Below are 47,574 nucleotides of genomic sequence, written 5' to 3'. Positions count from 1 at the left end.
AATATCTAACTTCTAATATCTAACTTCTAATATCTAACTTCTAATATCTAACTTCTAATATCTAACTTCTAATATCTAACGTCTAACGTCTAACCTCTATCGTCTATTTCGAATCTTTACGCTTTTTGTTTCTAGTTTTAAGCATATTACGATTCACAGAGCCGTGGGTTTTTTTCTTCGTTTTCGAAGGTCCTCCTAAATTGACTTTCTGATTTTTTTTGCTTTTTTCATGAAACGCTCCTTCGCCTTCTAAGGTGACTTTTTTCAATAAGAATTTTACAGGCTGACGATCTTTCTCCGGTCCAATCAATTGTGTGGATACCGCTACTTCCTCTGGAAAAGGGGATAGGGGCAATTCCATGTTCATCAACAATTCGATCTCAATTTTGGATTCTTCTTCTCTTGGTGATACAAAATTGAGGGCAGTACCCAAAGCATCCGCTCTACCGGTTCTACCAATGCGGTGCATGTACAATTCAGGTAGTTCGGGCATTTCAAAATTGATGACATGGGTGATATTGGAAATATCCAACCCTCTAGCCATAACATCGGTGGTGATCAATCCTCTCAAACGGCCTTCTTGAAATTCGGCCATAGTATTCAAACGATAATTTTGTGATTTGTTAGAATGGATGATCCCGAATTGTCCTTCAAAAAGGGAATCGATTTTATCAAAAAGTAAATCGGATATTTTTTTATTATTAACAAAAACCAAAACCCTACTCATGGTTTCCTCTTGGGTTAACAAATGGGCTAGTAAATTGACTTTGGTATTGAAATTGGGTACACTATAAGTAAGCTGTGTGATGTTTTCTAATGGCGTCCCAGAGGGAGCAAGTGTTACTTCTTCGGGATAATCAAAGTAATCATTCAATAGTTCATCCACTTCATCGGTCATGGTGGCCGAGAATAAAATGTTCTGACGCTTGGTTTTCATCATGGCCAATAAGGCAGTCAATTGAGGTCTAAAGCCCAAATTCAACATTTCGTCAAATTCGTCGATGACTAATTTTTGAGTTACATCAAAGCGAACAACCGCGTCCAAAGCCAAATCCATCGTTCTACCTGGGGTGCCAACAAGGATGTCAACCCCTTCATACACGGCTTTTTTTTGTGTGTTAATGTTTACCCCTCCGTAAATCCCGAGGGTTTTAACCGACAAGTATCGGGTGAGTTTTTCTACTTCTTCTACCACTTGAACCACCAATTCGCGGGTAGGCACCAAAATCACAATTTTGGGTGTATTGGTGTTGGTGAATTTATATTGTTTTAACAAAGGAATAAGGTAAGCAAAAGTTTTACCGGTTCCGGTTTGTGCGATTCCCATCATGTCTCTGCCCGATAGAATCACCGAAAAAGTTTTCTCTTGTATGGGAGTAGGCGAGGTAAACCCTAAGTCATTAATGGCTTTTTGTAAGGATTTAGGAAGTTGGAATTGCTCGAAAGTACGCATGAATCTAATTTTTGTGCAAAGATAGGTATAATTTAGGCATTTTTTTCTTTTCATTTCCACCCGCCAAGGAACGCCTCCTTTCGAGCATCGAGAATTTGTAAAAGGTATAGTAGCAAATCCTTTCTCCGATTAAGTTTTTACAATATATCCAAACCCCAAAACTCACTCTTCACTTTTCACTTTTCACCTCTCACCTCTCACTTTTCACTCCTCACTCCTCACATCTCACTTCTCACATCTCACATCTCACCTCTCACATCTCACATCTCACTTTTCACCTCTCACTTTTCACCTCTCACTTCTCACTCTTCACTTCTCACACTTCACATCTCACCTCTCACCTCTCACCTCTCACCTCTCACCTCTCACCTCTCACTTCTCACTTCTCACATCTCACATCTCACATCTCAGATCTCAGATCTCACTCTTCACATCTCACATCTCACATCTCAAATCTCAGATCTCACTTTTCACTTCAACAACCGCTTTACCCGCATTAAAAGTTCCTCGGGATTAAAGGGCTTGGTCACGAAATCATCCACGCCCAGTTGAAACGCTTCGACCACGCTTTTTTCTTCTTCTCCTAAAAACGACAAAGCAATTACGGCGGTTTTGGGATAATTTTTTTTAACATAATCAATAATTTCGAAACCCGATTTAAGTTGTAAAAGAAGGATGGTAATGACCAAATCAGGTTGTAGTTTTGGAAGAAGCGCAAGGGCTTCAATGCCATTTTCTACAAAAGTCAATTCGTAGTTTTCTTTTCTAAAAATCGCTTTCAAAATAGCAAGGTTCATAGAATCATTGTCTATTATCAAAATTTTTTTGGAGGACATAAGCGTTATTTTTTATACAATTCAATTTCATCTAACATGACCATTGGTTTTTTGTTTTTTCTTTTTCGCCAAATAGGCAATTCCGACTGGTTGCGAATCACAATTTTAAGTTGAGTAAAGCTACTAAATTTGCTGCTTCTAAATGTAGCAGTGACTCGACGCACCTCGTCGTTTTCGGTAAGTTGGTCCATAGCAAGCTCTTCGAGCAAGACCCATTTGGATCGTTTGTTTCCCCAAATTTGTATGGTTTCGGGTGGGAAAATCCAATGCCGTTGGTCTTCTAAAAACCCCATTTCTAAAGTATTGAAAGAAAGCTTTTGGGTAGTTAATAGGAACGTTGGATTACTTCCATACCAACCTTGCCAATTGAGGGTGAAATCTCTAGTGCCTCTCACGCCGTCTACCAAATCTTGTTGTCCTTTTCCTTGAAAATCATCCGAGGCTGGGACAAGGTAGGTTACGTCCAGTCCTTCACCTAAATGGTCGGCAAAACCGTTTTGAGCATAAGTTTTCCAATCGTTAAGATAGGTTTCTGGTGACAAACCCCCTTCGCTAAGTTCGTATACCTGGTATTTTCGACATCTCGCGGCAAAATCGGTTGCTTTTTGCATCAACCTAGTTTTTGCTTGGGTCCCGTTGGGGGTATTTTCAAAAAGGCCATGTTGTTTTTTGCCATAATATTTGGCTTGCTGCAAATGAACATAATCAAGATCGAGCCGAATTTTTTCTATTCGAGAGGCCAAAATAGAATCGTTGGCAACGGCCAATGAGGCTTTTTCCAAAATTTGATCGTATTGATCCAATTGTTCGGGACTTAAAAAGCGTTGAATTTGTCCCACAGGACCATCGTATATGTCCAAATAAGAGGCCGATTGAATTTGATTTTGATGCAATACATCTAAATACTGTTGTACAAAAGGCGCCGCTTTTCCATAGTAGCCTCTTAAAAAATCTTGGGTAATTTTCGGGATATCGGCTTGAGGATCCCATAACAATTGGGCCAATAAGTACTGTCTTAATTCATACAGGCTACCGGGTACATCCGCATAACCTTGGGCAAAAACCCCTTTGACTCCCGCTTTTGTATAAGCTTTGAAATTGTCTGAAAACGTATGGAGGTTCGGAAACGGACTCAAATAATTGGAAAAACCTACGGTATAGTCCCAGATAAAGACATGAGGCGAAAGTTGGGTCCATTTTTGTAAAGTTTGCCAGACCGAGGGGTTGTCGATGATGGATTTACTTCTATTCATGGCTATGGGCGAAAAGAGAATATAGAGATTGGGTGCTAAGCGCAATTGTTGGGGAGGGTGGTAAGTAAATAAATAAGAGAGGGTAACAATTTTATGTTGAGGAAATTGTTGGGCCACCTGGTTCAAAAAATAGAAATGAGCCCCTTGTGGTGTGCCATAGCGTTTGTTTTTGGCTTGACATTGGGAACATTCGCAATAAACAATATCATCGTTTTGACTCACCGAATAGTACTGCGCTGTTGGATTTTTGTCAATAATACTAGCCAATTGTTGGGTAAGCAAAGCCAAGGTTTTCGGATTTGAATAACAGAGCCCCTCTGCGTTGCGTTTGCCATTATAATAGGCATAGTATTCGGGATGTGGGGCAAAATAAGTTTTGGGAGGTAATAAAGTGGCAAAGCTATGCCCCCACAAACCAAAAGCATCTAAATACCAATCCAATTTATGCCACGCTCGAAAGGAGGCGTCATAACTGGCAGGATACAATAAACCTCTAAATTGAAAGGTCGGAGTATAGGACTTAAAATAATCAAGTGGGAAACTGAGCTGTGCTGGTTTGGGATAATAGGTGTATTCCGGACTAAACTTTCGTACTTCCCAATACTCTAAAAGTGTATACACGGCATAACGCAAATACTGTGGTGAAGAGGCTTTTAAATAGAGTGTCTTCTGATCTGAAGAAAGGCTAAACGAAGGCGCAGAGAGTGTGGGGTTAAGTTCCAAAACAAGGGCTGGAGTAGTGGAATTGGTTTGTAATTCAAATGTAAAGGGCCCCATAGCTTTTAAATGTTGTTGCAATTCCAGAGCTACTTCTTGCTCCAATGCATTTTGAGCAACAATAACATAGGAAACATGAGGTTTAAAAAGGAGTTGGCCAGGTGCTTTCATAACAGAAAAAAGGAAGAGTATAAAGAACGAAAGGGTTTTCATGACTTTCTAGTTTTAAAAAACATACTGCATGCGCACAGTAATTTCAAATTCACTTTGATGATAATTTTTTATTACTTCTTGATAATTAAAGGCGGTGAGTAAGCCAACTATATATTTTTCATGCAACATCTTTTGCAATCCTAATCCCGCTCGTAGCGATTGTAGGGCAATACGATTTTGCAACAAACCAATGGTGTTTTTGTCATCTGGAGAAGTGCCGATACCCAAATGTAGCGAGCCAAAATCGTGCCGATTGCCATAATAGTATCTTGAAGTAAAGAGGTAACTTGTATATAAGTTGTTGTCATTTTTTTGTAAATAAAAATCACCTTTCAACCAAAAATTGCCATAGTATTTTCCAAGACCCACAACCAAAGCTGCAAAGTCTTCAGAGGAGGTTTGGGTGTAACGCAACCCCAAATTGCTTTCCCAAATCTTTAAAAAAGAAAAATAGTAATTGCCCCCCCATCGAATCTTAGGGAAAACCACATCATTACTTAAGGCAAGGTTGAAGTTGAAATATTGGTTTTTATAGGTGTTGAGGTAGATGTCGGCTTCATATTGCGTGCCTTGTAGGACGATTTGATCCATGCCACGACGGTCCAAGTAAGATACTCTGCCCAAGGCTGTTCCCCATTTTCGTGTAGTACTATAACTCACATTGATCATGTTCCAAGGCCCTACATAGTTCCGGTCAAATGTAGTATTGCTGTATTCGATACCAAGGCGTTGCTGGTTAATTTTACCTTCCAAGTAATTCAAACGCTGTTTGAGGTAGGAGTTATTGCCATAGTTGTGTTGTAAAGTATACAAATACTGCAATTCTTCCTCATCTTGGGCTTGAACTTGCATAACTTCGGCTTTTTTGAACAATAAGGCGGTATTGTTTTTATCGTTGGCAAGCCCTAATTCTACGATTTCTCGAGCTTTATCATATTGACCGTCTTGTGCTTCTAAATCAATCCAATACGGATAAACATCTGCATATTTTGGATTGCGCTCTATAACATAATGATAATAATATCGGGCACTATCCTTGTTTTTGAGCAATTGGTGCATTCTGCCAGCAAAAAGATGAAAATCCAAATAATTGGGTGCCAAACGTTTTCCTAGTAAAGCTTTTTGAAGAATGACTTCATGCAGTACGTCGTTTTTATAATCATTGACAATGACGGAAACCAAGCTGTCAGTGTTAATTTTTTGTGCCCAAACTTCGGTCGACACAAGCATTGCGAGCCAACAAACGATTATAGTTTTATAGAGGAGGTGTATTTTCATCTTACTCAAGTTTGGGAGGAGGAATGGCCTTGACGGGTCATTTCGCCCCATTGTTGTTCTTTTTGTCTAAAAAAATGCCAATAGCCTTTAATGGAAGCATACACATTAAAAGGGTGATAGGCAAAAGGTTCCAAGAGGGCCATCAGAATTAACTTTGAAATCTCAGGTAGCTGGCTATAATGTCGGAAGCGATTTTCTTCTATAATAATGGAAACTAAGGTAACCAATAAATAAAAACAATATACGCAAAGAGACATATACAATAGGAAATCATAGCGATAGAGATGGGTAAAATAACTCAAACCTAATAACAGCAATCCTAATACTTCGAGTAGCGGAATCATAAACTCATAAAAGAAAAAATAGGGGAGCAATAAAAAGCCGGTTTTTCCATATTTAGGGTTGAAAAACATGGAGCGGTGCAAGTATAAGGTTTGGATGAGTCCTCTGGCCCAGCGGACCCGTTGCCGCAATAATATGGTACGGGTAGTAGGTACTTCGGTCCAACAGAGCGATTCGGGTATGTATACAATTTTAAATTTTTCTTTTCTTTCGTACATACATTTACGCATACGCAAAATCAATTCCATGTCTTCACCTAAGGATTTATGCCAATATCCACCAGCTGCAATGGCAATTTCTTTGTCAAACAATCCCAATCCACCAGAGACTAAAAGCAAGCCATTCACTTGAGTCCATGCCATACGTCCAATTAAAAACGAGCGCAAATATTCTAGCTCTTGAAAGCCTGGAAACCATTGTGTAGGAAATTTGGATTGAATCAAATAGCCTTCTTGGATTATAGAAGAATTAGAAGCCCGTATCCCAGCTCCAGTAGCAATCACACGGGTTTGATGTTCAAAAAAGGGTTTGACTAATTTTATTATGGTGTCTTGTTTTAAAATACAATCTACGTCGGTGCATAAAAACAAGGGATATTGGGCCGAATTAATCCCTGCATTAGAGGCATCGGCTTTACTTTTGCCATTTTCCTTATCTACTACTAGTAATTTTGAATATACCGGATTTGTAGACCGATAATGGCCGCGAACAGGTTGTGTTTTCAGCGATTCTACATAATAAAAAGGGACTTTGACTAATTCAAATTCTTGAATTAATTTGACTAAGGTATCGTCTGTACTGCCATCATTTACAATAATGATTTCAAATTTAGGATAGGTTAAGGAAAGCAACGATTTGACATTATATACTATGGTAACTCCTTCATTATAAGCTGGGGCTACAACCGACACCCCAAGCAAATGATTGGATTTCATGACAATTTCTTCCTCTAGGTATTTTTGATAGCGCATATGCTTGCGAATGCCATAGTAGCCTAAAAAAACGATGGCAATGAATAGTACCAAATAGCTAGCAGCAAAAAAGGTAACTACGGATTCCAAAAATAAAATAATCTGTTTTAGGAGGTTAGTAACCATAATCGCGTTTGGTTTTAATATGTTCGTACATGGTGTAACGTAGACTGTTTTCTTGCGCTAATCGTTGCGCTTCTTGTTCATTCACATAAACTAAAGTTTCCATGGCATTCAATTGTAGTTCTGGGAGCATCAATTGATCAAGATGAGTGCTTAAAAAGGTAACAGTGGAGGCGCTACCGATCACTTTCAATGTTTTAAGGGCTTGGATTTGTAAGGGAATCGAAAATTTGAAAAAACGCTGCAGCAATGGAAGCTCGCCTTCAAAAATGAACAAATCCCTCAAAGCATAAATGACTTCTAATACAAGGGAATCATCCTTAGAGTCCAATAGGGTTATAATGGCTGCGTCATGCGACTTATCATTGTAAAACACTAAGGTTTTAATCGCTATTTTTTTGATAGAGTCGTTGTTTGAGGCTAACCATCGACCTGCATTAGGATTGATGGTAACACGATTCTGATGCAATATATCCATGATTTTGATGAGGTTCAATTCATTGATGATGACAGTGGTGTTTTTGAAGTCTCCTTTTACAACCGGATACAATGTAAAATAAGTCATGTAAGCACTAGAACGGATCACCTTTCTTTTATGTCTTAAAAAAGGCACCAGAATTTTTTTGATTTTTTTGCGGTAGCCAATCATTTGCAAGTCGTACAAGGCCTCGCATTGGGTGTTGATAAAAAAACTTTGCAGTCGTTGTAAAGTATATTGGTGTAAATTTAAATCCTCAAACAGTTCGGGGATACGCTCAGCATATTGTCCTCTAATGTTTTTTTTAAATTGAATTAAAGTAGCAATGGTTAAATTTTTACACCAATTTTTATGCAACGGAAGCTCATGTTTTAGTTTTTGCAAACGTTCTTGGTAATAGTGAGGATCAGTATTTTTTATAAGTACGGCAACTAAAAAGTTTTCTAGGGTGTGTTGAATGTTTTTTCTGTAGGGAATGTTTTGGTTATAGAGAAGGGCACTTACAAAGAGGTAAATAATCACAATTGCAACTGAAATAGCCAATAATGGAAGAACGATAGTTTTAATGTAAAATACAATGGAATCCATAAAGTTCTTATTTTCAGCATAATATTACAAAAAAAAATCGAATGATAAAAAGAAATTCCTTTTGTTAAGTAGGTTTTGTTGTACTATATAAGGATCAAAACTTTTCGAACACGCCCAGTCCAAACAAAGCAAAATCATATTTAACAGGGTCAGTTGGGTCTAAAATTCGGAGTTGGGTATCTAATTCATTTAAAGCTTTACCGTCGTTTTGTTTTCTATACAAAAGACCTAATTTGCGAGCCACATTGCCGGAATGTACATCCAAAGGACAGGATAATTTTGAAGGTGAAATGCTTTTCCAAATACCCAAATCTACTCCTTTGCTATCTTGACGACACATCCATCTTAGGTACATGTTGATTCTTTTGGCGGCCGAATTATTCAGTGGATCCGAAATGTGTTTTTGACTTCTTTGCGGTTGATTCACTTCAAAAAAAATCTTTTTAAATTCATGAATACTTTTTTGGACACTTGTGGTTTCTTGATGTTGGGCAAAAACATTTTCTAATCCCCCATGATGCTTGTATATATGTTGCAATCCTTTTATAAAAGCCTTAAAGTCTTGTCCGTTAAAAGTTCTATGAACAAATGAATCTAGAGCCTCCAAATGGCTCTCTGAATGAGATAAAACAAAGTCATAAGGTGAATTACCCATCAAGTCCATCATTTTAAGACCGTTTTTGATAATCATTTTGCGGTTACCCCAAGCGATAGTTGCACTCAAAAAACCTGCAATTTCTATATCCTCTTTTTGATTAAACAAATGAGGAATTTGAACGGGATCGCTTGCAATAAAATCCAAAGTATTGTATTGTGCTACTTTTTGATCTAGAAATTCTTTGAGTTCGTTGGGATGCATTGGAAACAGTTGGGGCTATGGAATAATTCGTTTACGTAGTTTTTATTTGTCCGTCCACCATGACCAACTTGCGGTCGGCCATATTGGCTAAGTCTTCGTTGTGGGTTACAATGACAAAGGTTTGTCCCATTTCATCTCTTAACTGAAAAAACAGTTGGTGCAACATTTCTGCCGAATGGGTATCGAGATTACCAGAAGGTTCGTCTGCAAAAACCACCTCGGGGGAGTTGATTAAAGCTCTTGCCACGGCTACTCGCTGCTGTTCCCCACCCGAAAGCGCATTGGGTTTGTGATCCATACGATGGGATAGTCCCAAATACCCTAGCAGTTCTTTTGCCCTTTTTTCGATTTCGGTTTTGGGTGTCCCGGCTATAAAGGCCGGAATACAGACGTTTTCTAAGGCTGTAAATTCAGGTAATAATTGATGAAATTGAAAGATGAAGCCTAAGTTGAGATTTCGAAACCGCGATAATTCGGTGTCATTCAGTTGCAAGATGTCCATGCCGTTAATTAGGAGTTGACTATGAGTCGCCGGACTGGGGCGATCCAATGTGCCTAAAATTTGTAATAAGGTGGTTTTACCTGCACCGGAAGCCCCCACTATGGAAACTATTTCACCGGCTGTAATGTGTAAATCTACCCCTTTAAGTACTTCTAACTGATCGTAATACTTGTGGATGTTTTTGGCTTGTATCATAAACATAGGATTTTTACAAAGAAACAAAGATTTTGCGCCTTCCAAAAAGGATTCGTTTTTTTATTTCAGCCAACAACTATTAATCTTACGTTAAAAAGATGTTTTTGTTTAATATTTTATTACATTTGTTAAACAAAAAAAGAGTAGAATATATGGAAACTCACAAAGCAACGTTTGCTGGAGGATGTTTTTGGTGCACCGAGGCAGTCTTTATGAATCTCAAAGGGGTGCAGACCGTAGTGTCAGGATATACAGGAGGAACTTTAGAGCACCCCACTTACGAGCAGATTTGTAATGGGAATACGGGTCATGCCGAAGCAGTACAAATAGTTTATGATGCGCATACCATTGCTTTTAGCACATTGTTGGAGGTTTTTTTTGCCACCCATAATCCCACCACGCTCAACAGACAAGGTGCGGATATAGGACCTCAGTACCGATCGGCGATTTTTTATCACAACGAGGAGCAAAGAGTAGAAGCCGAAAGTATAATCCAACGTATAGAAGCCGAACAAGTTTGGAGCAGCCCCATAGTGACAGAGGTAACACCGTTTACGGTTTTCTACAAAGCAGAAGAGTACCATCAAAATTATTTTTATCGTCAACCCGAACAAGCCTATTGCAGTTACGTAATTACTCCGAAAATAGACAAAGTGTACAAAACTTTTTCTGCAATTATCAAATAAAAAAAACATCTTATGAAAACAATAACCGAAAAAGAATTAATTGAAATATTGGGCGACAATCATTATTTTACTAATGCAGAAACGCCTTTACGTGAGGATGCTTTTGCAAAATCGGATGCGGAAAAAATGCAACGGATCGAACACCATTTTCATGCCATTATGGAAGAAATTGGCTTGGATATGACAGATGATTCCTTGAGTGGGACACCGTATCGTGTGGCCAAAATGTACATCCAAGAAATTTTTAGTGGTTTGAATCCTCAAAACAAACCCAAAATTTCTGTATTTGACAACAGTTATCATTATGACAAAATGTTGGTAGAAGCCAATATTAATTTTAACTCTACCTGTGAGCACCATTTTTTACCCATTGTAGGTAAAGCTCACATAGGGTATGTTTCGAGTGGCAAAGTAATTGGGTTGTCAAAATTGAACCGAATCGTTGACTATTATTCTCGTCGACCCCAAGTACAAGAGCGTTTGATAATGCAAATTTTTAACGAATTAAAAGAGGTGTTGGAAACAGACAATGTGATTGTGGTGATGGAAGCCAAACATTTGTGTGTGTCTAGTCGTGGTATCAAAGATGAAACAAGCTTTACGTCAACCATTCAGTATGGTGGGATTTTCAACGAAAAAGAAAATAGAAATGATTTTTTCAATATGATTAAACAAGGATAAAAGGCACTATTTTTGTTTGGTCCTTTCAAAAATTTAAAAATGACAAACCAAGCAGAAAGTAGCGATGAAGCTTCTCAAAAAAGAAGACATTTATTCTTAAGTATCTTGTTTGATGCTATCGGAATGCTTTCTTTTTCCATACCAATGATTGGTGAATTCTCAGACGTGATTTGGGCACCTTTAGCCGGTTTTTTAATGACCTGGATGTATAAAGGAAGTGTTGGGAAAGTAGCGGGAGTGATAACATTTATAGAAGAATCCTTTCCTTTTTCAGATATAATCCCAACGTTTACTTTGACTTGGATATACACTTATCTCATCAAGAAACAGAAAAACGCTTAAAAATAAAAACAAAAAAAGCTTCCGTAACGAAGCTTTTTTTATGTTTTAAATAGAAAACCGAGTCCCATACTTCGGAGCATTTTTTTTTCGAAAGCCCAAAAAAATCGAAATTGACCAAATAAAAATCCTATGCAAACTAAAAGTACTTGATAAATAGGGAAAATAAGTAGGAGTCGAATAGGAGTGAACCAAAATCCCAAATCATCTTTGGTTATGCCCAGCCAATAACAAAAAGGTTTAGATAACCATGCAGATGCTGAACCAGTGATCGCAAAAACAATAAAAATCAGTGTTAATTGAAAGTTACTTTCTATACCCCAACGTTCTTTTAATTTTCTCATTCTAAAATGTCAATTGTACAAATATACTAAGTTTATCGTATCGGGACATTGCCAAACAAACGTTGTTTGTATGTATTTTGAAAATAAATCATGTAATTGTAGAGTAAATAATTGACCTCGTACCCATAATCAATGTTCGGATCGTAGTTGATGGTCATTTCGTAAAGATTTGGATCAAAACGTTGGGGTTGTTGCACCCGTAAGTTCCATTCGGTGACATAAAAACGATTTTTATTCTCCAAGTAAAATTGCGTGTAAAACCCTCTAGGTTGCGCTACAGAGTTGAGCCAGCCCACAAATCCGGGATCGATGATAATTATTTCGTATTCTAGTTGTTCATTGGCAATACGCACCGTGTCACCAAGTACGGACTTGGATGTGCTTGAGGGAGTTGAGGTGTGTTGTTTTGCCGTACATGCCACCATGATGATAATTAGGAAACAACTGAAAATAAATGCTCTCATGGAATGTAATTGTTGCAAAGTATACTGAATATTATAAAATGCGAATCAGAATTAAAAAAAAAACGCCATCAGAGGTAAGATGGCGTTGTGTGTTATGATTATTTACCGAAGATTCTACCGAGTAAACCACCAAGTCCTCCACTGCTTTTGGCAAGATTCATGGCGTCACTGATATCGACTTTACCATCAGCATTTTGATCCAAGCCAAACTGACTGCCGTATTTTGAAATAGCATCCATGATACCCCCAGCTTGAGCACTGTCGCCTGAAATGGCATTCACTATGTCCGTAATTTGGAAACTATCGTTGGGATCATTGGCTTTGCCCATCAAACTTCCCAAGATGTTTGGAATCATACTGCTAGCCACACCAGCGGCTGCATCTCCTGAGAGACCAAATTTTTCGGTTAAATTTCCAGTTAAGTGCTGTGTGATTTGTTGAACGGCTGGATTGGCGCTGTTTTGCGCATTGTTGCCACTAAACAATCCTGCCAATTGTTCCAAACCGCCACCCGCTGCCATTTGTTGTAAGCTATTAAAAATGGAACTGCCGGCTTCTTGCATCACAGCCTCATTTTGCTCATTAGGAATCGCGTCGTTTTGCACCACCGATTCTTGCCCAAAAACTTGTACTAATTGTGTTAATTGCTCAAACATAGGGTTTTAGATTAAAAGTATTGCCAAATGTAAACAAAAAAAGGCAATTTATAATGCAAATTATAAATTACCTTTTTGTTATGGTTTGAGAAAAAATCTACCCTAATAAAGTGATGATTTGAGAGGCCAATTCGGTACCAATTCGGTCTTGTGCTTCTCCAGTAGCTGCTCCAATGTGAGGAGTCAACGATACTTTTGGGTGCATCAAAATGGTCATTTCAGGTTTGGGTTCGCTTTCGAATACGTCTAATCCAGCAAAGGCTACCTTACCTGAGTCTAATGCTTTTAGTAAAGCCACTTCATCAATTACACCACCACGGGCACAGTTGACAATACCTACGCCGTCTTTCATGGTAGCCAATTCAGCTTCACCAATGATGTAGCCGTCTTGAGCAGGTACGTGTAAAGTAATAAAGTCAGCTTCTTCAAACAAAGATTCCAATGATTGAGAAACAATAGTAGTAGTAATGGATTGACCATCAAAAAACTCCACCTTAACGTCTACTTGTGGAATAAAGCTATCGGCAGCAATAACTTTCATACCTAATCCCAAAGCCATTTTGGCGGTGGCTTGACCAATACGGCCAATACCAACGATTCCTAGGGTTTTGCCACGTAATTCGGTTCCATTGGCGTAGGCCTTCTTTAATTGCTCAAATTGAGTGTCGCCTTCCAAAGGCATGTTGCGGTTAGAATCATGTAAAAAACGCACACCAGTGAAAAGGTGGGCAAATACCAATTCGGCAACCGATTCAGAGGAAGAAGCAGGCGTATTAATTACGTGTATCCCTTTACTTTTAGCGTACTCTACATCAATATTGTCCATACCAACACCGCCACGACCAATAATTTTGATACCAGGACAAGCATCGATAATGTCTTTGCGTACTTTGGTTGCACTTCTTACCAAGATTACGCTCACGTTGTTTTCATTAATAAAATTGGCCACTTGTTCTTGGGCAACTTTGGTGGTGATTACTTCAAAACCACCTTTTTCTAAAGCTAGAATTCCACTTTTTGAAATTCCGTCATTGGCTAATATTTTCATTTTGTAATAGGCATTTGTAAACACAAGAGAACTTGTGTTGTGTAGGTTTAATTATTTTTTTATGGAAAAGATAGGCAAAACGCTGTTATACTTTTTGTTCTAACGCTTGCATAACGTCTACTAATACTTGCACGCTTTCTAAAGGCATGGCATTGTATATCGAAGCTCTGTAACCACCTACCGAACGGTGTCCTGGTAATCCAGATATTCCGGCAGCTTTCCATATTTCATCAAAGATAGCGGTGTGAGCAGGATCGTTGAGTAAGAATGTTACATTCATATTCGAACGGTCTTCAAGAGCGGCAGTACCTTTGAACAGAGGATTTCTGTCGATTTCATTATACAATAAGGCTGCCTTTTCGTTGTTAATTTTTTCAATAGCCGCTACACCGCCAAGGTTTTTAAGCCATTGTAGTGTAAGTAGGGAAGTGTATACAGAAAATACCGGTGGGGTATTGTACATGCTTCCGGCATTGATATGTTTGCTGTAGTCCAACATACTTGGAATGTTGCGACCGTTTTTACCCAAAATAGATTCTTTAACGATTACCAAGGTGGTACCTGCAGGACCCATGTTTTTTTGAGCTCCTGCATAGATGATGTCAAATTGAGTATAATCAAGTACTCTAGAGAAAATATCCGAACTCATATCACATACCACGGGAATGTCGAGTTTTGGGAAGGTTTTCATTTGGGTACCAAAAATAGTATTGTTACTGGTGCAGTGGAAATAATCGGCATCACTAGGAACTGTGTATCCTTTAGGAATATAACTGTAGTTTTGGTCTTTGGAAGAAGCCACGATTACGGTCTCTCCAAAAGTTTTGGCTTCTTTGATGGCGGCACTAGCCCAAGTACCTGAATCTAAATAGGCAGCTTTGCCACCTTCTTTCATCAAATTAAAAGGAGCCATGATGAATTCTAAACTGGCACCTCCTGCCAAAAATAAGGCTTGATACCCTTTGTCTGTAAGGCCTAACAAATCTAAGGCTAACGCTCTGGCTTCGTCCATAACCGCAACAAAATCTTTACTGCGGTGGGAAATTTCTAAAATCGATAATCCGGATTGGTTAAAATCTAAGACAGCTTGTGCTGCTTTTTCGAAAACTTCTTGTGGTAAAATACTTGGTCCTGCGCTGTAGTTGTGTTTTTTCATGTGTAGTTATTGTCCGAAAATTTAAAAATGCAAATTTCGATAATCCAACTTGAAAACGAGCTGAATTATTCGAAATAATTTAAGGTATTTGTATTATAAAGTTGTTAAAAATGAAATGGTATCCACGTTATCTGCGTAATCCCATAATTTAGGCTGTTGTGTTTGTCCAAAGGTAATACTGCTTGAGGTGAGTTGGTTAGAGACTATACATTGAATTTTTTCATGGTCTTGGTCTAGTTTTTTGGCTAGGCTGTCCAAATCGTCATAATACTCATAAAAAACGCTCGAAATAGGCGAGCTATAACTACTGTCTTCTTTTAAGGTTAAAAATCCATTGTCCAGCAATTTAAAATCACTCATCAAAAATACGGCCTTGTTGTAGTCGTAATTATTGACATACTTTTCGTAGGATAGCACCGTTTGGAAGCCGAAAATGGCTTCAAAAAAAGGAACAAAGGAATAGGATTGGGGTACAAAAAGTTTTGAGACATTGCGGCATCCTAAACCAAAATAGCGAAAGATATCTTCCCCCAGTAAGGCCAATTGCTCCGGAGTTTCGTTTCCTGTTAAGACAGCTACTGAGTTTCTGTTTTTGCGAATGATCGAAGGTTTGTCTTTGAAATAGTATTCGAAATAACGTGCAGTATTGTCGCTACCTGTAGCAATAACAGCGTCATAGGAGCCAAGTTTGCCGTCTACAAAAGTGATAGAATCCGCCAATTCTGGGGCTATGTGAATCAGGTACTTGGCCAAAAAGGGCAACAAATGAGCATCGTTAGAGGAGGTTTTAACTTGTACAGAATGGCCACTGAGTAAAACACATAGAAAATCATGAAACCCAACCAAAGGGATGTTGCCTGCTAAAATAAGGGCTACGGTTTTGGGTTGTACTTTCGAAAAATCATAATGAGTCAACCACGCTTCTAAGTTGTCTTCCGTTAAGGCATTGGCCCAAGATTGGAAAGCAAAACAAACTTGCTCGGGAGTAAACCAGCCGTTATGAGAGGCAGAGGAGGCGATCAAAGACAAACATTCCTCGTAAAAAAGCGAAGAACCTGCTACTTCAAGTGGTGTGGGAGCATCTAGGGAAGGAAATTGTTTTAAGAATCTTCCTAGGGTAAGGAATGCTTTTTTTTTGGCTTCTATTGTCATAAGGCTTGTGTATGAAATCTTTTGATTGTAATTTTGCGCAAAATTAAGCTTTTTACAAACCAAAATCAAAAGTTGTTTTTTTGGCATCATTTGTTCCTAAAAGGCAATTTAAATTTTAAAAAAATAGTTAAAAATGGCAATTATTATTACCGATGAATGCATAAACTGTGGGGCTTGCGAGCCAGAATGTCCAAATACTGCGATTTATGAAGGAGCAGACGATTGGCGTTATAAAGACGGGACAAAACTAACAGGTACTGTAGTGCTTCCGGATGGCACCACTATTGATGCCGAGGCACCACAAAGCCCAATTTCTGACGAAGTATATTATATTGTTCCAGGTAAATGTACCGAGTGTAAAGGATTTCATGATGAACCTCAATGCGCGGCGGTATGCCCTGTAGACTGTTGTGTGCCCGATGATAATCATGTGGAATCCGAGGAAACCTTGTTGAACCGTCAAGCGTTTTTACACAACGAGTAATCACATGTGTCTTTGATATAAAGAAAACCTGAGCACGCTCAGGTTTTTTTTATGCCTAGTAGCCATTCATTGGGATAGAGTTTTTTTTGGAAATTAATTTTAAATGAATACATTTAGTGACTGAAATCGTAACGGTAAACGCTGGCCTATGACTATAATACTACTCTAAATGAAAAAACTTTTTTTTCTTTTCTTATGGACCACTTCTATAGGGATTTTGGCTCAAAACACCGAGCGAAAATTACTGGTGAAAGATATCGAAACACAGCTTCCTATTGAAGAGGTGACTGTTTTTGTAACCAAAACGAAACAATTGCTCCAAAGTAACAAGGAGGGTGAGGTGCGTTTTGTATTGAACGGATTATCCAATTTGCAATTTTCACATCCGTCGTATCAGACACTGACCCTGCGTTCTTCCAATGTTTTTAAAGGTGATAATGTAGTCTATCTCAAAAGCAATATCAATATACTTGACGAATTGGTACTCACTCACCAACATCCCCAAAAAATATTGAAGGCATTGGTCAAAAATTCAATGGAAAAATTGAGCATGCCTGCTCGATTAAAAATGTACAACCGAGAATTTTTTGCCCTCAATGGCGTAGATAGCTATTATACGGATGGTTTGTTAAATTTTCAATTGAATAGGGATAAAAAAGAGTATACGGCAACTATTTTGGTGGAACAAAATCGTTCTTTTGGTTTGGTGGATATTGATGTAAGTCCTGATTTGTTAGGGTACAATTTGAATACTATTGTCAAAAATCATTATAGTTTTTCTTACCTGAATCCTATTTTGGATCCCAAAGCCAAGGAGGATTATTATTTTTTAGTGCGTTCCTATGCGGCCAACGAAGGTTGTTATCTTTTAACTGCTACACCACTAGATAATGCTAAAGAGGCGGTCGAGGAATTCAGGGTAGTCTATGATGTGAAAAATAATATTATTGTAGAAGTAAGTGGGCAATTAAAAAACAACAAAACCAAGCGCGTACAGTCTGGGTGGGTAGCAAAAGAAATATACAAATCCAATTTTAAAACGACCTATCGATTGGATAATAACAATTATTATTTGTTGAGTAGTAAACAGGAAATTGGATTTGAAAAACCGTATAACAATGAGAAAAAACGGTTGGAAGTTAAAAATTATTTAATTACAAACCATTTTAGTAATCAGCATTTTACCTATCGTGAACCACAAGTGTTTAAAGAGAAAGCACTCATCAATAAAGGGAATAGTATTTTGACGAATTACTGGGATTTTTCAGGCTTGGCTACCACCGATGAGGAAGAAGCAATCATTGCTCGTATTGCTAAAAAAATGTAATCACTTTTTGAGAGCAACTTGAGCCTTAGTATCGGGCTTGAAAAATGGTCCCGATTCCGTCCTGAATTTTCAGTATCGGAACGGGATTGTGATTTACCCTGAAGTTTCAGAATTGTCATTTAAAATATAGAATATAGAATATAGAATTTAGATTATAGATTATAGATTATAGAATTTAGACTATAGATTTTGGAATTTGGAATTTGTATTTTGGAATTTAGACTATAGACTATAGATTTTGGATTTTGGAATTTAGATTTTGGATTTTGGAATTTAGATTTTGGAATTTAGACTATAGATTTTAGAATTTGGAATTTAGACTATTGATTTTGGAATTTGGAATTTGTATTTTGGAATTTAGACTATAGACTATAGATTTTGGATTTCGGAATTTGGAATTTAGAATTTGGAATTTAGACTATTGATTTTGGAATTTGGAATTTGGAATTTGGAATTTGTATTTTGGAATTTCTATACATTGATTTTTATGACCAACCTATATCAGGGACGTACAACTCACCACTCACAACCCACCACTCACAACCTACCACTGATAACCCACAACCGACAACTCACCATTAACCATTAACCATTAACCACTCACCATTCCCAACTCACTCTTCATGTTTTTTAGCCACTACTACATAGGTGTCGTAAGCATACGTTTTTCGGTCGATAATTTCAACAATTTCAAAACCTTTGAGGTAGAGAAACAATTGGATTTCGTTCAAAGTAAAAACTCTTACGGTAGAAAAATCTTCTGCAATAATTTCTTTTTCTTCGTGTGATTGGGTGTAGTATAAAGCGGTCCATTCCATCATGAAATTATCGGCGGTTGTAATTTTCCATTGACTGTCTCGGTAATAGGTGATGCCGTTGTATTCGGCTTGATGCGAAATTATGGGGTGGGTTTCAGTATATGGAATGTAGCGATTGGCATCGATAAAGTCGAAGACAAAAAGGCCATCTGTGGTTAAATTTTGAGCTACCGAATCAAAACAATAATAAATGTCTTCATTAGTGAGTAGGTAACTGGTGGAGCGGCCCGTAATGAGTATCGCTTCTACTGGGCTGTCTAGAACAAACTCACGCATATCGCCATGGAGAAAGGTGCTTTGTGAGGTTCTTTTTTGTGCAATGGCCAACATGTCTTCGCTGGCGTCCAAGCCAATGTAGTGGTGCTGGTTTTGGCAAAAGCGTATCGCCAGGTTGCCTGTGCCACAACCCAATTCTAAAACGGAAGAAGCGCCGTGGGTCTGTAATATACGTTGATAAAAAGTGTACTCTTCGTCATAATCAACGAAGCTTTGGTACATCACATCGTAAATTTCTGCCATCTTATCGTTGAACAAACTAGCCATAGTTGGGTTTCTTGTGTGTTAAAATTAGAATGGGATGTTTTTTTTGTACTACGGATTCTGTACTAAAGGTATAAAAAAAATGGAGTGGTTTGACGCACTCCATTTTTTTGGTTTTTGAATTTTAAATAATTAAAAACGGTAATTCAGTGAAAGGTTAAGCATGGTGCCTAATTGACTAAAGTGGAAGCCATCATAAGTCATTTGTGAATATCTACCGTTGAAGGTTATCAAATTAAATTGATTTTTTCTTGCTACAGGGTCGGCTAAAAGCTTTGCTCCTTCGGCATTTTCAGCTACAAATTTCCACTCTGGAAGCACATTTAAAATATTGTTTACATTTAAGGCAAGTGTTAATTTATCGGTAGCATTAAAGTTGATACCTAAATCAGTCACTACTTTAGGAATGAATTCTGTTTTTAGGTTGGCTCGTTTAAATGCATCAGAAGTTACGGGTGCATTTGGATCGTTGGTAGCCAATCCATCTTGATTAAAGGTGGTTTTGCCAAAATAGGTATTGTTTAAAGAGAAACCAAACTTACCAATTTCATAATTGGCCCCTAAAATCCATTTGGTATCAGGTCTAGAAGTAAAAGTTAAGGACTCTAATATAGGTCCGAAAGAGTTGTTTCTTACATCAGAAATTCTTTCATTTTGAAAAGTAATATTTCCGGATAAGTTAAATCCTAGTTTACCAGCCCCAAGTAGAATGTTGTTGTAGTTAGCAACTACATCCAACCCGGAAGTTCTAGAGTCAAAAGAGTTAGAGAACCAAGCAACATTGGAAACTACGCCTAATATTGTTTTATCTTGTCTATCGCCCAAAACAATACGGTCGGCTACTTTGATGTTGTAATAATCTAGAGTGAAGTTGAAATTTTTAGAAGGTTTTGCACCAATTCCCACAGTTATGTTTGTGGATTTTTCTGCTTTAAGGGAGGGGATACCTAATAGTCTTGCTTGTGGCGACACGTTATTGATGATACCGCTTACTTGTATACCTTGTCCGGCTACAAACGAGTATTGTGCTTTTTGAGTATAGATTTGGTGTAAAGTTGGAGCTCTGAAACCAGTAGAAATAGATCCTCTTAGAGTTACTTTGTCTTCTAAAAATTTGTAGCGGCTGCTCAATTTCCATACGGTAGCTCCTCCAAAATCACTATAGTTTTCATGGCGTACGGTTCCGTTTACTAAAAAGTCATCAGTAATATCTACGGCTATATCTCCATAAAAACCAATGTTATATCGATTCCATTTTCCAGAATTTTCTGGACGATTACCGGCAAACGAATCGGCTCCAATGCCATCCCAAGACGCTTTGTCGCCTTCTACTACTTCAAAATTTTCGGTTCTAAACTCAGAACCTAGACCAATGCTAATATAGTCGGTTAGGTTTTTGGAAACATCAATGTTTCCTACTACATGATTGAATTTGGTCCCTCCAGGTTTGAAGGTAATAGGGCTGTTTTCTTGGTATACATTTTCGCCATTGGCATCTAAAATGCTAGAACGGTTTTGCGAATTGGTTACGGAATAGATTTGGCTGTTGCCTCCAAAAGTGATGCTGGCATCGGTATTCCAACCATTGGTTTGGTTTTTAAAGCCAAAAGTGCCATTGTAATCATTCAAATCTCCAATGAATGTTGGTACATATCCTTCATAGGATGCGGCTGTGCCATCTCCAAAAAAGTCTTTCAAATAAGGGTAGTCGGCCAAGGTTCTCCAATAAGGGGTGCGGTAATTGGCGAAAGAATTGACTTTTTTGTATACATAAGCGGCATTAAAATACATTTGAGTATGTTCGCTCAAATCGCTACCTCCATTGAATAAAAACTTTGCGGCTGTGGTTTCTGGCGAACCGTTGATGTTGCCCGCATCTGGATGTTTAGCTAAAAAGGCTTGTACGTCGGCTAAGCTAGCACCAAAATCGCCTGCTTCTCCATCGGCATCTACTTTGCCTGGTCGGTTGGCTAAATTAACTTTAGAGAAATCGATAGTGTAATTGAGGAATCCATTTTGGCCAATTTTGGTACCGCTGTTTAAACTAGCTCCCAACATTTCACCATCTCCTTCGCCCGTGATACCACTTCGAATGGTTAATGCACTTTGGTTGATGTTTTTCTTTAAGATGATGTTCATTACTCCAGCAATAGCGTCCGAACCGTATTGGGCAGAAGCACCGTCTCTTAAAATCTCAACACGTTCAATGGCATCAGTTGGAATGGCAGAAATATCAGCCCCTGTTTCACCACGTCCTGGCGAGGTTTGTACGTATACTAAGGAACTCAAGTTTTTACGTTTTCCATTAATCAAAATCAAAGTTCTACTAGGTCCCATATTTCTAATTTCATACGGATCCAATAAGGATGTGGCGTCGTTAACTGGGGTTTGTACCGTGTTGAAGGATGGGATTTTGTATTGTAGCGCTTTGTCGAAAGTAGCTTGACCTGTGGATACTAGATCTCGAGAAGATAAAACATCGATAGGGAGTGCGGTTGTAGTGTTGCTTCTAGGAGCAGTACGGGTTCCGGTGACTACAACTTCCTCAAGGTTTTGAGCACCTTCCTCTGATAATACGATATTGAGCACAGTTCCGGCAGTAGTTTTAGTAACAGTGGTATAGCCAATATAGCTAAATTCCAAAGCAGAATCGTCATTGATACGGATTTTGTACTTTCCTTCAAAATCCGTAGTAGTTCCGTTTTTAGTGCCTTTTTCTAAAACATTTACTTCCGGTAGAGGATTGCCTTTTTGGTCTTTGACAACGCCGCTTACTTCTTTTTGTGCAAAACTGATTAGGGTACACAATAGAAAGCAGAGTAAAGAGAATTTTTTCATGTTGAATAATTTGGTTAGTAAATAGTGTTTTCTAGTTACAGTAAAAATATTAAAAAAAAGTTAAAAAATGTTTTTTATGTTAATAAAATTAGGTTTTTACTAAAAAAATAAAAGTTTTAAATTTTTTAGTTTTACTCCTTAATTAAATTAATGGATTATTAAATATTTGATAAAAAAGTCACAATGTGAAATTTTTATCATAGGAATGTTATTTATATTAATAATACTAGTTGTTTTTTATGCTGATTAAAAATTGTAAATAATGCAAAATCAAATTGGTTTTATAGAAAGGAAATGTTAAAAAAGCATGACCACAACGTTTGCCTAATTTTATTTTATTTAATTGAATATGATAGAGCAAAAGGTTTTTTTGTTTTTAAATAGAAGTACGTCTTTTTGCTTACTTTTAATCGGGACGGGATTGGAATTTGTAATTTCTATAAATTGACTTTTGTGGTCAACCTATATCAGGGACGTACAAATTTCTAACCTCTAATTTCTAATTTCTGATTTCTAATTTCTGCCTTCTAATTTCTGCCTTCTAATTTCTACCTTCTAATTTCTGCCTTCTAATTTCTGCCTTCTAATTTCTAACTTCTAATTTCAGGGCTATTTACGAGAATAAACGTATATTTGTTCCCTCAAAAATAAAACATACCTTTTTGGTCAAAAATCGATTGTAAAAACTATCAAAATGAAAGCAGGAATTGTAGGCTTACCTAATGTTGGAAAATCCACCTTATTTAATTGTTTGTCAAATGCTAAAGCGCAAAGTGCAAATTTCCCTTTTTGTACTATCGAACCTAATATAGGCGTAGTCAATGTACCCGATCCACGTATCGAAAAACTCGAAGCCCTAGTGAAACCGGAACGCGTGCAAATGGCAACAGTAGACATTGTGGATATTGCCGGATTGGTAAAAGGAGCTAGCCGCGGCGAAGGTTTAGGAAATCAATTTTTGGGAAACATCAGAGAATGTAATGCCATTATTCATGTGTTGCGTTGTTTTGATAATGACAATATTGTGCATGTAGATGGTAATGTGAATCCGATTCGTGACAAAGAAACCATCGATATCGAATTGCAATTGAAAGATTTGGAAACGGTGGAAAAGCGTTTGGAAAAAGTAAAAAGAGCAGCCAAAACGGGTAATAAAGAAGCGCAAGCAGAAGAAGCCTTATTGAACCGCATCAAAGAAGCACTATTGCAAGCCAAATCGGCCAGAACGATAGTGCCACAAAATCAAGACGAAGAAGTGTTGATGGAAAGTTTTCAGTTAATTACCAATAAACCGGTGCTTTACGTGTGTAATGTTGACGAAGCGTCTGCTTCAAAAGGGAATGCTTACGTAGACCAAGTACGCGAGTTGGTAAAAGACGAAGAGGCAGAGGTAATTGTACTTTCAGTGGGAGCCGAAGCGGATATCACCGAATTGGAAAGCTATGAAGAACGTCAAGTTTTTCTTGAAGATATGGGGTTAACAGAACCAGGAGCTTCGGTGTTGATTCGTGCAGCCTATAAATTGTTAAAACAACAAACCTATTTTACGGCAGGAGTAAAAGAAGTGCGTGCCTGGACTATCAATATTGGAGATACGGCTCCGCAGGCCGCTGGTGTAATTCATACCGATTTTGAAAAAGGATTCATCCGTGCCGAAGTAATCGCTTACGAGGATTTTATTCATTATGGTTCTGAAGCCAAATGTAAGGAGGCAGGAAAATTTAGAGTAGAAGGAAAAGAGTATGTGGTAAAAGATGGAGACGTGATGCATTTTAGATTCAATGTCTAAACTCAAATAATAATAAAAATAAAAGCCCCAAATATTATTTTTGGGGCTTTTTGTATATCAGTGCTTATGGCGATGCCTTAAAATCCCTCCATGGGCTTCTTTTATAAATTGAATATAAGTAAACGCCTGTGGGTCGATGGTTGCTATTTCATCTTTCAGGCGCAGCAATTCTAATCGGGTGACGATGGTGACAAGTATGTCGCAAGCTTCTTTTTTTTCAAAACTTTCGGGAAGAAATCCTCTTTCCCCCTTCAATACGGTAATGCCTTTGCCGTATTTTTTTACAATCAATTCCTTTAAAACCTCACTTTTGGAAGAGATAATATGAAGAGCGGTGTATTGCTCTACACCATGCGAAACATAATCAAGGGCCTTTACAGCCGAAAAATAAGTAACGATAGAATATAAGGCGATACTGATGCCAAAGGTCCAAGCGGCTGTTAAAAACAACAAAGTGTTCATAGCAAAAATGACTTCCGAAACATTGAAACCAATTTTACGTGTGGTCAATAAGGCCAGAATTTCGATACCATCGGCTACCGCGCCACTGCGAATGCATAATCCCATGCCTACGCCTATCAAACAGCCGCCAAATAAAGCGATCAGCAAAGGATCAGAGGTGATGGCTTCAAATTCGAATAGGGTCATACCGATGGCGATAATCAAAAAGGTAAACCAACTTTGAATGGCAAAGGTGAGCCCCAAAAGACGATAGCCTAAGAAAAGAAAGGGGAAATTCAATACCAATACAAAATAGGCAAAGGGCCAATGTGTAATTTCATGCAGTAATATGGAAATACCGATAATGCCTCCGTCTAAAAACTTATTGGGAATCATAAATCCTTGCAAGGCCAGAACGATTAAGGTAACCCCTATGAAATTCAGAAAGATATTTTTTAAGTTTAAGATTTCTTTCCAATCGATTTGGTGATGTAGTGCATCCATGTAGTAATTATTACTATTCTTAATAAAAGTAAGAATAAATTTTGTAAAAGCCACAAAACCAATTAGTTAAAATTGAAAAACTGTTTTTTTGAAGCAACAAATGATTAGCAAAAATCACCTATAACACTTTTTATTGAATAGTTTAAGCCGATGCAAATATGTAAAAGGCAAGGCTTAAAATCGTAATCCTTAAAGGATTTTTATATTAGGAATAGCTGGATATATTTTTTTCCAATACCGAGAAAGTTAGTGGCTCAGCAGTGATAGGATGGAAATCATTGCTCTCAGGAAAAGGAAGTCGCTTGCCTGTATCTGTATAGCCATGGCGTATGTACCAAGCCAAGAGTTCTTTGCGAACACCTATAACCGTCATTTGAATAGTTTTTAATCCCAATTTTTCTGCGTGATCCTCAGCAGCCTGCAAGAGTTGTTTGCCTATTCCGCTGTTTTGTAATTCGGGCGATACGGTGAGCATTCCAAGATACAATTCGTCTTTTTTGGCTATCAGTAAGACACTACCAATGATTTTTTCATCACGGGTAAATTTCAATAAAGTATGGTTGGGCATGGACAAAATCGTAGTCAATTCGGCTTCACTGGTTCGGGTGCCTTCAAGCAAATCGGCTTCGGTGGTCCATCCTTTTTTAGAGAATTCTCCACGATAGGCTGAGTTAATCAATACCGATAATTCTGTAACATCTGCTAGAGTAGCTTGGGTAATCATGAGTAGTAGGGATTAAATTAGGGGGAATTATTCTTTGGGTAATGGAGCACCTACCGCAATATCACAACGGTGTTTGGGTTGACCATGAGGTGGATTCATACCTTCTGGTGTGGGTGCTGCCTCTGGGCTTGTGGCTAAAAGCGGTGGTACGGTAGTAGTAATAGTTGTAGCTGGAGTGCTAACCACTGTAGTCTTCGGAGCAGTCGCAGTTTTGGCTACTGGAGAATTCAATGGCGCACCTACCGGAATATCACATCGGTGTTTGGGTTGTCCGTGAGGAGGATTCATACCCGGTGGCGTTACTGTTGTAGTGGTAGCCACTTTGGCATTTGGAGTATTCACAACAGTGTATTTGTACTGATACATGACACTTTCTTTTTTTTCTTCTTTTCCAACATAAGCCGAATTACTTGAAGGAGCTGGTGGAGTAGCAGTTGCAGGAGTGGCAGCCATTTGGGTAAAAGGAACGACATTGGTGCTGTTGTTGGTAGCCGTTGTTTCTGCTTCTTTTTTACAGGAAAAAAGAGCTAAAGAAGACAATAAAAACAAAGAAAAAGACGCTTTCATGGGTACATCGTTTTAGAAAGTTCAAATATAAGTTTTTTAGGAATTCACTGCTTACCTCAGGTTTAAATTTAAAAAATTAGTAAGTAATAAAGGATTTTTAGCAAGAATGCAATAGTTCTCCAAACAATGTTTATTTTTGAGAAATCACATTACATATCTCGTATGAATAAACAACTTCTTTTAGGAATTCTTTCGCTAGTTTTATGTGCTTCGGGAGTAGCACAAAAAGGTAAAACGCCAGTCGTAACCGATTTAAATTCTCATTTTAAAGTAGCCAAGTGGCGTTCCATTGGTCCTTTTCGTGGAGGCCGATCTGTTGCGGCTACTGGTGTTACCTCTGATCCCTCAACCTATTATATGGGAACTACAGGAGGGGGATTATGGAAAACACAAGATATGGGGCTAAGTTGGTTTCCTATTGGAGAAGGCTTTTTTAAAACAAGTTCGGTCGGGGCTATTAGTGTCGCAGAAAGTGATCCTAATGTAATTTATGTTGGGATGGGCGAACACGCCGTAAGGGGCGTGATGACGCACCACGGTGATGGAATGTACAAAAGTACCGATGCTGGGAAAACATGGAAAAAGATAGGGTTAGACGCGACCCAACATATTGCCCGCATTTGTATTGATCCTAACAATCCAGATATTGTGTATGTAGCGGCTCAAGGGGTACTTTACGATAAATCTTCTGAAAGAGGGGTTTATAAAACAACAGATGGGGGCAATACTTGGCAAAAAGTATTATTCAAAAACGATCAAACTGGGGCTGTAGAACTTTCTATGGATGCCACTAATTCAAGAATTTTATATGCTGCCCTTTGGGAACACGGAAGAAAGCCTTGGCAAGTGATCAGTGGTGGAGCGGGCAGTGGGCTTTACAAATCATTAGATAGTGGACTTACTTGGACTCCTTTAAAAGAGGGGCTTCCAGCGGCAATGGGAAAAACGGCTATAGCTGTAGCGCCTTCCAATCCCGAAAAAGTGTACGCGCTAATTGAAAGCGATTGGGAAAAAGAAGCGGGGGGATTGTATGTCTCTAATGATGCGGGGAAATCTTGGTCTCAGGTGACTACAGATCATCGATTGATCCAACGAGCTTGGTATTATATCGAGTTGTTTATCGATCCGAATAACGAAAATACAATCTACGTCATGAGTGCTCCAGCAATGCGCTCTACTGATGGTGGAAAAACTTGGGAAGACATTTCCAAAACGCATGGAGACTATCACAATTTATGGATCAATCCTAAAAACTCCAATAACATGATTATTGCCGACGATGGAGGAGCTGCTATTAGCTTCAACAAAGGCAAGTCCTGGAGTAGTCAAAATACCTATCCTACAGGTCAGTTTTACCGAATAGCGGTAGACAATCAGTTTCCATACCATATTTACGGAGGGCAACAAGACAATACCTCGGTTAAAATTAGCAGTCGAAACCTAAGTGGCAATGGAATTAGTGAAAAAGATTGGACCGCTTCTGCTGGTGGTGAAAGTGCTTTCTTGGCTTTTGATCCTGCCAATCCAAAATTCGTTTTAGGGGGAAGCTATCAAGGAACCATCGAAGTATTGGATACGCAAACCAAAACTAGTACTAATGTGATGGCAACGCCAATTTTGTATTTAGGACGCGATGCCAAAGACATGAAATACCGTTTCAACTGGAATGCACCTATCATTAGAAGCATGCATGAACCCAATACTTTTTATCACGGTTCTCAATTGCTTTTAAAAACGGAAGATTTAGGGCAGAGTTGGACAGAAGCTTCGCCAGATTTAACGCGAAACGAAAAAAGCAAACAAGGCAAACCCGGAGTCCCTTTTACTAATGAAGCCGTTGGAGCAGAAAATTATGGAACCCTAAGTTATATTCAAGAATCCCCTCTGGAAAAAGGGGTGCTATATACCGGTAGTGATGATGGTTTGGTTCATATTACTAAAGATGGAGGTAAAACTTGGCAAAATGTAACTCCAGCGAATTTGGCGGAATGTCTCATCAATGCCATTGAAGTGTCTCCTTTTGATAAAGCCACGGCTTATGTGGCTACAACGCGATACAAATTCAATGATCACGCACCCGGATTGTACAAAACCACAGATTATGGCAAAACGTGGAAAAAAATCAACGAGGGAATTCCAGCGAATGCTTTTACCCGCGTTGTTCGCGAAGATGATACCGTAAAAGACCTATTGTATGCCGGAACCGAATTAGGGATATTTGTTTCTTTTGATGGCGGACTGCATTGGCAATCTTTTCAAGGGAATTTACCGCTAACGCCTATCACTGATTTGAAAGTACATCAAAACAATTTGATTGCGTCAACTTCTGGAAGAGGGTTTTGGATTTTGGACGATTTAAATCTCATCCGTGAATTTGCGAAAGATAATACATCAGGGAATACCCAAAAAGATGCTTTCAAAATTTTCACACCCAATCCGACTTATATAACCAATAGCGGAAGCGAATTAGACCAAACCGATGCCGAGTTTACAGGTATGGGAAGTACACGAGGGGTAAATCCAGCTTCTGGAGTAGTACTGTATTATCAATTGGCTGAATTGAAAGAAACGGATGAAGTCAAAATGCTAATCAAGGATAAAGCTGGAAATACGATTCGAACCTTCAGCTCAAAAGCCGATCCGTCCTTTAAATCCTATGATGGTGGCCCCAAAGCGGATGCTGTATTGTCTAAAAATAAAGGCCTCAACCGTTTCGTTTGGGATTTGCGATATGCGCCTTTGGTAGGGATTCCAAATGTATATATTGAAGGAAGTTATGAAGGACATAAAGTAGCCCCTGCTGATTATACCGTTATTATCAAAACGCCAACGCAAGAATTATCAACTCAAGCTAAAGTATTAGCCAATCCTTTGTTTGAAGCTACAGACAAAGCCTACCAAGAATACCACGCGATGAAATACGAGATGGAACAGACATTCAATGAGATGCAAACCTTAATCAATACGTTGTATGCGAAACAACAGCAATTAGCTACATTAAATGCGCAATTGGCCGCGTATCCCGAACAAGCTGCAACACTAGCAGAAGGGAAAAAAGTGCTTCAGAAAATGAAAACTTGGGATGAATCGATGGTGCAAAGAAAATCAAAGGCTTATGATGATGTAGAAAACTTTCCCAACAAGTTCAATGCCGATTTCTTATACCTAATCAATCAATCCGAAAGCGTTGTTCCTAAGGTGACACAACCCGTAAAGGACTTGTGGAAAGAATACCAAACCAAATGGCAACAATTAAAAACCGAAGGCAATCAAATCCTCAATCAAGAATTGCCTGCTTTCAACAAAAAATTATGGGAAGCTGGTGTAGGAGGCATTTGGACCAAATAAGATAAATGACTTTAAACTTAAGGCAGTGAATGGATTTCGTTCACTGCCTTTTTTTATGATTTCATTTTTTTTTTTTTTTTTTTTTTTTTTTTCAGCAACGCAATTTGCCCTAAATGATGGTGACAATGCTCTATTACACCGATTAAGTTTCTGTAGTAGTTTCCATATTTTGCTTCTACAAAATCCTCAAAAAGACATCTATCAGGCAATTGTTCTATCAATGTCGCAAAAAGTTGTACTTCTTCCCAAGATTTATTTTTCAATTGTTCCCAACCGACATCGCTAATAATTTTTTGGCTTTCAAAGCTAAAATTATCTTTAATATCAATACTTCCGCACGGTAAAAAAATGTTTATTCTCTTTGATAGGAGCAAATAACTCTGCTATAATTTGCGTTGGGACCTGCACTTCATTAGATCTCTTGTAGTTTAAAGAAACACTAAAAGAGGATTCCATAGTGGTCAGGGCTATACCACAAGTTGTTGTTTTCAGATCACATTCTTTTTATGCGGAAAGAAATATTTTTTGTTTTTTTTAACATTAAAACTAAAAAGTCTAAGTGTTTAGTTAATAAAGTTAAATGAAAAAGAATGATTTTATGAGTTTTGTAAATTTGCAAGCGATTTAAAATCAATATAATATGAGTTTTTGTATCTAATATACTGAAAATCAAAATACAACATCTCAAAATTTTAATAAAAAACTATGAAATCAAGACTTTCAATTTTAACAATAGTAGCACTCCTTTTTTTCGTTTCCTGTTCTTCTAATGATGATGAAAATCCGAAGGGTTCTTCCAATTCTATTATTAATGTTAATAATAGCATCTCCGAATTAAACAAAAGAATAAGTCTCGAAAACTCGGGTGTTGTAGGCATAAACAAAGTAACACCAGTAGGTAGATCAGCAAGCGATAGTAATGATTTTCCTCTGGTACAAATTGCTGAGGTAAATGCACCAAAAGATGAATCGGGAAGACAATTACAAGCCAACCATGTAGCAGTGCATGATAAATATGCTTATGTAGCCTATACTTCGCAAGGAGAAATTTATTCTGGAGCCGTAGACGTAATAGACATTACAGATCCTTACAAACCAAAAATTGTAACATCTGCTTTGATAAAAAATACCGATATCACTTCATTAACCTATGCCAATGGCAAATTGTATTTAGCGGGAGCAACCGATGTTGATAAAGATCCTACACTTACTAGCCCAGCAATTGTTGTTGTATTGCAATTAAACAATGGATTGCTTACAGAAAATTATACAATTGTACCGCTTGAAGGTCAAGTAACAACAGATGTTGTTGCTAGTGATAATGCTTTTTTCTCTGTAACAGGTGATAATGGTAAAGTGTTTAAAAATGCGATTGGGTCAAATCAATTATTAACTAGTATCGCCCAAAACGATTTGCGTTCAGCATTACTAGATCAAAATGAACTATTTGTTTTAAGTGGTACCAAAGGAGTAAGTGTTTACAAAGAATCTGATGGTAGCTTTTTACGTTCTTTTAGTACTACAGTAGATGTTCCTGAAGCTAAACGTACCATGGATGTGTCTGGGCAAAAATTAGTGATAGCCGAAGGGTTTAGTGGGGTAGGAGTGTATAACAAAACCACGGGGCAAAAAGTGCAAACACTTCCAATTGTATCGGGTATTGGAGGAGGAGTATTGGATCCCAATGATGTGGTAACCAATGCTGTTTCAATTAATGATGACAAAACTTTTGTGGCCAATGGTGCAGCTGGAATTTCAGTTTACGAAAATGACAATCAATTAGATTGGTTAGGTAAAATGGATATTGTTGGTTCTTCGAATTACGTAAAAACAAAAGGAGACTATATTTATGTAGCTAGTGGAAAAGGAGGATTGAAAATCATAAAAATGGAAGGAAAATCCAAACCAACTGCTTGTGTAGGATATCCAACTTACACCGGTAGTGCTAATTTGATATTGAATTCAAATCAAAATGCATCCTATTCAGGAAGTACAGCTTTATCCTCAATCATTGTTAATTCTAAAGCAACTTTGATTCATTGTGGTGCTCTTTCAGTTCAAAATGATTTAACTCTCAATAGTAATGGTACTTTCGAAATGAGTGGTACTTTGAGCCAAGGACGTTATGGACAAAATACCCGATTAACCATTAATAGTAATGCCGAGATGAAAGTGACGGGAGCTGTAGTGATTTATGGCGATTTGGTTTTAAACAGTAATGCTAATTTGACTTTTGTTGGTTCAGGCTCTTCTATTACTATTTATGGAAAGGTGACCAAAGGAAGTAATGTGAAAATCACTGGTAACTTCACAGACACGGAAAATAAATTATAAAATTAGTTAGTTGTTAGTTTTAAGCGCTCAGTCTTGTAGAAAACGAGACTGAGCGTTTTTTTTCTATTCTATTTTAGCCAACACAAATTTGTGTAATTAGAGTGATCTGTGTTGATTCATTCTTTTCACGTTCATTGGTGCAATTCGTGTTTTCTATTTCATTTTAGCAATACAAATCTGTGCAATCTGAGTAATCTGTATTGATTCATTTTATTCGTGACCATTAGTGCAATTCGTGTTTTCTATTTCATTTTGGCAATATAAATCTGTGCAATCTGAGTAATCTGTATTGATTCATTTTATTCGTGACCATTGGTGCAATTCGTGTTTTATTTTTTAGGTAACACTAATCTGTGCAATCTGAGTAATCTGTGTTTATTTATTTTATTCGTGTTCATTGGTGCAATTCGTGTTTTATATTTTAGTCAACACAAATTTGTGTAATCTGAGTAATCTGTGTTGATTCATTTATTCGTGTTCATTGGTGCAATTCGTGTTTTATATTTTAGTCAACACAAATTTGTGTAATCTGAGTAATCTGTGTTGATTCATTTATTCGTGTTCATTGGTGCAATTCGTGTTTTATTTTTTAGGTAACACTAATCTGTGCAATCTGAGTAATCTGGGTTGATTTTTTCTATTCGTGTTCATTGGTGCAATTCGTGTTTTATACTTTAGACAACAAATTCTTTAAGCTTTTGTATCTTTAACTAAAAAACAAAATCATGAGGATACGCATTTCTTTTGATCGATACGAAGCGCATAAACGATATCGTGACATTGCGGCAGATACACATAAAGGACTACAGGGACATGCTTTGCTTATAGGTGGTAGTTATGGCAAAATGGGGGCGATAACATTAGCTTCACGAGCAGCCTTGAAAGCGGGTTGTGGACTGGTAACTGCCTTTATTCCCAAATGTGGCTATGAAATCGTACAAATAGCCAATCCAGAGGCAATGGTTATCACAGACAAGGGGGACAATTATATTTCGGATATTACTTTGGGCTTTCAACCTGAAGCCATTGGAATAGGACCTGGTATGGGGCTAGAACCAGAAACTCAAACCGCATTCTTCACGTTCTTAAATCAACAAAAGCAACCCTTAGTTATCGATGCGGATGCGTTAAACGCTTTGGCCCTTCATCCCGAACAATTAAAAAACTTACCCGAAAATTCGATTTTGACTCCTCATGCTAAAGAATGGGAACGCTTGATTGGGCCTTGGGAAACGGAGGAAGAACGTATTCAAAAAGCCCGTCAGTTTGCAGAAAAATATAAAGTAATTGTAGTGTTGAAAGGGGCGCCCACTCACATCTTAACTGGAGACAGATGGTATACCAACACATCGGGCAATGCGGCTTTGGCTACTGCTGGTAGTGGCGATGTGCTCACGGGAATTATCACAAGCCTGTTAGCGCAGGGGTATCCTCCGCTCGACGCTGCAACACTTGGGGTCTACTTGCATGGGGTAACGGCTACTTTGGCCTTGCCTCATATGGGGATTCAAGCTTTCATTGCTTCTAATATTATTGACTATTTAGGACAGGCCTTTATCTTTTTGGAAACAGGAAAAACGGTTGATTTTTAAAATTTTTAGTGATCTAAACAATTTCTAATTTAAATTGCTCATACTGCCTAAGGACTCTCCAATTCCCTATTGGAAGCAGGATGAACAGTAGGGTTTTGTGTTTTGCTATTGGTTATTTTTATGTAAGTGGCTTAAAGATTTTATAATCATTGTGTTGCGTTTTTGTGTAAATTTAGCATTGATAACGCTTAACAATATAAACATGAAAATACGGGGGATACTTTTAGGGCTAAGTTTAGGAGTGCTTGTACCGGTGATAGCGCAAAATAGAAAAGTTAAGTTGCTATTTGATGCAAACAAATACCAGACGCAAGAAATTGTAATGGACGGAAAAAAGAGTAGCGTAAGAGCGTATGAAAATGTGATTTACGTGAGTCAGCCTATTGATACCGCCTATCAAAAAATGAATATTTATATTCCAGAAGCGTATTTTAATAACCAAAAGATCAATGGTTATACTGCTCAAACGGCACCTATTTTTTTTCCAAATAAAATAGGGGGATATATGCCAGCAAAACCCGCATCAACCCACGATAACCCAATGGGTATGCGTCCTCCCATCAATGGCGAAATGCCAGCCCAAGGCAATAGGCCTCCAGAAACCTTACCCCCACTGAATGAAAGAATGGCTTCCAAACCCTTGACCGTGGTAGCTGCATTGGCACGAGGTTATATTGTAGCTTCACCTGGGGCCAGGGGACGAACTTTGCAAGATGGAAATGGAAAATTCACAGGCAAAGCACCAGCAGGAATTGTTGATTTAAAAGCGGCGGTTCGCTATTTGAAATACAATGATGCGCTAATGCCTGGCGATGCGAATAAAATTATTTCAAGCGGGACAAGTGCCGGAGGAGCAATGTCGGCATTATTAGGAGCTAGTGGTGAGGCTATGGACTATGAACCTTATTTGAAGGCCATTGGTGCGGCAAAGGCAAGCGATGCTATTTTTGCCGTTTCCGCTTATTGTCCAATTACCAATTTAGAACATGCTGATATGACGTACGAATGGCAATTCAACGGAATAAACACTTATAAAAAAGGAGGGCCATTTGCCAAAAGCAATGCACAACCGCAAGATTTGACAGCCGATCAAATACAAGTATCCAAAGAATTAAAGGATTTATTTCCTTCTTACCTAAATAGTTTACAACTAAAAGATAAAAAAGGCAACTCGTTAACTTTGGACAAAAATGGAAAGGGTACTTTTAAAACCTTAGTGCAATCCTACGTGAAAGCATCCGCTCAAAAAGCAGTAGATTCAGGAATCAATTTGTCTGAATTTCCATTTGTAAAGGTGGAGCAATCAAAAGTTGTTGCACTCGATTATGAGGCTTACTTGCGATTTATTGGCAGACAAAAAACACCACCTGCATTTGATGCCCTTGACCTATCGAGTCCCGAAACACAACTGTTTGGTACCGAAAGCCTAGATAAGCGCCATTTTACTAAGTTTAGCCAAGATCGTTCAATGGTGCCAGCGACAATTGCAGAACCTCATCTTATTCGTTTAATGAATCCTATGTTTTTTATTGGAAAATCTGGAGTGCGGACTTCTACCCATTGGCGTATCCGACATGGTTCTAATGACAAAGACACGGGTCTTGGAATTTCGGTGATCTTAGCTACCTTATTAGAAAACAATAAACTCCAGGTAGACCTAGCATTTCCTTGGCAAAAAACTCATAGTGGGGATTACGATTTAGAAGAATTATTTCAGTGGATTGACGGAATTTGTAAATAAGAGTAAGGGCTTCCTGAAATTTCAACTTCTAGTAGAAACGGCTCATCCTCCCAAACCAGAAGACAAATCTGTATGTATTACCATTCCCAATAGGAACATGAACCCATTAAAAATAATGTTGTAACCTTAATCGTCTATTTTCTTTCTTCTCATTTCTTTCTTCTCATTTCTTTCTTCTCATTTCTTTCTTCTCATTTCTTTCTTCTCATTTCTTTCTTCTCATTTCTTTCTTCTAATATCTACCTACTATTTTCTAACATCTGCCTTCTAACATCTGCCTTCTAACATCTGCCTTCTAACATCTGCCTTCTAATTTCTACCTTCAAATCTCCCATCCCCTAATATATAAGAGAGGAACAGTAATTGAGGAACTTTATCTGCTATGAGTTTTACAATACTCAAAAAAGGGACAAAAACAATCATTCCAGAGGCGCCCCATAATATGCCACCAAGTAATATAACCACCAAAATGGCTAGTGCGTTAATCTTAAGGCGACTCCCTACTACATATGGAAAAATAACATTAGCTTCTAATACTTGTACGAAGGCAAAGACTAAAACTACACCTATTGGGGGCCAAATGGAATTGAACGTAATCCAAGAAATAGCGATGGGTAATAAGGAGGAAATCATTAGACCGATATAGGGAATGAAAGTAAACAATGAAGCGGCAAAACCAAATAAGATAGGGTAGGGTACGCCGATTATTGCAAGACCAAGACTATTCAAGATTCCTACGATAGCATAAACGAGGAGCATGCCTTTGGCAAATTGATAGTATTCTTTTATGAAACTATGAACGATTTCCACGACAACAAGGCTTTGATCTTTTGAAAAGAGGGAACATAAAGCCATAACCATTAAATGTCTATAATACAGTAATAAAGCTGAAAATAAAGGAACAATAAGTAAGTAATACAAGGTTTCAGTTAGAGAAGTTAGTACACTGCGTACAAATGCAAGCGCTTGCGAACCTGTTAAATTTAGATTGTTTTTTAAATACAACAATTGTTTCTCTGAGGTAAATCCAAATTGCTCACTCAGAAACTTGCTAAGTTGTTGAAGGGTTATTTCAAGTTGTTTTTCCAGTTGTTGCCATTCATGGGTGAATTGAATTATTTGTGTAATGAATAAGAACAGCAGGAGAAACAACAATACAAAAACTAAGGATAAACTCACTGCTATAGCCCCACCTTTGGAAAAGCGATGGGTTTCTAGCCATTGGCATATAGGATAAAGAAGGAAACTCAACAATAACGCAAAACTTAAAGGGATAAATAAAGTTTTGCCGAAATAAAGTAGGAGCAAGCTAACAAGTAAATTAGGTAAAAATAAAAAAATAGGCCATGAGGTACTAGTGTTTTTGAATGAAGGATGTTCAGTAGAGTTAGGCATGGTGTTCTTTTTGTATTTCGAAATAAACTACGAAATCATTGACTTCAACAAGATACAAAAAAAACAGTAAAAATTGATTTGTTTAATGTAAGTTATTGAGCAGTAGTGCTTAGGTAATAAAATCAATTTAGTTCACCTAAAGTTAATTGCCAAGGAGTAATAAGGCAAAATGTATTCATTCAAATTGTTTTATTTCTTGTTGTTTTAGATTTAGATTGATGAATTTTAAATTAATTGAAGCGATAAAGTAAGTTTTTGCTTAAATTAGTTTAATAATTTGACCTTTGAAAAGCATGAGAAATACAACATCATTCGGGAACAAATTGATTAAGTATTGGAACAAATTGGGACCAGGTTTAGTAACTGGAGCCAGTGATGACGACCCCTCTGGAATAGCTACTTATTCTCAAGCGGGTGCTGCTTATGGTTTGTCCACCTTGTGGACCGCAATCATTGCTTTTCCATTGATGGCAATAATGCAACAAATGTGTGCGAGAATTGGAGTAATTACTGCAAAAGGTTTGACAGGAACGATAAAAGAATTCTATCCCAAGCCAGTGTTGTACTTGATGCTTTTATGTAGTTTTCCTGCAATTGTTTTGAATATTGGTGCCGATATTGCTGGTATGGGAGCGGTAGGAAATCTCCTGTTCCCATCTGTTGATGCTACTTATTTTAGTGTCCTGTTTACTTTGATGTTATTGGGAGCGATGGTGTATTTACCCTATCAAAAAATAACTTCCATTCTTAAGTATTTGTGTATTATTATGTTGGTGTATTTTATTGTCCCGTTTTTATATCAACAAGATATAAAAGAGATAGTTCAAGCTACTTTTATCCCCACGATTGAGTTCAATAAAGGGTTTGTTGCTGTTATTGTTGGGATTTTAGGAACTACCATTTCACCATATCTATTTTTCTGGCAAGCGGCTGTAGAGGTAGAGGAAATGAAACATAAAAGCAAACACGTTATAATTAATAAAAAACTAATTCACGAAATCAATAAAGATGTGGATTTTGGTATGACAATTTCGGGTATGGTGATGTATTTTATTATTTTAACCACAGGAACCGTACTTTTTCATGGTGGAGTGCATCAAATTGAAACCGTTGAGCAAGCAGCTAGTGCCTTAAAGCCATTGGCGGGGAATTTTGCGTATGTATTGTTTGCTTTTGGTGTTGTAGGGACGGGATGTATTGCTATTCCTGTCTTAAGTGGCGCACTCTCTTATAGTATTACAGAAACTTTTGGATGGGAACAGGGTTTAGATAAAAAATTTCACGAAGCAAAAGGCTTTTATAGTATTATTGCAATTGCCTTACTCTTGGGGTTGTCTTTGAACTATATTGGTATTACACCCATTCAATCCCTGATTTACACCGCTATTTTATATGGAATAACAGCACCTGTACTAATGGTAATGATTCTACATATTGCCAATAATAAGATAATTATGGGCAAAAATGTTAACAGTGTAACAGAAAACCTCTTGGGTGTAATAGCATTGCTTATTATGTCTATTGCGGCTGGGGTGTTGCTGTATTTGCAATGGACGACTTAGGAATTTCTTATTAGACAAGTTAAATTTTAAAATGTGAGGTTTTTAAAACACGTGGTGGGCAATAAACATAACCGATACTCAATTCAGAAAAATCAGCTTGACCTAAATTTGAATTGATAGTTGCTCCTATAAAAACATTGTGCTGTGGAGCTTTTTTTGCTGTGATGGCATAATAACGTAAGCCCAAACGCGAAGAAACATATTGTTTTATTTTGGCTTTAACTCCAAACTCTTTTGCAATATAGCCTGTTGCGGTATAACTTCCATTGTTCACATACCAATCTAGTTTATAAGCTGGTTTGTAAAGATTTATTCCTAATGCTGCTTCAACACTGAAATGGTGTATTAAAACTTCAACATTGCTAAATACTCCGAAAGCAGTGGCGTTTTGATAGGGGTTTTTTTTCAATTCTGGAAAATGAGTCGAAATGATACTCCCTTCTTCTTTGATATAGTCGTAATAATCTTCATAAAATCTATAATAGCAGCTTAGTCCATATTTGAACGATTGGTTCCATATTCTTCCTATGTCAAAGGAAGCGGTGTATACATCTTTTAATGTATTGTAATTTCTAAAGAGTGTTTTTTGTCCTAAACCCAATCGAGTACCATAATAGGTCTGTATCTCAGGTGATGCACCTTCAGTGGGTTCCTCTGATAATTGTGTAGTGTTTTTTGTAAAATTGAATTCGGTTTTGACGGTAGCCAAATAAGAATTTAAACCCAGATTAGGCCAACGGGTATGACCATTGGAAAAGTGGGTAAGTCCTCCACCAATTTTAAGATGGAAGTCTTTGTGATGCACTACATCATAATACAAAAAGGAACGAAAAGCCCAAGTAAAGTGTGTTGAAATAGCATGGTTGCCTGGATTAGTCACTTTATCATAGATAAGATTATTATAGGAACCACCCAACCCTACTTGAAAACGAATTCTATTAGTAACCTTATTCAAAACACCAAAATCGAAGAAAGGCATTACAGAAATGGCATAGCCAACTTTTTCTTGATTTCCAAAATCGGCATAAGAAAGTAATATACCTGTTTTAGGATAGTTGAGAAGTTCAGCCCAATTACCCTTGTCATAGGTAGTGGTACCAAAGCTAAGGTCAATACCTTGTTGAGTTTTTGTTTTTGGATAAGCACTGATGGGAGGTAGAGTTTCACCAATGGAATAACCAATGCCAATAAAGTTACTATTGTTTTGTTGGGGTCTAATTTGTTCTTGTGCAACCGCTATTGAACTAATTAATACAACTAAAAGTAGGGTTGTTTTTTTTAAAATCATTGATATGAAATCTATAATTTGATTTGGGGTATAAATCAAATTTAATATTTTTAACTTTTTCGAAAGATAGGGTAGTGGAATTAAAGATAATATATCAATCAAATAAATCCGAAGACAAATAGCGATCACCTCGATCACAAATAATCGCAACGATAACACCAGAATCTAGGGTGGCAGCTACTTTTAGAGCGGCTGCAACTGAACCACCACTACTCATGCCAGCAAAAATACCTTCTTCCTTGGCCAAACGATGGGTCATGGCTCGGGCTTCTTGCTCACTTACTTCTATAATTTGATCTACTTTGGAAGCATCAAATATTTTAGGTAAGTATTCTTGTGGCCATTTGCGTATGCCCGGAATTTGCGAACCATCGCTAGGTTGCGCACCTATGATCTGAATGGAAGGATTTTGCTCTTTTAAATAAGAGGAGGTGCCTATAATTGTCCCCGTTGTCCCCATGGCCGAAACAAAATGAGTAACGGTACCTTCAGTATCGCGCCAAATTTCGGGACCGGTCGTTTGGTAATGCGCCTTCCAATTGTTGGCATTGGCAAATTGATTGAGCATGACGTAACCACCCTGAGCTACTTTTTGATCAACATAATCTCTAGAGCCAATAATACCTGTACTGGCAGGGGTTTGAATTACTGTAGCGCCATAGGCTTCCATAGTTTGTGTACGCTCCTTGGTAGAATCTTCAGGTAAAACTAATTCTAACTTGATTTGGAACAGTTGGGCTATCATGGCTAAAGCGATTCCTGTATTGCCACTAGTTGCTTCAATTAAAGTATCTCCTTTTTTAAGTTCTCCACTTTCAATGGCATTTTTAATCATGTAATAAGCTGCACGATCTTTGACACTGCCACCCGGATTGTTACCTTCGAGTTTTAGAAGCAATTGTACGTTTGGATTTTGAACTAGATTTTGGCAGATAACTAAGGGCGTATTGCCTATTAGGTCGACTAATTTTTGGGGTTTCATGATTGTTTTTTTGCTTTAATCTTTACTTCGGTTGTGGTGGTATTCAAAACGGTTGAATGTGCGGGAATGGATTGGGTAATCCATGAATTTCCTCCTACTATACTGTTTTCACCAATGATAGTTTCGCCACCTAATATGGTGGCATTGGCATAAATACAGACATTTTTTTCTACCGTTGGATGACGTTTGGTGTTTTTCATGTCTTTACTCACACTCAAAGCGCCAAGGGTAACCCCTTGATAGATCTTGACATTTTCTGCTATCACGGTGGTTTCACCTATTACAATACCGGTAGCATGGTCAATGAAAAAGGGTGAAGCAATGGTCGCTCCTGCATGGATATCGGTACCCGTAATTCGATGGGCATATTCACTCATCAATCTCGAGAAAAGGAGCAAATCCAAACGATACAATTCATGACTCAAACGATAAATGGCAATGGCATAAAAACCTGGATACGCCAAATACACTTCTTCTATACTATTAGAAGCTGGATCGTTTATCAAAATAAATTCTGCATCTTGGTTAAGTTGTGCTAATACTTTTGGGAGTTGGGCTAAAAAACCATCCCAAGCACATTCACAAAGCGGCTCTTCTTTTTGGCAAGCTATTTGGGCAATCTCTTTGAATTGTCCCTCCAATTCATCAATACTTTCAGCCAATGAGGCATTGGTATCAAAAAGAGTATAAAACAGTTTTTCGGTGAAGGCTTCTGTTTTAGTTTTAATACTGTAGTGAATGTTCAAATGACTTTTGTGAGTCCGAATATTTTGAATGATTTGCTGTTTAGACACTTGTTGGAATTTTTAGTTCTATTCGAAGGGTAAAAATAAGAGGTTTTTTAGAGATGCCATCACTTTTTTTATGAATATTCTATCTTGTTGGTAGAAATGAATACGGTACTCCGTTTTACTTTTATGCAAGGCATAGGAAATAGGGAATAAAGTCTTATCGCGGACAATCCATGAAATTTAACGGCTTGCGGGTTAAATTTAATCGTTTAAATTCATCTAAAAAAAAACAGCGAAACTATAGAACTTCTCCATTGTTTCGCTGCTGTCTTTGGAAAAAATCAGGTTATTTTTTCTCCAATTGGGCAATTTTCTCCCAATTTTGATTTTCTTTCAAAGCAATCCCGATATAGACATCTACAAAAAAATCACTTTGTCTTCTAGGGTCAAAGGAGGTTTTGGATTTTGAAATTGGGTATGTATAGTGGCACTGCATCCTACAAAAATCAGGGCCAATAATAGTGAGGATAGTTTATTCATTGTTTTTGAGCGAAATGCGAATAGAATGATAACCAGAAGATTGTAATCCTAAAAGACCATATACGGTTGTTCCTTTTTTAATGGTTTTGCCCAATAAGTTGTACTCGTTAAGGTCATTCTTGAATTTTTTATTGGCGGTACTCGCTGCAATAATATTTCCCCCTGCTATGCCAGGGCCAATAATTACTCCTATAGGGAAGGAACTTGTTTGTTCTGTTACTCCGTAGGAATTGGTTTTGGTGGTGTTAAATTGTGTAGGGGTAAGCAGTAAATACCATAAATAAGAAGCGGGACTTTGTTTTAAAGTTTTAAAAATCGCTTGAGTTTCTAATAAAAAAACATCTTGACCATTGTCATATACAAACTGTAAGTCTTTACCAACGGTCCAATCTTTTTCGGAAGTATTAGTGATTTTTACAGCTATAAGTTTAGTGTTGTTTTTAGATTCTTTTTTAGCATACTTTTTTTCTAGCAAATCATATCTGTAATTTACAGTCACACCATTATTGATGTCATTGGAAAGATAGTTGAAACTAGATGGATTAATGGATTTGTAACTTGAGGCGCAACTGGAAAGAAATCCTATAAAAAAAAGAAAAAGGAGGGATTTTGAAAATGACATGATGTATAATTAATTTATTTAGTAAAATATTTGCAGGATTTTTATTGCATCAAATATACGATTTTGTAATAAAATTGATATAAAATTATAATAAATTTTGTAAGTTTTAATTTGTTATATATCAATGTTTTATCAAAATGTAAGGTGGAAAGTAATGTTGAAAATGTGATTTGTATTGTATCGAACCACTATTTTTTAAAGGTGTAAACAGCCTTTATAAAGTGAATTTTTGGATTCTGTTTTTGGTTGGCGCAATTGAAATAAAAAGCGCTTAATAAGGTAGCGGAAATGTCAAACTAAATAAAGATGCATAGATAAGGTAATTAGAAGAACTTACCTATATAAAACTGGCCAACATTAGTATAAATGATGGTAGATATAGCCTCCAAGTACAAAAAATAAATGCATAACTAGGAATACTTTCCAAAGTCTATCAGTAAATGTTGTTTTTTTTGTGGTGTAAAATAGAACTAAAGCGCCACATAAGAGCAGGAAACTGTATACGCCAGGATACATTAGAAATGCCGCTCGCCATTGGCCTTGACCAACCAAAAGTAAAGCACGTTGCAGTCCACAACCTAAGCAATCTATACCAAAGAGTGTTTTGAAAAGACAAGGTATCATATAGTTTTCTATGTGCATCATTGAGTATTTATACAATTTTACAAAAAAATCCTCAATACTTTTCTAGTAATAGGTAGCCCTATTTTTATTTCTTATTTTTGAACTTTTAAAATTGGTACTAATGAAAAAATGGTTAATAGCAATGATGGCAGTAGCCATTGGCGTAGCGTTCTATGAGCATAGTAAAGACCATCAAAATAAATTTATTTTGGTCGGAGCTATTGTTGTATTTATGTATGGGATGATGCGATTAAGTGCTAAAACTCCTAGTAAAAATCAAAAATCAGAGGATCATGATGTGGAATAAAGGCGATCAAGTTGCCGTATTGGATGAGGCAATTAATGGCAAAGTTGTAGGTGTAAATGGAACGCAAATTACTATCGAATCAGAAGAAGGTTTTTTGATGCATTTTGAAGCTCATGAGTTGGTGAAAGTAGAGCGCTCGCAAAATATGATGGAAAGTATTCGAAAAATGAATATAGAAGAAATCAAAAAGGAAAAAGCACTGCCAAAACCCCGAAGTTTTGTAAAAGAACGTAAAGAAAAGAGAGAAGCAGGGGTCCCTGAGTTTGATTTGCACATTGAAAAACTAGTAAAAAACAAACGAGGCTTATCTAATTATGATATTCTGACCATACAAACAGAAACAGCCAAACGGCATATCGAATTTGCTATAAAAAATCGCATTCCAAAAATTGTCTTCATTCACGGGGTGGGTGAAGGGGTGCTCAAAGCCGAATTGGATTTTCTATTAGGTCGGTATGATAATTTGGTGTTTCAAGATGCCAATTATCAAAAATATGGTTTAGGTGCTACCGAAGTGTATTTCAAACAAAACACCAAATAAAATCGTACGGCATTACAACAAAGAAATGATTTGAAAAGTAATGCGTGAAACCCGTGCAACTTTCTCTTTAGTTGCAATGAAACTCCCCTCTTGAGAGGGGCTGGGGGTGTGTTAGTATTTTGATTAGTTCATTGATTCTAAAATAAAAGCGGCTGTTCCAATCTTCGTCTGAAATCAAAAAGTGCTATTTAAAAAGTAATTCGTGATACTCGTGCAACAATCTCTTTAGTTGCAATGAAACTCCCCTCTTGAGAGGGGCTGGGGGTGTGTTAGTATTTTGATTAGTTAATTGATTCTAAAATAAAAGCGGCTGTTCCAATCTTCGTCTGAAATCAAAAAGTGCTATTTAAAAAGTAATTCGTGATACTCGTGCAACAATCTCTTTAGTTGCAATGAAACTCCCCTCTTGAGAGGGACTGGGGGTGTGTTAGTATTTTGAGCAGTTCATTGATTCTAAAACAAAAACGTCAGTTCCAATCTTCGTCTGAAATCAAAAAGTGCTATTTTAAAAAATAATTCGTGATACCCGTGCAATATTCTCTTTAGTAGCAGCGATACTCCCCTCTTGAGAGGGGCTGGGGGTGTGTTGTTTCGATGTTATAAGTAAAACTATAATGAGCATATTAGGAAAGGGTCGAATACGAAACACCTATTAATTTATTGTTAAAAATTCAATCAACTGATAAGTAAAATACTTCAAATACCATTATATTTATAAAATATTAACTACAAAACAAATATAATGAGAAGAATTTGCAACTTTATTTCAGGGGCTACCCTACTCTTGTTTTCAACTCTTGCTTTAGCGCAAGAGCCTACTTTTGTTACTTCTGTTGAAGGAATAAAAGAATTCAGCTTATCCAATGGGTTAAAAATTGTGTTACTACCAGACCCAGCTCAATCCAATGTGGTGGTCAATATTGTTTACGGTGTGGGGTCCCGTCATGAAGGCTATGGTGAGTCAGGTATGGCGCATCTTTTGGAACATATGTTGTTTAAAAAGTCGTCCAAATTTACCGATATCAAAAAAGCGATTGCCGACAAAGGAGCACAAGCCAACGGAACTACCTGGTACGATCGAACCAATTATTACGAAGTTTTGCCTGCCTCCGATGAAAACTTGAAATGGGCGTTGGAAATGGAAGCCGACCGTATGACTACAGCTACCATTCTGCAATCGGATTTGGATACCGAATTCAGTGTGGTGCGAAATGAATTTGAAATTGGCGAAAATAGCCAAGACCGCGTCTTGATGGAGCGCATTCTATCCACAGCGTATTTATGGCATAACTATGGTAAATCAACCATTGGTAGCAAGGAAGATATTGAACGAGTGCCTGCTAGTAAACTCAAAGTGTTTTATCAAAAGTACTACCAACCCAATAATGCTACTTTAGTGATTGGGGGTAAATTTGATGAGAAAAAAACACTGTCTTGGATCAAAGAGTACTTTGCTGCAATTCCAAAATCAAAAACAGAGATTGAAAAAACTTATACGGTCGAGCCAGCTCAAGATGGAGAAAGATTCGTTGAATTAAAACGCAACGGCGATTTGCAATACGTTGCCATGGCATACCATACTCCGAGCTATTCGGATAAAGATTATGCGGCCAATGAAGCCTTGTTGGCAATACTTACGAACAATCCTTCGGGTCCTTTATACAAAGCCTTGGTTGAAAGTAAATTATCAACCAATGTGTATGGCTACAGTCAAACACTACGCGATCCAGGTTTTAGCTATTTTGCATGCGAAATAGGTAAAGATAAAGATATCAATACCGTGCAGAAAGCATTTTTAGAAACTATGAATGCAGTGCCTACTATGACCTTTACCGAGGAAGAAGTTAAAAGGGCTAAAAATGAACTTTTGAAGTACTTTGAACAAACCTATAACAAAACGATCAATTTGTCTATTGCCTTGACAGAGTGCATCGGTGCAGGAGATTGGCGCTTGTTTTTCTTGAATAGAGACTACGTCGAGAAATTGACAGTTGCCGATATTCAAAGAGTGGCTCGTAAATACTATTTGCAAAATAATAGAACATGGGGGCGTTTCATTCCAGAGGCTTCTAGTGAGCGTGTAAAAGTAGAAGAAACAAAAGACATAGCGGCAGTTGTTGCGGGATACAAAGGTAAAACTTTGGAAGCGGCTACAGAGACTTTTGAAGCCACAGTTGCCAATATTGTTAAGGCAACGGAAGAAGGGAATTTAAAATCGGGAGGTAAATATGCGCTATTGGAAAAACCAACCAAAGGTAATAAAATCGAAGGTCGACTCATTCTAAGAATGGGAGATGAAAAATCCTTATCTCAAAAGAGTATGATAGCCCAATTAACGGCAAGTATGTTGAAATTGGGGACTAAAAATAGATCTAAAAAAGAGATTAATGATCAATTGGATCAGTATAAAACCTCATTATCTATTTCGGGTTCAGTTGACGGCTTGTTCGTTAGATTAAGTACGGATAAAGCTAATTTGAATAATGTTTTGCCCTTAGTGAATGATATTTTGCGCAACCCTTCGTTCAATGCCGAGGAGTTTGAAAAATTAAAATTGGAAACTAAAAACGGTATAGAAGCGCAACGTAACGAGCCACAAGTAGTGGCTAGTCAAGAAATGTATAGGCTAGCGTCTTTGTATCCTAAAACCCACCCGTATTACTCGGAGTCTATTGATGAAAGTCTTGCGATGTTGAATAAAATTTCGCTAGAAGACCTTAAAAATTTCTATAACACCTTTTATGGAGGAAATAATAGTGTGTCAGCATTTGTTGGAGGTTTAGATAAGCCCGTGATTAAGAAATTTTTAGGGGATACTTTTGAAAATTGGAATCCCAAAGTAGCTTACAAAAGAATTCCTACCCAATACTTTGAGGTGAAGGGAGTGGAGAAACAAATCCAAATTAACGACAAAACCAATGCGGTGTTGTTTGGACGAATCAATTTAAATGTAGGAGAGAAAAACCCAGACTATCCCGCAATTGAAATGGCCAACGAACTCCTTGGTGGAGGGGCGTTCTTGTCTTCTAGAATTCCACAACGTTTGCGCGAAGCAGAGGGAATGAGCTATGGAGCAGGTTCTTTTCTTCAAGCCAATGCGATTGATGCTAATGGTGAGTGGGGACTCTATGCTTTCTATAATCCCACGATGAAAGATAAGTTGAATAAGGCGTTGAATGAAGAAATTCAAAAGGCGATAGCCTCTGGCTTCACCAAAACAGAGTGGGAAAATTCATTGCAAGCTTGGTTACAAGGGAGACAAACGAACTTAGGGTCGGATGATTTTTTAGTAAGACAGTTACGAGAAAATTTAGACTTAGGCAAAACCTTTAAGGATTATGCAGAAATGGAAGCTAAAGTCAAAAAATTAGACGTACAGCAAATCAATAAAGCACTAGTGAAGTATTTTGATCCTAGTAAATTGGTCATCATACAAGCAGGAGATTTTGCTAAAAAAGCTGCTGTTGAAGTAAAATAACGCAAAGAGGCTGTCCATGACAGCCTCTTTTTTTTGTTTCTATGGGTTCTTTATTTATGCTATTTCTTATAGATGCCGTTTTTCAATCCCAAAAGTTTTCGGTACTAACTTCTCACCGTCACC

Annotated in this window: 40 protein-coding genes; 14 read left to right on the top strand and 26 right to left on the bottom strand. The window is 37.5% G+C overall.

Translation table 11 applies throughout. The features are described 5' to 3' along the window. Positions 1 to 103: 103 nt before the first annotated feature. From ACZIX2_RS12805 to ACZIX2_RS12770, 8 genes are all read right to left on the bottom strand, one after another. Complete coding sequence (locus ACZIX2_RS12805) at positions 104 to 1,453, bottom strand: DEAD/DEAH box helicase (protein WP_463340489.1); 1,350 nt, start codon at positions 1,451 to 1,453, stop codon at positions 104 to 106. A 470-nt stretch (positions 1,454 to 1,923) separates the two neighbouring features. After that, positions 1,924 to 2,289, bottom strand: a complete 366-nt coding sequence (locus tag ACZIX2_RS12800; RefSeq protein WP_463340488.1) for a response regulator transcription factor — start codon at positions 2,287 to 2,289, stop codon at positions 1,924 to 1,926. A gap of 5 nt (positions 2,290 to 2,294) precedes the next feature. After that, on the bottom strand, positions 2,295 to 4,472 hold the full coding sequence (locus ACZIX2_RS12795) for a DUF4838 domain-containing protein (RefSeq protein ID WP_463340487.1): 2,178 nt from the start codon (positions 4,470 to 4,472) through the stop codon (positions 2,295 to 2,297). A 12-nt stretch (positions 4,473 to 4,484) separates the two neighbouring features. Beyond that, positions 4,485 to 5,750: a YaiO family outer membrane beta-barrel protein gene (locus ACZIX2_RS12790; protein WP_463340486.1), complete on the bottom strand. Its 1,266-nt coding sequence runs from the start codon at positions 5,748 to 5,750 to the stop codon at positions 4,485 to 4,487. Between the two features lie 5 nt (positions 5,751 to 5,755). After that, positions 5,756 to 7,189 (bottom strand): glycosyltransferase family 2 protein, encoded by a 1,434-nt coding sequence (locus tag ACZIX2_RS12785; protein ID WP_463340485.1) that lies wholly within the window; start codon positions 7,187 to 7,189, stop codon positions 5,756 to 5,758. Further along, positions 7,179 to 8,252: a hypothetical protein gene (locus ACZIX2_RS12780; RefSeq protein WP_463340484.1), complete on the bottom strand. Its 1,074-nt coding sequence runs from the start codon at positions 8,250 to 8,252 to the stop codon at positions 7,179 to 7,181. Before ACZIX2_RS12780 ends, ACZIX2_RS12785 begins: the two co-directional genes overlap by 11 nt. 94 nt (positions 8,253 to 8,346) lie before the next feature. Further along, positions 8,347 to 9,111 carry a TIGR02757 family protein gene (locus tag ACZIX2_RS12775; RefSeq protein WP_463340483.1) on the bottom strand — a complete coding sequence of 255 codons (765 nt, stop codon included), beginning with the start codon at positions 9,109 to 9,111 and terminating at the stop codon, positions 8,347 to 8,349. Between the two features lie 31 nt (positions 9,112 to 9,142). After that, positions 9,143 to 9,808 carry an ABC transporter ATP-binding protein gene (locus ACZIX2_RS12770; protein ID WP_463340482.1) on the bottom strand — a complete coding sequence of 222 codons (666 nt, stop codon included), beginning with the start codon at positions 9,806 to 9,808 and terminating at the stop codon, positions 9,143 to 9,145. 152 nt (positions 9,809 to 9,960) lie between these two features. Between ACZIX2_RS12770 and msrA the strand changes: the two genes are divergently transcribed. Genes msrA through ACZIX2_RS12755 form a run of 3 tightly spaced genes read left to right on the top strand, consistent with a single transcriptional unit; the run spans position 9,961 to position 11,517 of the window. Further along, on the top strand, positions 9,961 to 10,494 hold the full coding sequence (gene msrA / locus ACZIX2_RS12765; RefSeq protein ID WP_463340481.1) for a peptide-methionine (S)-S-oxide reductase MsrA: 534 nt from the start codon (positions 9,961 to 9,963) through the stop codon (positions 10,492 to 10,494). Between the two features lie 12 nt (positions 10,495 to 10,506). Continuing rightward, a complete protein-coding gene (gene folE / locus ACZIX2_RS12760) occupies positions 10,507 to 11,175 on the top strand; it encodes a GTP cyclohydrolase I FolE (RefSeq protein ID WP_463340480.1) in 669 nt (222 codons plus the stop codon). Positions 11,176 to 11,214: 39 nt separating this feature from the next. Further along, positions 11,215 to 11,517: a hypothetical protein gene (locus tag ACZIX2_RS12755; RefSeq protein WP_463340479.1), complete on the top strand. Its 303-nt coding sequence runs from the start codon at positions 11,215 to 11,217 to the stop codon at positions 11,515 to 11,517. Between the two features lie 38 nt (positions 11,518 to 11,555). On the opposite strand, the gene ACZIX2_RS12750 is transcribed toward ACZIX2_RS12755, so the two are convergent. The 6 genes from ACZIX2_RS12750 to ACZIX2_RS12725 form a co-directional block, all read right to left on the bottom strand. Further along, positions 11,556 to 11,858: a DUF6787 family protein gene (locus tag ACZIX2_RS12750; RefSeq protein WP_463340478.1), complete on the bottom strand. Its 303-nt coding sequence runs from the start codon at positions 11,856 to 11,858 to the stop codon at positions 11,556 to 11,558. Positions 11,859 to 11,890: 32 nt separating this feature from the next. Continuing rightward, positions 11,891 to 12,322, bottom strand: coding sequence for a DUF6146 family protein (locus tag ACZIX2_RS12745; RefSeq protein WP_463340477.1), 432 nt, complete (start codon positions 12,320 to 12,322; stop codon positions 11,891 to 11,893). 98 nt (positions 12,323 to 12,420) lie between these two features. Continuing rightward, positions 12,421 to 12,978 carry a DUF937 domain-containing protein gene (locus tag ACZIX2_RS12740; protein ID WP_463340476.1) on the bottom strand — a complete coding sequence of 186 codons (558 nt, stop codon included), beginning with the start codon at positions 12,976 to 12,978 and terminating at the stop codon, positions 12,421 to 12,423. A 97-nt stretch (positions 12,979 to 13,075) separates the two neighbouring features. Further along, entirely contained in the window at positions 13,076 to 14,026 is a 951-nt protein-coding gene (locus ACZIX2_RS12735; RefSeq protein WP_463340475.1) for a D-2-hydroxyacid dehydrogenase, read from the bottom strand. 85 nt (positions 14,027 to 14,111) lie between these two features. Next, on the bottom strand, positions 14,112 to 15,182 hold the full coding sequence (serC, locus tag ACZIX2_RS12730) for a 3-phosphoserine/phosphohydroxythreonine transaminase (protein WP_463340474.1): 1,071 nt from the start codon (positions 15,180 to 15,182) through the stop codon (positions 14,112 to 14,114). Positions 15,183 to 15,275: 93 nt separating this feature from the next. Continuing rightward, positions 15,276 to 16,334, bottom strand: a complete 1,059-nt coding sequence (locus tag ACZIX2_RS12725; RefSeq protein ID WP_463340473.1) for an acyl-CoA reductase — start codon at positions 16,332 to 16,334, stop codon at positions 15,276 to 15,278. 133 nt (positions 16,335 to 16,467) lie between these two features. On the opposite strand from ACZIX2_RS12725, the gene ACZIX2_RS12720 reads away from it, so the two are divergent. Further along, entirely contained in the window at positions 16,468 to 16,818 is a 351-nt protein-coding gene (locus tag ACZIX2_RS12720; protein ID WP_463340472.1) for a 4Fe-4S dicluster domain-containing protein, read from the top strand. A 169-nt stretch (positions 16,819 to 16,987) separates the two neighbouring features. Continuing rightward, positions 16,988 to 18,145, top strand: coding sequence for a peptidase associated/transthyretin-like domain-containing protein (locus ACZIX2_RS12715; RefSeq protein WP_463340471.1), 1,158 nt, complete (start codon positions 16,988 to 16,990; stop codon positions 18,143 to 18,145). Positions 18,146 to 18,759: 614 nt separating this feature from the next. Here ACZIX2_RS12715 and ACZIX2_RS12710 read toward each other — a convergent pair. Together ACZIX2_RS12710 and ACZIX2_RS12705 are read right to left on the bottom strand one after the other, a co-directional pair. Beyond that, positions 18,760 to 19,506, bottom strand: a complete 747-nt coding sequence (locus ACZIX2_RS12710; protein ID WP_463340470.1) for a class I SAM-dependent DNA methyltransferase — start codon at positions 19,504 to 19,506, stop codon at positions 18,760 to 18,762. 129 nt (positions 19,507 to 19,635) lie between these two features. Continuing rightward, positions 19,636 to 22,341, bottom strand: a complete 2,706-nt coding sequence (locus tag ACZIX2_RS12705; RefSeq protein WP_463340469.1) for a TonB-dependent receptor — start codon at positions 22,339 to 22,341, stop codon at positions 19,636 to 19,638. 694 nt (positions 22,342 to 23,035) lie between these two features. Between ACZIX2_RS12705 and ychF the strand changes: the two genes are divergently transcribed. Further along, positions 23,036 to 24,130, top strand: coding sequence for a redox-regulated ATPase YchF (ychF, locus tag ACZIX2_RS12700; RefSeq protein WP_463340468.1), 1,095 nt, complete (start codon positions 23,036 to 23,038; stop codon positions 24,128 to 24,130). 57 nt (positions 24,131 to 24,187) lie between these two features. Here the strand turns inward: ychF and ACZIX2_RS12695 are convergent, their stop codons facing one another. The 3 genes from ACZIX2_RS12695 to ACZIX2_RS12685 form a co-directional block, all read right to left on the bottom strand. Continuing rightward, the gene (locus tag ACZIX2_RS12695; RefSeq protein ID WP_463340467.1) at positions 24,188 to 25,075 is read right to left on the bottom strand and encodes a YitT family protein; all 888 of its coding nucleotides are present in this window, start codon (positions 25,073 to 25,075) and stop codon (positions 24,188 to 24,190) included. A 205-nt stretch (positions 25,076 to 25,280) separates the two neighbouring features. Next, entirely contained in the window at positions 25,281 to 25,799 is a 519-nt protein-coding gene (locus tag ACZIX2_RS12690) for a GNAT family N-acetyltransferase (protein ID WP_463340466.1), read from the bottom strand. A 27-nt stretch (positions 25,800 to 25,826) separates the two neighbouring features. After that, positions 25,827 to 26,366 (bottom strand): hypothetical protein, encoded by a 540-nt coding sequence (locus ACZIX2_RS12685; RefSeq protein WP_463340465.1) that lies wholly within the window; start codon positions 26,364 to 26,366, stop codon positions 25,827 to 25,829. 162 nt (positions 26,367 to 26,528) lie between these two features. On the opposite strand from ACZIX2_RS12685, the gene ACZIX2_RS12680 reads away from it, so the two are divergent. Further along, positions 26,529 to 29,714: a WD40/YVTN/BNR-like repeat-containing protein gene (locus ACZIX2_RS12680; RefSeq protein ID WP_463340464.1), complete on the top strand. Its 3,186-nt coding sequence runs from the start codon at positions 26,529 to 26,531 to the stop codon at positions 29,712 to 29,714. A gap of 53 nt (positions 29,715 to 29,767) precedes the next feature. Here the strand turns inward: ACZIX2_RS12680 and ACZIX2_RS12675 are convergent, their stop codons facing one another. Continuing rightward, positions 29,768 to 30,088 (bottom strand): hypothetical protein, encoded by a 321-nt coding sequence (locus ACZIX2_RS12675; protein ID WP_463340463.1) that lies wholly within the window; start codon positions 30,086 to 30,088, stop codon positions 29,768 to 29,770. A 331-nt stretch (positions 30,089 to 30,419) separates the two neighbouring features. Here ACZIX2_RS12675 and ACZIX2_RS12670 point away from each other — a divergent pair, with 331 nt between their 5' ends. The 3 genes from ACZIX2_RS12670 (at position 30,420) to ACZIX2_RS12660 (ending at position 35,381) form a co-directional block, all read left to right on the top strand. After that, entirely contained in the window at positions 30,420 to 32,048 is a 1,629-nt protein-coding gene (locus ACZIX2_RS12670; RefSeq protein ID WP_463340462.1) for an LVIVD repeat-containing protein, read from the top strand. A 725-nt stretch (positions 32,049 to 32,773) separates the two neighbouring features. Next, on the top strand, positions 32,774 to 33,640 hold the full coding sequence (locus tag ACZIX2_RS12665) for an NAD(P)H-hydrate dehydratase (protein WP_463340461.1): 867 nt from the start codon (positions 32,774 to 32,776) through the stop codon (positions 33,638 to 33,640). A 202-nt stretch (positions 33,641 to 33,842) separates the two neighbouring features. Then, the gene (locus ACZIX2_RS12660) at positions 33,843 to 35,381 is read left to right on the top strand and encodes a subtype B tannase (protein ID WP_463340460.1); all 1,539 of its coding nucleotides are present in this window, start codon (positions 33,843 to 33,845) and stop codon (positions 35,379 to 35,381) included. 309 nt (positions 35,382 to 35,690) lie between these two features. Here ACZIX2_RS12660 and ACZIX2_RS12655 read toward each other — a convergent pair whose 3' ends face one another. Beyond that, positions 35,691 to 36,776, bottom strand: a complete 1,086-nt coding sequence (locus ACZIX2_RS12655; protein WP_463340459.1) for an AI-2E family transporter — start codon at positions 36,774 to 36,776, stop codon at positions 35,691 to 35,693. A gap of 293 nt (positions 36,777 to 37,069) precedes the next feature. On the opposite strand from ACZIX2_RS12655, the gene ACZIX2_RS12650 reads away from it, so the two are divergent. Next, positions 37,070 to 38,338, top strand: a complete 1,269-nt coding sequence (locus ACZIX2_RS12650) for an NRAMP family divalent metal transporter (RefSeq protein ID WP_463340458.1) — start codon at positions 37,070 to 37,072, stop codon at positions 38,336 to 38,338. A 19-nt stretch (positions 38,339 to 38,357) separates the two neighbouring features. Here ACZIX2_RS12650 and ACZIX2_RS12645 read toward each other — a convergent pair whose 3' ends face one another. The 5 genes from ACZIX2_RS12645 to ACZIX2_RS12625 form a co-directional block, all read right to left on the bottom strand. Beyond that, positions 38,358 to 39,626: an acyloxyacyl hydrolase gene (locus tag ACZIX2_RS12645; RefSeq protein WP_463340457.1), complete on the bottom strand. Its 1,269-nt coding sequence runs from the start codon at positions 39,624 to 39,626 to the stop codon at positions 38,358 to 38,360. 94 nt (positions 39,627 to 39,720) lie between these two features. Next, on the bottom strand, positions 39,721 to 40,608 hold the full coding sequence (gene cysM / locus ACZIX2_RS12640; protein ID WP_463340456.1) for a cysteine synthase CysM: 888 nt from the start codon (positions 40,606 to 40,608) through the stop codon (positions 39,721 to 39,723). Continuing rightward, positions 40,605 to 41,402, bottom strand: a complete 798-nt coding sequence (locus ACZIX2_RS12635) for a serine O-acetyltransferase (RefSeq protein WP_463340455.1) — start codon at positions 41,400 to 41,402, stop codon at positions 40,605 to 40,607. The genes cysM and ACZIX2_RS12635 overlap by 4 nt, the downstream gene beginning before the upstream one ends. Before the next feature lie 469 nt (positions 41,403 to 41,871). Further along, on the bottom strand, positions 41,872 to 42,501 hold the full coding sequence (locus ACZIX2_RS12630) for a hypothetical protein (RefSeq protein WP_463340454.1): 630 nt from the start codon (positions 42,499 to 42,501) through the stop codon (positions 41,872 to 41,874). A 357-nt stretch (positions 42,502 to 42,858) separates the two neighbouring features. Beyond that, positions 42,859 to 43,125: a DUF2752 domain-containing protein gene (locus tag ACZIX2_RS12625; protein ID WP_463340491.1), complete on the bottom strand. Its 267-nt coding sequence runs from the start codon at positions 43,123 to 43,125 to the stop codon at positions 42,859 to 42,861. A 121-nt stretch (positions 43,126 to 43,246) separates the two neighbouring features. Between ACZIX2_RS12625 and ACZIX2_RS12620 the strand changes: the two genes are divergently transcribed. The 3 genes from ACZIX2_RS12620 (at position 43,247) to ACZIX2_RS12610 (ending at position 47,451) form a co-directional block, all read left to right on the top strand. Then, positions 43,247 to 43,432 (top strand): hypothetical protein, encoded by a 186-nt coding sequence (locus ACZIX2_RS12620; protein WP_463340453.1) that lies wholly within the window; start codon positions 43,247 to 43,249, stop codon positions 43,430 to 43,432. Then, positions 43,422 to 43,973 (top strand): Smr/MutS family protein, encoded by a 552-nt coding sequence (locus tag ACZIX2_RS12615; RefSeq protein WP_463340490.1) that lies wholly within the window; start codon positions 43,422 to 43,424, stop codon positions 43,971 to 43,973. Before ACZIX2_RS12620 ends, ACZIX2_RS12615 begins: the two co-directional genes overlap by 11 nt. 742 nt (positions 43,974 to 44,715) lie before the next feature. Next, on the top strand, positions 44,716 to 47,451 hold the full coding sequence (locus tag ACZIX2_RS12610; RefSeq protein ID WP_463340452.1) for a M16 family metallopeptidase: 2,736 nt from the start codon (positions 44,716 to 44,718) through the stop codon (positions 47,449 to 47,451). Positions 47,452 to 47,574 lie beyond the last annotated feature (123 nt).

Source organism: Flavobacterium riviphilum (assembly GCF_055231795.1).
This window is presented reverse-complemented; position numbering and strand designations above follow the sequence as displayed.

What these genes read in the sequence shown, in the direction of transcription:
- ACZIX2_RS12805 (WP_463340489.1), bottom strand. Translation starts at nt 1,453, where the DNA reads ATGCGTACTTTCGAGCAATTCCAACTTCCTAAATCCTTACAAAAAGCC.
- ACZIX2_RS12800 (WP_463340488.1), bottom strand. Translation starts at nt 2,289, where the DNA reads ATGTCCTCCAAAAAAATTTTGATAATAGACAATGATTCTATGAACCTT.
- ACZIX2_RS12795 (WP_463340487.1), bottom strand. Translation starts at nt 4,472, where the DNA reads ATGAAAACCCTTTCGTTCTTTATACTCTTCCTTTTTTCTGTTATGAAA.
- ACZIX2_RS12790 (WP_463340486.1), bottom strand. Translation starts at nt 5,750, where the DNA reads ATGAAAATACACCTCCTCTATAAAACTATAATCGTTTGTTGGCTCGCA.
- ACZIX2_RS12785 (WP_463340485.1), bottom strand. Translation starts at nt 7,189, where the DNA reads ATGGTTACTAACCTCCTAAAACAGATTATTTTATTTTTGGAATCCGTA.
- ACZIX2_RS12780 (WP_463340484.1), bottom strand. Translation starts at nt 8,252, where the DNA reads ATGGATTCCATTGTATTTTACATTAAAACTATCGTTCTTCCATTATTG.
- ACZIX2_RS12775 (WP_463340483.1), bottom strand. Translation starts at nt 9,111, where the DNA reads ATGCATCCCAACGAACTCAAAGAATTTCTAGATCAAAAAGTAGCACAA.
- ACZIX2_RS12770 (WP_463340482.1), bottom strand. Translation starts at nt 9,808, where the DNA reads ATGATACAAGCCAAAAACATCCACAAGTATTACGATCAGTTAGAAGTA.
- msrA (WP_463340481.1), top strand. Translation starts at nt 9,961, where the DNA reads ATGGAAACTCACAAAGCAACGTTTGCTGGAGGATGTTTTTGGTGCACC.
- folE (WP_463340480.1), top strand. Translation starts at nt 10,507, where the DNA reads ATGAAAACAATAACCGAAAAAGAATTAATTGAAATATTGGGCGACAAT.
- ACZIX2_RS12755 (WP_463340479.1), top strand. Translation starts at nt 11,215, where the DNA reads ATGACAAACCAAGCAGAAAGTAGCGATGAAGCTTCTCAAAAAAGAAGA.
- ACZIX2_RS12750 (WP_463340478.1), bottom strand. Translation starts at nt 11,858, where the DNA reads ATGAGAAAATTAAAAGAACGTTGGGGTATAGAAAGTAACTTTCAATTA.
- ACZIX2_RS12745 (WP_463340477.1), bottom strand. Translation starts at nt 12,322, where the DNA reads ATGAGAGCATTTATTTTCAGTTGTTTCCTAATTATCATCATGGTGGCA.
- ACZIX2_RS12740 (WP_463340476.1), bottom strand. Translation starts at nt 12,978, where the DNA reads ATGTTTGAGCAATTAACACAATTAGTACAAGTTTTTGGGCAAGAATCG.
- ACZIX2_RS12735 (WP_463340475.1), bottom strand. Translation starts at nt 14,026, where the DNA reads ATGAAAATATTAGCCAATGACGGAATTTCAAAAAGTGGAATTCTAGCT.
- serC (WP_463340474.1), bottom strand. Translation starts at nt 15,182, where the DNA reads ATGAAAAAACACAACTACAGCGCAGGACCAAGTATTTTACCACAAGAA.
- ACZIX2_RS12725 (WP_463340473.1), bottom strand. Translation starts at nt 16,334, where the DNA reads ATGACAATAGAAGCCAAAAAAAAAGCATTCCTTACCCTAGGAAGATTC.
- ACZIX2_RS12720 (WP_463340472.1), top strand. Translation starts at nt 16,468, where the DNA reads ATGGCAATTATTATTACCGATGAATGCATAAACTGTGGGGCTTGCGAG.
- ACZIX2_RS12715 (WP_463340471.1), top strand. Translation starts at nt 16,988, where the DNA reads ATGAAAAAACTTTTTTTTCTTTTCTTATGGACCACTTCTATAGGGATT.
- ACZIX2_RS12710 (WP_463340470.1), bottom strand. Translation starts at nt 19,506, where the DNA reads ATGGCTAGTTTGTTCAACGATAAGATGGCAGAAATTTACGATGTGATG.
- ACZIX2_RS12705 (WP_463340469.1), bottom strand. Translation starts at nt 22,341, where the DNA reads ATGAAAAAATTCTCTTTACTCTGCTTTCTATTGTGTACCCTAATCAGT.
- ychF (WP_463340468.1), top strand. Translation starts at nt 23,036, where the DNA reads ATGAAAGCAGGAATTGTAGGCTTACCTAATGTTGGAAAATCCACCTTA.
- ACZIX2_RS12695 (WP_463340467.1), bottom strand. Translation starts at nt 25,075, where the DNA reads ATGGATGCACTACATCACCAAATCGATTGGAAAGAAATCTTAAACTTA.
- ACZIX2_RS12690 (WP_463340466.1), bottom strand. Translation starts at nt 25,799, where the DNA reads ATGATTACCCAAGCTACTCTAGCAGATGTTACAGAATTATCGGTATTG.
- ACZIX2_RS12685 (WP_463340465.1), bottom strand. Translation starts at nt 26,366, where the DNA reads ATGAAAGCGTCTTTTTCTTTGTTTTTATTGTCTTCTTTAGCTCTTTTT.
- ACZIX2_RS12680 (WP_463340464.1), top strand. Translation starts at nt 26,529, where the DNA reads ATGAATAAACAACTTCTTTTAGGAATTCTTTCGCTAGTTTTATGTGCT.
- ACZIX2_RS12670 (WP_463340462.1), top strand. Translation starts at nt 30,420, where the DNA reads ATGAAATCAAGACTTTCAATTTTAACAATAGTAGCACTCCTTTTTTTC.
- ACZIX2_RS12665 (WP_463340461.1), top strand. Translation starts at nt 32,774, where the DNA reads ATGAGGATACGCATTTCTTTTGATCGATACGAAGCGCATAAACGATAT.
- ACZIX2_RS12660 (WP_463340460.1), top strand. Translation starts at nt 33,843, where the DNA reads ATGAAAATACGGGGGATACTTTTAGGGCTAAGTTTAGGAGTGCTTGTA.
- ACZIX2_RS12655 (WP_463340459.1), bottom strand. Translation starts at nt 36,776, where the DNA reads ATGCCTAACTCTACTGAACATCCTTCATTCAAAAACACTAGTACCTCA.
- ACZIX2_RS12650 (WP_463340458.1), top strand. Translation starts at nt 37,070, where the DNA reads ATGAGAAATACAACATCATTCGGGAACAAATTGATTAAGTATTGGAAC.
- ACZIX2_RS12645 (WP_463340457.1), bottom strand. Translation starts at nt 39,626, where the DNA reads ATGATTTTAAAAAAAACAACCCTACTTTTAGTTGTATTAATTAGTTCA.
- cysM (WP_463340456.1), bottom strand. Translation starts at nt 40,608, where the DNA reads ATGAAACCCCAAAAATTAGTCGACCTAATAGGCAATACGCCCTTAGTT.
- ACZIX2_RS12630 (WP_463340454.1), bottom strand. Translation starts at nt 42,501, where the DNA reads ATGTCATTTTCAAAATCCCTCCTTTTTCTTTTTTTTATAGGATTTCTT.
- ACZIX2_RS12625 (WP_463340491.1), bottom strand. Translation starts at nt 43,125, where the DNA reads ATGATACCTTGTCTTTTCAAAACACTCTTTGGTATAGATTGCTTAGGT.
- ACZIX2_RS12620 (WP_463340453.1), top strand. Translation starts at nt 43,247, where the DNA reads ATGAAAAAATGGTTAATAGCAATGATGGCAGTAGCCATTGGCGTAGCG.
- ACZIX2_RS12615 (WP_463340490.1), top strand. Translation starts at nt 43,422, where the DNA reads ATGTGGAATAAAGGCGATCAAGTTGCCGTATTGGATGAGGCAATTAAT.
- ACZIX2_RS12610 (WP_463340452.1), top strand. Translation starts at nt 44,716, where the DNA reads ATGAGAAGAATTTGCAACTTTATTTCAGGGGCTACCCTACTCTTGTTT.